The 54,141-nt window shown below is 68.5% G+C and carries 61 protein-coding genes and 1 pseudogene (2 of these 62 cut by a window edge); 26 read left to right on the forward strand and 36 right to left on the reverse strand.

Annotated elements, in window-relative coordinates:
- Together DWG18_RS06960 and DWG18_RS06965 are read right to left on the reverse strand one after the other, a co-directional pair.
- On the reverse strand, positions 1 to 437 hold the 5' portion of the coding sequence (locus DWG18_RS06960) for a rhomboid family intramembrane serine protease (protein ID WP_115646531.1). 160 nt of this gene lie to the left of the window's left edge; only the first 437 of its 597 coding nucleotides appear in the window; its start codon is at positions 435 to 437; its stop codon lies off the left edge, out of view.
- Positions 438 to 456: 19 nt separating this feature from the next.
- On the reverse strand, positions 457 to 1,089 hold the full coding sequence (locus tag DWG18_RS06965) for a glutathione S-transferase family protein (protein WP_115646532.1): 633 nt from the start codon (positions 1,087 to 1,089) through the stop codon (positions 457 to 459).
- A gap of 83 nt (positions 1,090 to 1,172) precedes the next feature.
- Here DWG18_RS06965 and DWG18_RS06970 point away from each other — a divergent pair, with 83 nt between their 5' ends.
- Complete coding sequence (locus tag DWG18_RS06970) at positions 1,173 to 2,936, forward strand: M14 family metallopeptidase (protein WP_115646533.1); 1,764 nt, start codon at positions 1,173 to 1,175, stop codon at positions 2,934 to 2,936.
- Between the two features lie 47 nt (positions 2,937 to 2,983).
- Positions 2,984 to 4,015 (forward strand): MliC family protein, encoded by a 1,032-nt coding sequence (locus DWG18_RS06975; protein ID WP_115646534.1) that lies wholly within the window; start codon positions 2,984 to 2,986, stop codon positions 4,013 to 4,015.
- On the opposite strand, the gene DWG18_RS06980 is transcribed toward DWG18_RS06975, so the two are convergent.
- The 10 genes from DWG18_RS06980 to rsmD all read right to left on the reverse strand — a co-directional run bounded on the left by DWG18_RS06980 (position 4,016) and on the right by rsmD (position 10,951).
- Positions 4,016 to 4,765: a DUF72 domain-containing protein gene (locus tag DWG18_RS06980; protein WP_115648081.1), complete on the reverse strand. Its 750-nt coding sequence runs from the start codon at positions 4,763 to 4,765 to the stop codon at positions 4,016 to 4,018. It abuts the gene before it with no gap.
- A 40-nt stretch (positions 4,766 to 4,805) separates the two neighbouring features.
- A complete protein-coding gene (gene thpR, locus DWG18_RS06985) occupies positions 4,806 to 5,360 on the reverse strand; it encodes an RNA 2',3'-cyclic phosphodiesterase (RefSeq protein WP_115646535.1) in 555 nt (184 codons plus the stop codon).
- A 125-nt stretch (positions 5,361 to 5,485) separates the two neighbouring features.
- The gene (locus DWG18_RS06990) at positions 5,486 to 6,115 is read right to left on the reverse strand and encodes an alpha-ketoglutarate-dependent dioxygenase AlkB (protein ID WP_115646536.1); all 630 of its coding nucleotides are present in this window, start codon (positions 6,113 to 6,115) and stop codon (positions 5,486 to 5,488) included.
- A 41-nt stretch (positions 6,116 to 6,156) separates the two neighbouring features.
- The gene (locus tag DWG18_RS06995; RefSeq protein WP_115646537.1) at positions 6,157 to 6,543 is read right to left on the reverse strand and encodes a YbjQ family protein; all 387 of its coding nucleotides are present in this window, start codon (positions 6,541 to 6,543) and stop codon (positions 6,157 to 6,159) included.
- Positions 6,544 to 6,621: 78 nt separating this feature from the next.
- Positions 6,622 to 7,110: a DUF1579 domain-containing protein gene (locus DWG18_RS07000; protein ID WP_115646538.1), complete on the reverse strand. Its 489-nt coding sequence runs from the start codon at positions 7,108 to 7,110 to the stop codon at positions 6,622 to 6,624.
- A 23-nt stretch (positions 7,111 to 7,133) separates the two neighbouring features.
- Positions 7,134 to 8,882 carry a gamma-glutamyltransferase gene (ggt, locus tag DWG18_RS07005; protein ID WP_115646539.1) on the reverse strand — a complete coding sequence of 583 codons (1,749 nt, stop codon included), beginning with the start codon at positions 8,880 to 8,882 and terminating at the stop codon, positions 7,134 to 7,136.
- Complete coding sequence (locus DWG18_RS07010; RefSeq protein WP_115646540.1) at positions 8,879 to 9,142, reverse strand: YfhL family 4Fe-4S dicluster ferredoxin; 264 nt, start codon at positions 9,140 to 9,142, stop codon at positions 8,879 to 8,881. The genes ggt and DWG18_RS07010 overlap by 4 nt, the downstream gene beginning before the upstream one ends.
- 167 nt (positions 9,143 to 9,309) lie before the next feature.
- Positions 9,310 to 9,807, reverse strand: a complete 498-nt coding sequence (locus DWG18_RS07015) for a hypothetical protein (protein ID WP_115646541.1) — start codon at positions 9,805 to 9,807, stop codon at positions 9,310 to 9,312.
- A 20-nt stretch (positions 9,808 to 9,827) separates the two neighbouring features.
- Positions 9,828 to 10,325, reverse strand: coding sequence for a pantetheine-phosphate adenylyltransferase (gene coaD, locus DWG18_RS07020; protein ID WP_115646542.1), 498 nt, complete (start codon positions 10,323 to 10,325; stop codon positions 9,828 to 9,830).
- Positions 10,322 to 10,951 (reverse strand): 16S rRNA (guanine(966)-N(2))-methyltransferase RsmD, encoded by a 630-nt coding sequence (rsmD, locus tag DWG18_RS07025; protein WP_115646543.1) that lies wholly within the window; start codon positions 10,949 to 10,951, stop codon positions 10,322 to 10,324. Before rsmD ends, coaD begins: the two co-directional genes overlap by 4 nt.
- 65 nt (positions 10,952 to 11,016) lie before the next feature.
- On the opposite strand from rsmD, the gene ftsY reads away from it, so the two are divergent.
- The 4 genes from ftsY to DWG18_RS07045 are packed head-to-tail and all read left to right on the forward strand — an operon-like array spanning position 11,017 to position 14,818.
- Positions 11,017 to 12,228, forward strand: coding sequence for a signal recognition particle-docking protein FtsY (ftsY, locus tag DWG18_RS07030; RefSeq protein WP_115646544.1), 1,212 nt, complete (start codon positions 11,017 to 11,019; stop codon positions 12,226 to 12,228).
- Positions 12,225 to 13,496 carry a hypothetical protein gene (locus DWG18_RS07035; protein ID WP_115646545.1) on the forward strand — a complete coding sequence of 424 codons (1,272 nt, stop codon included), beginning with the start codon at positions 12,225 to 12,227 and terminating at the stop codon, positions 13,494 to 13,496. The genes ftsY and DWG18_RS07035 overlap by 4 nt, the downstream gene beginning before the upstream one ends.
- Positions 13,486 to 14,547, forward strand: a complete 1,062-nt coding sequence (gene mutY / locus DWG18_RS07040; RefSeq protein WP_115646546.1) for an A/G-specific adenine glycosylase — start codon at positions 13,486 to 13,488, stop codon at positions 14,545 to 14,547. The genes DWG18_RS07035 and mutY overlap by 11 nt, the downstream gene beginning before the upstream one ends.
- A gap of 1 nt (position 14,548) precedes the next feature.
- Positions 14,549 to 14,818 (forward strand): oxidative damage protection protein, encoded by a 270-nt coding sequence (locus tag DWG18_RS07045; protein ID WP_115646547.1) that lies wholly within the window; start codon positions 14,549 to 14,551, stop codon positions 14,816 to 14,818.
- On the opposite strand, the gene DWG18_RS07050 is transcribed toward DWG18_RS07045, so the two are convergent.
- From DWG18_RS07050 to DWG18_RS07060, 3 genes are read right to left on the reverse strand one after another with little or no spacing between them, the layout of a single operon-like run.
- Positions 14,819 to 15,331, reverse strand: coding sequence for a hypothetical protein (locus DWG18_RS07050; protein ID WP_115646548.1), 513 nt, complete (start codon positions 15,329 to 15,331; stop codon positions 14,819 to 14,821).
- An 8-nt stretch (positions 15,332 to 15,339) separates the two neighbouring features.
- Positions 15,340 to 17,205 (reverse strand): ATP-binding cassette domain-containing protein, encoded by a 1,866-nt coding sequence (locus DWG18_RS07055; RefSeq protein ID WP_115646549.1) that lies wholly within the window; start codon positions 17,203 to 17,205, stop codon positions 15,340 to 15,342.
- 35 nt (positions 17,206 to 17,240) lie between these two features.
- The gene (locus DWG18_RS07060; RefSeq protein ID WP_115648082.1) at positions 17,241 to 18,797 is read right to left on the reverse strand and encodes a YdiU family protein; all 1,557 of its coding nucleotides are present in this window, start codon (positions 18,795 to 18,797) and stop codon (positions 17,241 to 17,243) included.
- A 202-nt stretch (positions 18,798 to 18,999) separates the two neighbouring features.
- Here DWG18_RS07060 and DWG18_RS07065 point away from each other — a divergent pair, with 202 nt between their 5' ends.
- A complete protein-coding gene (locus tag DWG18_RS07065; protein WP_115646550.1) occupies positions 19,000 to 21,177 on the forward strand; it encodes a DEAD/DEAH box helicase in 2,178 nt (725 codons plus the stop codon).
- A 149-nt stretch (positions 21,178 to 21,326) separates the two neighbouring features.
- Here the strand turns inward: DWG18_RS07065 and DWG18_RS07070 are convergent, their stop codons facing one another.
- The 5 genes from DWG18_RS07070 to DWG18_RS07085 form a co-directional block, all read right to left on the reverse strand.
- Entirely contained in the window at positions 21,327 to 21,851 is a 525-nt protein-coding gene (locus DWG18_RS07070) for a pyridoxamine 5'-phosphate oxidase family protein (protein WP_115646551.1), read from the reverse strand.
- Positions 21,852 to 21,938: 87 nt separating this feature from the next.
- The gene (locus DWG18_RS07075; protein ID WP_115646552.1) at positions 21,939 to 22,679 is read right to left on the reverse strand and encodes a sulfurtransferase; all 741 of its coding nucleotides are present in this window, start codon (positions 22,677 to 22,679) and stop codon (positions 21,939 to 21,941) included.
- Positions 22,680 to 22,718: 39 nt separating this feature from the next.
- Complete coding sequence (locus DWG18_RS07080; RefSeq protein ID WP_115646553.1) at positions 22,719 to 23,066, reverse strand: hypothetical protein; 348 nt, start codon at positions 23,064 to 23,066, stop codon at positions 22,719 to 22,721.
- 28 nt (positions 23,067 to 23,094) lie between these two features.
- Positions 23,095 to 23,247 (reverse strand): hypothetical protein, encoded by a 153-nt coding sequence (locus DWG18_RS15260; protein WP_162823743.1) that lies wholly within the window; start codon positions 23,245 to 23,247, stop codon positions 23,095 to 23,097.
- Between the two features lie 48 nt (positions 23,248 to 23,295).
- Positions 23,296 to 24,918: a serine hydrolase gene (locus DWG18_RS07085; RefSeq protein ID WP_115646554.1), complete on the reverse strand. Its 1,623-nt coding sequence runs from the start codon at positions 24,916 to 24,918 to the stop codon at positions 23,296 to 23,298.
- 89 nt (positions 24,919 to 25,007) lie between these two features.
- On the opposite strand from DWG18_RS07085, the gene DWG18_RS07090 reads away from it, so the two are divergent.
- The 4 genes from DWG18_RS07090 (at position 25,008) to DWG18_RS07105 (ending at position 27,948) form a co-directional block, all read left to right on the forward strand.
- A complete protein-coding gene (locus DWG18_RS07090; RefSeq protein WP_115646555.1) occupies positions 25,008 to 26,249 on the forward strand; it encodes a TIGR03862 family flavoprotein in 1,242 nt (413 codons plus the stop codon).
- Positions 26,250 to 26,350: 101 nt separating this feature from the next.
- Positions 26,351 to 26,731 (forward strand): response regulator, encoded by a 381-nt coding sequence (locus DWG18_RS07095; protein ID WP_115646556.1) that lies wholly within the window; start codon positions 26,351 to 26,353, stop codon positions 26,729 to 26,731.
- Positions 26,732 to 26,741: 10 nt separating this feature from the next.
- The gene (locus tag DWG18_RS07100; protein ID WP_115646557.1) at positions 26,742 to 27,584 is read left to right on the forward strand and encodes a chemotaxis protein CheX; all 843 of its coding nucleotides are present in this window, start codon (positions 26,742 to 26,744) and stop codon (positions 27,582 to 27,584) included.
- 145 nt (positions 27,585 to 27,729) lie between these two features.
- Positions 27,730 to 27,948, forward strand: coding sequence for a hypothetical protein (locus DWG18_RS07105; RefSeq protein ID WP_115646558.1), 219 nt, complete (start codon positions 27,730 to 27,732; stop codon positions 27,946 to 27,948).
- A gap of 35 nt (positions 27,949 to 27,983) precedes the next feature.
- Here DWG18_RS07105 and DWG18_RS07110 read toward each other — a convergent pair whose 3' ends face one another.
- Entirely contained in the window at positions 27,984 to 28,631 is a 648-nt protein-coding gene (locus DWG18_RS07110) for a hypothetical protein (protein ID WP_115646559.1), read from the reverse strand.
- 93 nt (positions 28,632 to 28,724) lie between these two features.
- Complete coding sequence (locus DWG18_RS07115; protein ID WP_162823744.1) at positions 28,725 to 29,834, reverse strand: sensor domain-containing diguanylate cyclase; 1,110 nt, start codon at positions 29,832 to 29,834, stop codon at positions 28,725 to 28,727.
- Between the two features lie 177 nt (positions 29,835 to 30,011).
- On the opposite strand from DWG18_RS07115, the gene DWG18_RS07120 reads away from it, so the two are divergent.
- Together DWG18_RS07120 and DWG18_RS07125 are read left to right on the forward strand one after the other, a co-directional pair.
- Positions 30,012 to 30,782, forward strand: a complete 771-nt coding sequence (locus DWG18_RS07120; protein ID WP_115646561.1) for an alpha/beta hydrolase — start codon at positions 30,012 to 30,014, stop codon at positions 30,780 to 30,782.
- A gap of 58 nt (positions 30,783 to 30,840) precedes the next feature.
- Positions 30,841 to 31,149 (forward strand): HPF/RaiA family ribosome-associated protein, encoded by a 309-nt coding sequence (locus DWG18_RS07125; protein WP_115648083.1) that lies wholly within the window; start codon positions 30,841 to 30,843, stop codon positions 31,147 to 31,149.
- 40 nt (positions 31,150 to 31,189) lie between these two features.
- On the opposite strand, the gene DWG18_RS07130 is transcribed toward DWG18_RS07125, so the two are convergent.
- Positions 31,190 to 31,384 carry a hypothetical protein gene (locus tag DWG18_RS07130; RefSeq protein ID WP_115646562.1) on the reverse strand — a complete coding sequence of 65 codons (195 nt, stop codon included), beginning with the start codon at positions 31,382 to 31,384 and terminating at the stop codon, positions 31,190 to 31,192.
- Positions 31,385 to 31,425: 41 nt separating this feature from the next.
- Between DWG18_RS07130 and DWG18_RS07135 the strand changes: the two genes are divergently transcribed.
- The 6 genes from DWG18_RS07135 to DWG18_RS07160 all read left to right on the forward strand — a co-directional run bounded on the left by DWG18_RS07135 (position 31,426) and on the right by DWG18_RS07160 (position 35,618).
- Complete coding sequence (locus DWG18_RS07135) at positions 31,426 to 32,265, forward strand: NAD-dependent protein deacetylase (protein ID WP_115646563.1); 840 nt, start codon at positions 31,426 to 31,428, stop codon at positions 32,263 to 32,265.
- 70 nt (positions 32,266 to 32,335) lie between these two features.
- Positions 32,336 to 33,301: an MBL fold metallo-hydrolase gene (locus tag DWG18_RS07140; protein WP_115646564.1), complete on the forward strand. Its 966-nt coding sequence runs from the start codon at positions 32,336 to 32,338 to the stop codon at positions 33,299 to 33,301.
- A gap of 66 nt (positions 33,302 to 33,367) precedes the next feature.
- Complete coding sequence (locus tag DWG18_RS07145) at positions 33,368 to 34,264, forward strand: SDR family NAD(P)-dependent oxidoreductase (protein WP_115646565.1); 897 nt, start codon at positions 33,368 to 33,370, stop codon at positions 34,262 to 34,264.
- Between the two features lie 60 nt (positions 34,265 to 34,324).
- On the forward strand, positions 34,325 to 34,618 hold the full coding sequence (locus DWG18_RS07150) for a hypothetical protein (protein ID WP_115646566.1): 294 nt from the start codon (positions 34,325 to 34,327) through the stop codon (positions 34,616 to 34,618).
- Between the two features lie 75 nt (positions 34,619 to 34,693).
- A complete protein-coding gene (locus DWG18_RS07155) occupies positions 34,694 to 35,086 on the forward strand; it encodes a hypothetical protein (RefSeq protein WP_162823745.1) in 393 nt (130 codons plus the stop codon).
- 61 nt (positions 35,087 to 35,147) lie between these two features.
- Entirely contained in the window at positions 35,148 to 35,618 is a 471-nt protein-coding gene (locus DWG18_RS07160; protein ID WP_115646568.1) for an NUDIX domain-containing protein, read from the forward strand.
- Here the strand turns inward: DWG18_RS07160 and DWG18_RS07165 are convergent, their stop codons facing one another.
- Entirely contained in the window at positions 35,619 to 35,885 is a 267-nt protein-coding gene (locus DWG18_RS07165; protein WP_115646569.1) for a DksA/TraR family C4-type zinc finger protein, read from the reverse strand.
- A 139-nt stretch (positions 35,886 to 36,024) separates the two neighbouring features.
- On the opposite strand from DWG18_RS07165, the gene DWG18_RS07170 reads away from it, so the two are divergent.
- Positions 36,025 to 37,035 carry a sensor domain-containing diguanylate cyclase gene (locus DWG18_RS07170; protein WP_115646570.1) on the forward strand — a complete coding sequence of 337 codons (1,011 nt, stop codon included), beginning with the start codon at positions 36,025 to 36,027 and terminating at the stop codon, positions 37,033 to 37,035.
- Here DWG18_RS07170 and DWG18_RS07175 read toward each other — a convergent pair.
- Positions 37,032 to 37,505 carry a DUF1203 domain-containing protein gene (locus DWG18_RS07175; protein ID WP_115646571.1) on the reverse strand — a complete coding sequence of 158 codons (474 nt, stop codon included), beginning with the start codon at positions 37,503 to 37,505 and terminating at the stop codon, positions 37,032 to 37,034. The two genes, DWG18_RS07170 and DWG18_RS07175, sit on opposite strands and share 4 nt — an antisense overlap.
- 198 nt (positions 37,506 to 37,703) lie before the next feature.
- On the opposite strand from DWG18_RS07175, the gene DWG18_RS07180 reads away from it, so the two are divergent.
- On the forward strand, positions 37,704 to 38,777 hold the full coding sequence (locus tag DWG18_RS07180; protein WP_343195085.1) for a DUF1615 domain-containing protein: 1,074 nt from the start codon (positions 37,704 to 37,706) through the stop codon (positions 38,775 to 38,777).
- Between the two features lie 9 nt (positions 38,778 to 38,786).
- Here the strand turns inward: DWG18_RS07180 and DWG18_RS07185 are convergent, their stop codons facing one another.
- On the reverse strand, positions 38,787 to 39,782 hold the full coding sequence (locus DWG18_RS07185) for an SDR family oxidoreductase (RefSeq protein ID WP_115646572.1): 996 nt from the start codon (positions 39,780 to 39,782) through the stop codon (positions 38,787 to 38,789).
- Between the two features lie 97 nt (positions 39,783 to 39,879).
- Entirely contained in the window at positions 39,880 to 40,398 is a 519-nt protein-coding gene (locus tag DWG18_RS07190) for a DUF1993 domain-containing protein (protein WP_115646573.1), read from the reverse strand.
- A 181-nt stretch (positions 40,399 to 40,579) separates the two neighbouring features.
- Here DWG18_RS07190 and DWG18_RS07195 point away from each other — a divergent pair, with 181 nt between their 5' ends.
- The 4 genes from DWG18_RS07195 (at position 40,580) to DWG18_RS07210 (ending at position 43,898) form a co-directional block, all read left to right on the forward strand.
- Positions 40,580 to 40,879 (forward strand): hypothetical protein, encoded by a 300-nt coding sequence (locus DWG18_RS07195; RefSeq protein WP_205289413.1) that lies wholly within the window; start codon positions 40,580 to 40,582, stop codon positions 40,877 to 40,879.
- A 73-nt stretch (positions 40,880 to 40,952) separates the two neighbouring features.
- Complete coding sequence (locus tag DWG18_RS07200) at positions 40,953 to 41,255, forward strand: DUF2388 domain-containing protein (RefSeq protein WP_205289433.1); 303 nt, start codon at positions 40,953 to 40,955, stop codon at positions 41,253 to 41,255.
- Between the two features lie 17 nt (positions 41,256 to 41,272).
- Complete coding sequence (locus DWG18_RS07205) at positions 41,273 to 43,054, forward strand: DUF4105 domain-containing protein (RefSeq protein WP_115646574.1); 1,782 nt, start codon at positions 41,273 to 41,275, stop codon at positions 43,052 to 43,054.
- Between the two features lie 97 nt (positions 43,055 to 43,151).
- The gene (locus DWG18_RS07210; RefSeq protein ID WP_115646575.1) at positions 43,152 to 43,898 is read left to right on the forward strand and encodes a transporter; all 747 of its coding nucleotides are present in this window, start codon (positions 43,152 to 43,154) and stop codon (positions 43,896 to 43,898) included.
- A gap of 39 nt (positions 43,899 to 43,937) precedes the next feature.
- Here DWG18_RS07210 and DWG18_RS07215 read toward each other — a convergent pair whose 3' ends face one another.
- Together DWG18_RS07215 and DWG18_RS07220 are read right to left on the reverse strand one after the other, a co-directional pair.
- Positions 43,938 to 44,381: a cupin domain-containing protein gene (locus tag DWG18_RS07215; RefSeq protein WP_115648087.1), complete on the reverse strand. Its 444-nt coding sequence runs from the start codon at positions 44,379 to 44,381 to the stop codon at positions 43,938 to 43,940.
- Between the two features lie 83 nt (positions 44,382 to 44,464).
- The gene (locus DWG18_RS07220) at positions 44,465 to 45,184 is read right to left on the reverse strand and encodes an SOS response-associated peptidase (RefSeq protein ID WP_162823746.1); all 720 of its coding nucleotides are present in this window, start codon (positions 45,182 to 45,184) and stop codon (positions 44,465 to 44,467) included.
- Between the two features lie 148 nt (positions 45,185 to 45,332).
- On the opposite strand from DWG18_RS07220, the gene DWG18_RS07225 reads away from it, so the two are divergent.
- Positions 45,333 to 47,162, forward strand: a complete 1,830-nt coding sequence (locus tag DWG18_RS07225) for a diguanylate cyclase (RefSeq protein ID WP_162823747.1) — start codon at positions 45,333 to 45,335, stop codon at positions 47,160 to 47,162.
- A 3-nt stretch (positions 47,163 to 47,165) separates the two neighbouring features.
- On the opposite strand, the gene DWG18_RS07230 is transcribed toward DWG18_RS07225, so the two are convergent.
- The 7 genes and pseudogenes from DWG18_RS07230 to upp all read right to left on the reverse strand — a co-directional run.
- Positions 47,166 to 48,668 (reverse strand): M20/M25/M40 family metallo-hydrolase, encoded by a 1,503-nt coding sequence (locus DWG18_RS07230; RefSeq protein ID WP_115646578.1) that lies wholly within the window; start codon positions 48,666 to 48,668, stop codon positions 47,166 to 47,168.
- 200 nt (positions 48,669 to 48,868) lie between these two features.
- Positions 48,869 to 49,135 (reverse strand): hypothetical protein, encoded by a 267-nt coding sequence (locus DWG18_RS07235; RefSeq protein ID WP_115646579.1) that lies wholly within the window; start codon positions 49,133 to 49,135, stop codon positions 48,869 to 48,871.
- A 4-nt stretch (positions 49,136 to 49,139) separates the two neighbouring features.
- On the reverse strand, positions 49,140 to 49,562 hold the full coding sequence (locus DWG18_RS15480) for a response regulator (protein WP_255417420.1): 423 nt from the start codon (positions 49,560 to 49,562) through the stop codon (positions 49,140 to 49,142).
- Positions 49,563 to 50,699 (reverse strand): annotated as a pseudogene (locus DWG18_RS07240) (PAS domain S-box protein); the annotation flags it as partial.
- A 172-nt stretch (positions 50,700 to 50,871) separates the two neighbouring features.
- A complete protein-coding gene (locus DWG18_RS07245; RefSeq protein ID WP_162823748.1) occupies positions 50,872 to 51,243 on the reverse strand; it encodes a response regulator in 372 nt (123 codons plus the stop codon).
- Between the two features lie 172 nt (positions 51,244 to 51,415).
- On the reverse strand, positions 51,416 to 53,542 hold the full coding sequence (locus tag DWG18_RS07250) for a M13-type metalloendopeptidase (RefSeq protein WP_240318616.1): 2,127 nt from the start codon (positions 53,540 to 53,542) through the stop codon (positions 51,416 to 51,418).
- 134 nt (positions 53,543 to 53,676) lie between these two features.
- A protein-coding gene (upp, locus tag DWG18_RS07255) for a uracil phosphoribosyltransferase (protein ID WP_115646583.1) crosses the window boundary here: on the reverse strand, positions 53,677 to 54,141 show its 3' portion. Its footprint extends 168 nt past the window's final position; only the last 465 of its 633 coding nucleotides appear in the window; its start codon lies off the right edge, out of view; it ends in the stop codon at positions 53,677 to 53,679.

The following is a 54,141-nucleotide window of genomic DNA, read 5'->3' on the forward strand; positions in this document are numbered from 1 at the left end:
CCGATGCCGTAGAGGACGCCGGGCACGGGGATCGGGATGAAGATCATCATCCACGGATCGATCAGGATCGCGGCGAACAACATGGCAGCGACCGCGCCGGACGCACCGAGGCTGCGATAACGGCTGTCGTCGCGATGACGCAGGTAGCTCGGCAGGATCGCGACGACCACCGCGGACACGTAGAAGAAGACGAACACGACCGGGCCGGCGAGGCTTTCGATGACCTGCTCGGTCAGGCGACCGAAGAAGAACAGTGTCAGCATGTTGAAGAACAGGTGCGACAGGTCCGCATGGATGAAGCCATGCGTGAGCAGCCGATCGACCTGTCCCCGTTTCACCGCGGGCGGCCACAAAATCAGGCGTTCGGCGAGCCGGCCGTTCTGGAACGCGAGCCATGAAACGATCGCGGTCACGGCAATGATGAGAAGAGTCAGCATGCAGTCGGGCGTCCGGCCGTCAGGCCCAGTCGGTGAGGCCTTCGCGCTCGTAGAGCGTGGCGAACGAGGGTCGCGCCTTCATCTTGGCAGCGAGCGCGCCCAGATGCGGAAAGCGGTCCGCGGGCTTGGGCATGTTGCGCGACCAGCGCATCAGCATCGTCAGGTAGAAGTCGGCGATGCTCGGCTGTCCACCCAGCAGGTAGGGCCCGTTCTTGGCGAGGTGGTCGTCGAGACGCTGCCATGCCGCTTCGATGCGCGGGATCACCTGCTGGCGCACCAGCTCCGCATTGGCCTCGCCTGCCGGCTCGTGCGGATACCACCAGATGCGAAACAACGGTTGCACCGCATTCGCGAGGTGGAACATCCACTGGTTATAGGTCGCGCGCTCTGGTGCGTCGAACATCGGCGCAAGGCGGCCGGACGCGTAGCGGTCACCCAGCGTCATGATGATGGCCGCGGCTTCGAACATCGGTCGGCCTTCATCGACGAACGTGGGCACGACGCCGTTCGGATTGAGCGCGAGGTATTCGGGGCTCTTCTGTTCGCCGGCCGCTGTGTCGACCTTGCGAAGCTCGGCGTCGAGGCCCAGCTCGATCAGCAGCCAGTGCACGACGAAGCTCGCCGCGCCGGGGGCGTAGTACAGGGTGCGCATCGGAACACTCTGGACGGGACGGACGGCGATGATCGCACGGCCAGCCGGCTACCATCCCGGCTCCCTTGCCGATCCCGCCGCCGATGAACCGCACGCCGCTGCTCGTTGCCCTGCTCGCCGTCGCCCTCCCCGTCTTCGCGCAGGACGCGCTCACCACCGTCGCCGAGCGCAGCGGATTCGTGCGTACGGGGCGTTACGACGAGGTCATCGCCCTTTGCGACGCCTTCGCCGCCAAGTACCCGAACGCGGTGCGCTGCGAGACCTTCGGCACCACGCCGGAAGGCCGGCCGATGAAGGCGCTGATCGCCTCGACCTCCGGCGCTCTGACGCCCGAAGCCGCGCGTGCGAAGAACCTGCCGGTGACGCTGATGCAGGGCGGCATCCACGCCGGCGAGATCGACGGCAAGGACGCCGGCTTCCTCGCACTGCGGGAAATGCTCGACGGCAAGCTCGCGAAGGGTGTGCTCGACCGTCAGGTCTTCGTGTTCGTGCCGGTGTTCAACATCGATGGCCACGAACGCTTCAAGGCCTGGAACCGCCCGAACCAGCGCGGGCCCGAGGAAATGGGCTGGCGCGCCACCGCGCAGAACCTCAACCTCAATCGCGACTACATGAAGGCCGACGCGCCGGAGATGCGCGCGATGCTCGCGCTGATCGAGCGCTGGGATCCGGTCGCGTACGTCGACCTGCACGTCACCGACGGCGCGAAGTTCCAGCACGATGTCGCGGTGCAGGTCGAACCGGTGAACTCGGGCGACGAGAAGCTGCGGGTCGCCGGTCGCGCGCTGCGCCATGGCACGATCGATCGACTCACCAGACAGGGCGCGCTGCCGCTGCCCTTCTATCCGTCGTTCGTGAAGGGCGACGACCCGTCGTCCGGCTTCGAGGACGGCGTGTCGACGCCGCGTTTCTCGCTGGGCTACATGCAGCTGCGCAACCGCATGGCGATGCTGGTCGAAACGCATTCGTGGCGGCCGTACGCCTACCGCGTCAACACGACGCACAACGCGATCATCGCGGTGCTCGAGCAGGTGGCCGCGAACGGCGTTGCCTGGCAGCGTCTTGAGCGTGAGGCCGACGATCGCGCGACCAAGCTGGCCGGAACGTCGGTGCCACTCGACTACAAGGCCACCGAGGCCGCACGTACGATCGACTTCAAGGGCTACGCCTACACGCGCACGCCGTCGACGGTCTCCGGCGCGTTGATGACGCGCTATGACGAGAGCAAGCCGCAGATCTGGCGCATCCCTCTGCACGACGTCGTCGTTCCGCGCATCAGTGCCAATGCACCGCGCGCCGGCTACGTCGTGCCTGCCGCGTGGATCGACATGGTCAAGCCGACGCTCGACGCACACCGCATCCGGTACACGCGCCTGGACGCGCCGCTCGACAACATCGCCGCACAGAGCTGGCGTGCGAGCACGATCAAGTTCTCGTCGGATTCGTTCGAGGGCCACCAGCGCCTGGACGCGCAGGGCACGTGGACGCCCGAAACGCGTTCGCTCGTCGCCGGCGCGCTGTTCGTACCGATCGCGCAGCCGAAGGCGCGACTGGTGATGGGCCTGCTCGAACCCACCGCACCCGACGCGATCGCCGCGTGGGGCCGCACGAACACGGCGTTCGAGCGCAAGGAATACATGGAGGATTACGTCGCCGAGGAAGAAGCGGAAAAGATGCTCGCCGCCGATCCCGCGCTGCGGGCCGAATTCGACAAGCGCCTGAAGGATGATCCGGATTTCGCGAAGAGTCCCGAGCAGCGGCTCGAGTTCTTCTACCGCCGCCACAGCGCGTGGGACGAGCGCTACGGCCTGTATCCGGTGCTGCGCGTGGACACGGCACCGCGCTGACGCGGGATGAACGCGACCGGCGGCATCGTGCGTGCAGAGGTGACGTCATGACCACACGATCCGTTCTGTTCTTCCTTGCCTGCACCGCGTTGTTCGCGGGCTGCAACGCGCGCTCGCCCGATTCGCCGTCCGGCGCCGCACCCGCAGCGTCGGGCGACGCGCCACCTCCGCCGCCGCGTGCGACCGCATCAATCGCACCCATCCACGGCATCGCGACGTACGTGGAACGCATCAAGATGCCGCCGGGTGCGTCGCTCATGGTGGAGCTGCTCGACGCGGCGTCGGGGTCGGTCGCCACCAGCAAGACACTGGGCGACGTCGCCGGTCCGCCCTACCCGTTCGAACTCCCCGTTCCGTCGACACCGCATCCCGCCGGTTATGCCGTGCGCGCGACGCTGATCGGTCCGGACGGCCAGCGCTGGTTCGAAACGCCTGCGCCGGTCGGCGCCATGCCCGGCGGGGACGTCGTCGAAGTGCGCATGCGTCGCGCGACGGCCGGCGATGCGGCGCCCGTCGAGCCCAGTGGACCGATCGCGCACTGGGAATGCGGCGACCTCGGCGTGATGTCGCGCTTCGACGACACGCCCAAGCAGGTTCGACTCGCGTACAACGGCGCGTCGCTCACGCTGCCGATCGCGATGTCGGCGTCCGGTGCGCGCTACGCCGATGCCCACGGCAACGAGTTCTGGACCAAGGGCGCGACGGGCACCCTCACGTTGACGGGTGAAGCCGCACGCGATTGCGTGCAGGCGAGGCAGGCTTCGCCATGGAACCAGGCGGTGCTGACCGGCGCGACCTTCCGCGCGGCCGGTAGCGAGCCGGGCTGGATGGCCCTGATCGCCGGCACGCCACCGAAGCTCGACGCGCTGCTCGACTACGGGCAGGACCACGTCACTGCGACCCTCACGGCAACGGCGAACGGCTATAAAGGCGTGGACGTCTCGGGTCGCGCCGTGCGCCTCGAGATCCGCAAGGAGCGTTGTCGCGACGGCATGAGCGGCCAGGCCTTCGAGGCGACGGTCACGCTCAGCGTCGGCGACGGCGTTTACCGCGGCTGCGGTGCGAACCTGCAGGACTGATCACGCCGGCTTGCGTGCGCGGGTGAGCATCGCCTGCAGTCGCAGCGCGTCGGGAATCGCGTGGCTGTGCGCGGTGTTGTCGAACACGACCCAGCAGTCGTGACCCTTGCGGCGCGCGGCGCGGATGTCGCGCGCCCAGGGCTGCAGTCCTTCTTCGCCGTACGCGTCGTAGTAGATGCGCGGCGAGCCGTGCAGGCGCCAGTAGCGCACGCGGCCGGCGCCGCCCGGCTTTGCCGCCTCCGCGTCGCGCACGGGGTCGGCAGCGACGCGGGACACCTCGAAGCGCGACCAGAACGCGTCCGTCTTCTTCTCGAACCACGATGCGTGGCGAGGCTCGCAGACGATGGCGCCGTCGAAACGAGCGCGCAGTGCACGGAAGAACGCGTTCGCGGTGCGGGCCTCGAACTGCAGGCTAGGCGGCAATTGCACGAGGATCGGCCCGAGGCGATCACCGAGCCCGCTTACCTGCGAGAGGAACGTGTCGATCACCGGAACGCAGCCGCGTAGCCGCGCATCGTGCGTCGCCGCGCGCGGGAACTTAACTGCGAACCGGAAGCCCGACGGGACGCTCGCCGCCCACTTCCCGTACGTGGACGCCTGATGCGGCCGATAGAACGAGGAATTGATCTCGGCCATGTTGAAACGCCGCGCATAGCGTTCGAGATGGGTGCCGTCGCCGGGAAAGAACGGTGCGCTCGCCCGCGACAGACTCCACCCTGCGCTGCCGATGTGCAGTTGTTTGCTTGCCATGCCGAAAGGCTGCATGCGCAATGCGTGCGCGCCGTGAACGCTAGGGCTGAAGCGGCCAGCGATCGACGATGTCGTAGCAACCGTCGTGGCTGTGCACGAGCACGAAATCGTGGACGGACCACGGAACGGGATCGATCGCGACCTCCGCCAATCGTCCCCGCACGTTGCGTAGAACCGTCACATGCGGGGTAAAGCGTTCGTGCGAGCGATAGCGGATGCCTGCGTCGTCCAGCGCCCGTCCGAGCGAAGCCCACAGCGCCTCCAGCCCGGCATTGGCCGAAGGCGCAAGCCAACCCACGCGTGCCGCTGCAAAACCGCCCGCATGATCGATGACAAGACGGAGCGCGTCGGCGCGCACCGTTGCCGCCGCATCACATGCCTGTTCAATCACGTCGTCCGGTGGGGCGGGCCAGCCGCCGAGAAAATGCAGCGTCAGGTGATGCTTTTCGCTCGCGGTGCGTCGACCCGCCCCGACGAACATCTCCACGCCGTGCGTGGCCCGACCGAGCGCGACGCGCACGTCATCCGTCGGCCACAGCGCGAAGAACAGCCGATGGCCGCCGCCGGTGGTCGCAGGATTCGGGTTCGCTGTCACATCGCGAGTCTAGGCGTTCATGGCACGTGCGACCGGTGATCTCCGCAGCTGTTCCGCCGGCAATGTGCCGTGGCCCGCCCGCATGTTTTCCGTAAGCCATGCACGGCCGCTTCACGGCCGCCCGATCAGCCGGCAGGCCGATAGCCTCGCAGCAGGTCACCGCCCGGCTGGCGCACGCGAAACGCGAGGCTGATGCGCGGGCCAACGGCCTCGCGCGTCTTCGGGATGCCGTGGTCGTGCGTCGACTGCGAGGCATGGCTCATCAGCAGCAGGCTGCCCGGTTCGAGCGGCAGGCGGATGCGTCGTCCGCGAATGCCGGGCTTGGGCGTGATCACCATGTCGCGCACATCGCCGAGCGAAACCAGTGCGATCGGCTGCCGCGGCATCAGCGCGTGCAGCGTGTCGCTGTGCGGGGCGACGCTGTCGCCGCCGTCGCGATAGAGGTTGATGCCGACCGAGTCGAACGGCGCATCGACCACCTGTTGCACGACCTGGAGTATTTCGCCGACTGCCGACGGCAATGCAGGCGCATCGAGTGGGTACGACGCGATGAGGCGCGGCACATCGACCGTGCGCTCGTACATCTCCCGCTGCAGCGCGCGCCATTCGACGTTCTGCAGCAACGCGTGGAACAAGCGCGACGCCGTGTCGACATCGATCAGGCCGGGGCGATAGCGGATGCCGCCCTCGGCGTCGTCGAACAGGGCGACGTCGCCGGTGGCGAAAAGCGAGGGCTGGCCGGTGGACGAAGGCATGGCGACAGGGTCGCCCGCCCGCGTCTCACAGGCGGTGAATGTCAGCGTTCGGGCTCGACGACGACGGCCGTGCCGTAGCACAGGACTTCGGTGAGTCCCGCCATAAGCTCCGTCGCGTCATAGCGCACCGCGATGACGGCATTCGCGCCCAGCTGGCGCGCGTGCAGCATCATGTCGCGGTAGGTCTCCATGCGCGCCTGCTCGCAGAGCTGCGTGTAGATGGTGATGTTGCCGCCGAACAGCGTCTGGATGCCGCCGAGGAAATTGCCGACCACCGAGCGCGATCGCACGGTGATGCCACGCACGAGTCCCAGGTTGCGCACCACGCGCATGCCGGGGAGTTCCAGCGCGGTGGTGACCATCGTGTCATTGAGCGACAGCGCACCGTTGGCGTGCGAGGGCGCGGCAGTGTTGTTGTACGGGTCCATGTCGACTCCTCGCAAAGCGCCATCATTCCACGGCCGCTTCGAGGCTAACGCCCGCCCGTCGATTTTCCGCGCGACCGCTTAGGCGCGGCGGCGGAAATCCATCGTCCAGTTGGTTTCCCAGCTCGCGCCACCGTCGGCCGAGAACGCCTGTTCCCAGCGCAGGTGGTCGGCATTGGTCTTCGACCAGATGAAGCGGATGACGATCGGCATGTCGCCGAACATGTCATTCGCGAAGAAGGTGCCGACGCCGTTTTCGAAGCGCCCCACCACCGGCACGTCGACGCGATCCGGAAAGCGGCCGTCCAGCCACCAGATCGACCACGTGCCCTTCGAGGCGTCGTACGAGCGCAGCGCGACCGCGCGGAATTCGCCTTCCGGAAACTTGAGCAGGTTGTCTTCGATGTTGCCGAAGCCGCCGAGCACGGCGCGCGTCGACATCTCCCCGTCGAACTCCACCCATTCCGTGCAGTTCGCGAGGCGTTCCTTGAGGCGACGGTGCGTGACGTGCCAGTCGCCGATCACGAAGTCGAAATCCGTGGGCGCGTTGGTCAGTGATTGAAGTGCCATGACTCTCGTCCCTGAAAGAAGGATCAGCGCTCGGCGCCGCTGGGCCGCAGGTCGGTGGCCGCCTTGCCGCTCGGATTGCGCGGATCGGTGCCGCCCTCCAGCGTGTTCGCCCGCTTGTCCCAGGCAACCGTCTGAAGGTTGCCCCAGCTCGCCTCGGCGGCGTTGACCTTGTGGCCCATCGCTTCGAGTGCGGTCACCGTTTGCGGATCGAGTGCACCAGCTTCGGCGGAGATCACATCCGGCAGCCATTGATGGTGGATGCGCGGCAGCGCAGCGACCTGCTGCGCGGAAAGCCCCGCGTCGTAACCGAGCATGCCGAGCAGGACCTCGGTGATGATGCGGCTGCCGCCGGGCGCGCCGATCACGACGAGCTTGTCTTTCGACTCCATGAAGCTCGGCGACATCGAACTCAGCATGCGCTTGCCGGCCTTGGGCGCATTCGCCTCGAAGCCCATGACGCCGAACGCGTTCGCGGTGCCCGGCTTGAGCGCGAAGTCGTCCATCTCGTTGTTGAGCAGCACGCCCGTTCCCGGCGCGACCATGCCGGAGCCGTAGGTCAGGTTGACCGTCTGCGTCGTCGACACCAGGTTGCCCTGCGCGTCCATGATCGAGAAGTGGGTGGTCTCGTCGTCTTCCAAGGGCGCGGGCTGACCCGGCAGCAGGTCACTCGGCGTCGCCTTGTCGGGGTGGATGGTGGCGCGCAGGCCGGCCGCGTAATCCGGCGACATCAGGCGCGACAGCGGCATCTTCACGAAGTCCGGGTCGCCGAGGTAGATCGTGCGGTCGCGGAATGCGCGGCGCATGGCCTCGGTGAGGATGTGCGTGCGATGCGCTGCGTCGAGCTTCTGCAGGTCCCAGCCCGATACCGTCTGCAGGATTTCAGCGAGCGCGACGCCACCGGACGACGGCGGCGGCGCGGTCGTGATCTTCCAGCCGCGGTAATCGAACTTGAGCGGCGTGCGCTCGCGCACGCGGTAGTTCTGCAGCTCGGCTGCGGTCCAGTGCCCGCCCTCCTCCGTCACCGCCGCGAGCAGCCTGGTCGCGGTTTCGCCGCGGTAGAAGCCGTCGAAACCCCTGGTCGCGATCAGCTCCAGCGTGTGCGCGAGTTCCGGTTGCTCGAACGTTTCGCCGACCTTCGGCGGATCACCGTCAGCGAGGAACACCGCGCGCGTGCCGCGATAGCGCTCCATCACCGTGCGCCGACTCGCATAGCCCTTCTCGAGGCGCGGATAGACGGGAAAGCCTTCGCGCGCGATGCGGATCGCCGGCGCCAGTGTCGTCGTCAGCGGCAGCTTTCCGTACTTCTGCGCGATGTGCACCAGCGCGGCGGGTAGACCGGGAATGCCGGCCGACCACGGGCCGTTCTGCGCGCGGTCGCGATCGAGATCGCCCTTGGCATCGAGGAACGCCGCGGGCGTGGCCGATTCCGGCGCGGTTTCGCGCGCGTCGACGAAGACGTCGCGACCGGTGTTCGCGTCATGCAGGAGGAAGAACCCGCCGCCACCAATGCCCGAACTCACCGGCTCGACCACCGACAGCACGCCCGACACTGCGACCGCCGCGTCGAACGCATTGCCGCCCTTGCGGAGCATCTCCATGCCGGCATCGGTGGCGAGCGCGTGCGCGCTGGCGATCGCTACGCCGGGCGGGTGCGCGCCGCGCGTCGTCGTCGCGGCCGTTTTCGCCGGCACCGGGCCTTTCGCGGCCGCAGGCAGCGCGACGACCAGCGAGAAAACGGCGATGGCGAGCACGTGCAGCACAGGACGCTTCATGGAGTCTCCAGCGAGCCACCGGCGAGCGCGATCGCTTTCGCCAGCAGCTCGTCGCGGGTTTCGGGATGGGTGGGATCCGGGTCGATGCATTCGACGGGACAGACGACGACGCACTGCGGCTCGTCGAAGTGACCGACGCATTCCGTGCAGCGCGCCGGATCGATCACGTAAATGGTCTCGCCCTGCGCGATCGCCTGGTTGGGACAGGCCGGCTCGCACACGTCGCAGTTCACGCAGAGGTCGTTGATGCGGAGGGACATGCCGCGCCGGATCGGGATCGGAGGGGGATTGTCGCACCCGCCGCCGCCGCGGTCGCCGACACGCGCTGCACGCCGGGTTGTCGCCCGCGAAACGCTGGGGGGACGCCGGAAACGACGACGGCCGGCGCTGAGGCCGGCCGTCGCAGACGGGCGAAGGTCGCTGCGAATTACTTCGCCTCGGCGAACTCGAACTTGGCGCCCGATGGCTTGACCGCGGCTTCAGCGCGATCCTTGTCGGCCGCGTCGCCGATGAACAGCACGCGCACGCCCTTCATGGTGTCGACGCCGGCGCCGTTGAACGCGGCGACGATCATGTCGGCGGTCTTGGCCGAATCGGCCGAACCGAACGCCATCAGCGTGCCCTCGACGCCGCCACGCGACACGTCTTCCTTGGCCTTGTCGACCGCGCGCTGGAAGGAGTCGTCGTAGCCCTCGGAACCCGGCGCCGGCAGCGTGTACGCGAAGGTGCTGGTCGCGCCTTCGAGGTGGCGGGTGACCTGGTCGGTGATGTAGGCGTTCCAGGCGTTCTCGTCAGTCGGAGAAGCCGGCTTGGCGACGGCAGGCTTCGACGTCTGGGCGGTCTGCGTGCCTTCATCCTTCTTGCACGCCGCCAGGACCGGCAGGGCGAGCACGGCGAGCAGCAACAGGCGGGTCGTGGTCTTCATGTATTTCCTCGGGGTTGACATCAAATGCGCCGCCAATGGGCCTGCAGCGCGGAGGCCACCGCCGGGGGTACGAAACCCGAGACGTCCCCGCCGAGGCGGGCGATCTCGCGAACCAGCGATGAAGAAATGAAGCCGTACTGTTCGGCCGGAGTCAGGAACAGCGTCTCGACCTCCGGAATCAGATGGCGGTTCATGCTCGCCATCTGGAACTCGTATTCGAAGTCCGACACCGCACGCAGGCCGCGCAGCAGCACGCCGGCCCCGACGTCGCGGACGAAATGCGCGAGCAGCGAGTTGAAACCGCGCACTTCGACGTTGGGATGGTGGGCGACCGCTTCGCGCACGAGGCCGACGCGGACCTCCAAGGGCATGGACGGCCCCTTAGACGGGCTTTCCGCAATGCCGATGACCAGGCGGTCGAACAACGGCGCGGCCCGGTCGACGAGGTCGATGTGACCATTCGTGACCGGATCGAACGTGCCGGGATAGACAGCGATGCGGTGGTGGGCCGCGCTCATGGCGTCTCGTGCGGGTTCGACGGCTCCCCGGCCGTCGGTTCAGGATCGAGTGTAGCAGTGGCCGCGACGTGTGAAGGCACGCGGTAGAGGGCGTAACGGACGTCCCGCGTCCGCCCTTCGCGATGCAGTTCCCAGTTCGAAGGGACGGCGGGGTCGAGGTCGGACGGGCTTTCGACGTGCACCAGCGCATCGGGCGCGAGCCGCGGCGCCAGCGCGGGCCAGACCCGCGGCCACAGCCCGCCTGCGAACGGCGGGTCGACGAAGGCGATGTCGAATGTGGCGGTCGACGTCGCCAGCCAGCCCAGCGCATCGCCCTGCACCACCTGCCCGCGCTCGCCGCCTTCGAGACGGCGCAGCGTATTGCGAAGTGCGGTGGCGAGGCCCGCATCGCGTTCGATCATCACGGCCGCGTCGGCGCCGCGCGAGAGCGCCTCGAGCCCGAGAGCGCCGGTGCCCGCGAAGACATCGACCACGCGCGCGCCGGGCAGCCATGGCATCAGCCAATTGAACAGGGTCTCGCGCACGCGGTCGGACGAAGGCCGCAGCCCCGCCACGTTCGGCACCTCCAGGCGCGTTCCGCGCCATCGCCCGCCGATGAGACGGACCTTCCCTGCGGGCGTGTTCATCGGAGCGTCGTGGGGGCCGGTGCTAGCATGTCGCGCCCATTTTCCCCTAATTCCGACGCCTGCCGATGCTGAGTTTTCTGCGCCGCAAGAAGCCGACCGACCCCGAGCGGCGCATGTCCGCCGAGGAGTTGGCCGCGGCGTTTCCGGGCGGCGACGCTACCCCCGCGGCCGAGGCCGCGGTGGAATCGCTCGACGCCAGCGTCAACGATCCCGCATCGGTCGATGCCGCCGGCGAATGGCTGGGCAGCGCGCTGCCCTCGCCCGCCGAACCGGTGATCGACGAGGAGCCGCCCGTTGCCGATCGCGCATCGGATGAGCTGCTCGGCGTCGCGACCAACGCCGTGGCGGCACCCGCCGGCAAGCGCGGCTGGCTCGAGCGCCTGCGCGGCAACGCGATCGCGCGTTCGCTCGGCGGCCTGTTCTCGCGCAATCCCAAGCTCGACGACGATCTGCTCGACGAGATCGAGACGGCGCTGATCACCGCGGACGTCGGCGTGACCGCGACCACCGAGATCGTCGGCGACCTGCGCAAGCGCATGAAGGCGCGCGAGTTCGCCGACGCGAACGCGCTGCTCGCCGCACTGCGGGCCGACCTCCTGGCGATACTCGAGCCGGTGGCGAAGCCGCTGGTCATCGATCGCGACGCCAAGCCCTTCGTCCTGCTCACGATCGGCGTCAACGGCGTCGGCAAGACCACGACGATCGGCAAGCTCGCGCGCCGGTTCCGCGACGAGAACCGCACGCTGATGCTCGCCGCGGGCGACACCTTCCGCGCCGCAGCGGTCGCGCAGCTGCAGGCCTGGGGCGAGCGCAACGGCGTGCAGGTGGTGGCCCAGGGACAGAACGCCGACGCCGCGTCGGTCGCGTTCGACGCGCTGCAGGCGGCGAAGGCGCGCGGCACCGAAATCCTCATCGCCGACACCGCGGGCCGCCTGCACACGCAGCAGGGCCTGATGGCGGAACTGGGCAAGATCAAGCGCGTGCTGCAGAAGCTCGACGCGAATGCGCCGCACGAAGTGCTGCTGGTCATCGATGGCACCACGGGCCAGAACGCGCTCTCGCAGCTGCGCCAGTTCCACGCGGCGATCGGCGTCACCGGCCTCGTCGTGACCAAGCTCGACGGTACCGCCAAGGGGGGCGTGGTGTTCGCGCTGGCGCGCGAGTTCGGCATCCCGATCCGCTTCGCTGGCATCGGCGAGCGCCCCGAAGATCTGCGCGTGTTCGACGCCGCCGCCTTCGTCGACGCGCTGCTTCCGGAGTCGCTGGGCGCCGGATGACGGACGGCGCGCCGGCCCCGCCGACGCCGCTCGCCGCGCCCGCGCGGTCGCGGCGTCGCGTCTGGTGGATCGCACTGCTCATCGCGATCGTGCTGGTCGCCGGCCTATCGCGTTGGGCCACGCGACCTCGGCAGGTCGCGTCGCTGGTGATGTCCCAGGCGGGTCGCGTGCTCGGCCTGCGCATCACCGCGAAGGGCGTCAGCGAATACACGCTCGGCAACACACCGCGACTCGTGTTGCGTGAGGTGACCGCACAGCGCGACGGTGACGCCACGCCGCTGCTGAAAGCCGATCGCATCGCGATGTCGGTACCGCTGTCGACGATCAGGTCGCGCGGCGCGAAGGTCACCGTGCATCGCATCGAAATCGATCATCCTCAGCTCGACATCGGCGCACTGCAGCGCTGGCTCGCGACGCGTCCGCCGACGCCGACGCGCCCGACACCCACACTGACCGATGGCTTCGTCGCGCGCGATGGCGTCGTCACCGGCGACGGCTGGATCATCGACGGCCTTGCAGTGGACGTGCCGCGCCTCGCGCCTCGCCGCATCGTGCGCGGCACGTTGCGTGGTCGCATGGTTGCGGGCGAAACCCGCGTTCCGTTCGAAGTCGCCGCGACGCTCGCACGTCCGGAGATGCCTGCGGGCCTTGGCGTCGCCGGTCGCGTGACGGTGCAACGGCCTGACTGGTCGCTGCCCATGGACCTCGTACTGCGTGGCGTGCCCGACCTCACCCACGACATCGCGTTGAACGCCATTTCGCTCAGCGCACGCGCGCGCTACGTCTCGCCGTCGACCACGCTTCCGTTCGCACTCGGCATCGGCGGTCGCGCCACCTATGCGCAGGGCCTGCATCTGGCACCGTTCGGACTCGCGTTCCGAAAGGGCGACAGCATTCCGGACCTCACTGCGTCCGGCCGACTCGACTGGACGTCCGCGCTGTCGCTGCAGCTCGATGGCGCGATCGCGCGCTGGCCGCAGAGCTGGCCGGAGCTGCCCGCCCCGTTGCACAGCCCGCGCGGCCCGCTGCCGATGCAGCTCGCGTACACCGGGCCAGTCGATTTCTCCGGTGATGCCTCGCTTCATCTCGAATCCGGCGCGACGCGTTTCGACGGGCGCTTCCGCCTGCCACGCGTTCTCGCCTGGCTGGATGCATCGTCGAAAGGCACGCCGCTGCCGCCACTCGACGGCCGTGTATCGACGCCGCGCCTAGAGTTTCCGGCCGTGAAGATGGACGGCGTCGAGGTCGAGTTCTCCGATGGCGAATGAGGGCTTCGCCGCGCGGCTGCTCGCGTGGTTCGACGTCAACGGCCGCCACGACCTGCCCTGGCAACACCCGCGCACGCCGTACCGCGTCTGGCTGTCGGAAGTGATGCTGCAGCAGACGCAGGTCGCGACCGTCATTCCGTATTTCCATCGCTTCGTCGACGCGCTGCCCGTGCTGCGCGATCTCGCCGACGCACCGCTCGATCAGGTACTCGCGCTGTGGTCGGGGCTCGGCTACTACACGCGCGCCCGCAACCTGCACGCCGCCGCGAAGTTGTGCATGGAGCACCATGGTGGCGAACTACCGCGCGATGTCGACGCGCTCGCTGGACTTCCGGGTATCGGTCGCAGTACAGCCGCGGCGATCGCCGCGCAGTCGTGGAACGATCGACACGCGATCCTTGATGGCAACGTCAAACGCGTGCTCGCGCGATATCACGGCGTCGAAGGCTGGCCCGGTACGTCGAAGGTCGAACGCGTGCTGTGGGCGTTCGCAAATGCGCATGTCGCGGAGCGTGATCTGCCCGACGACCGTCTCGCCGACTACACGCAGGCGCAGATGGATTTCGGCGCGACGCTGTGCACCCCGCGACGCCCGCCCTGCGTGATCTGCCCGATCCAGAGCGACTGCGTCGCGCGCATCGAAGGCCGGCAGGACGAACTGCCGACGCCACGTCCCGCGAAAACATTGCCGCGACGGCAGGCGGTCGCGCTGGTCCTACGCGACGCCGACGACCGCGTGCTGTTGCGTCGCCGCGAACCGACCGGCATCTGGGCGGCGCTGTGGTCGCTGCCGCAGTTCGACGACGAGGCCGCGGCGGATGCGTGGCTCAGCGGCCGTGGCGTTCACGGCGATGCGGTGATGTGGCTCGACGATGTCGCACACACCTTCTCGCACTACCATCTCACCCTGCGGCCGCGGCTGCATCGCGTCGACGCGAGCACGCGCGTCGCGGATGACGACGCGGCGACGTGGGTGACCCGCGACGATCTCGCATCGCTCGGCATTCCCGCGCCCGTGCGCAGCCTGCTCAACCGCCTGTTAGAGACCTGATATGCCCCGTACCGTCGACTGCGTCTGGCTCAAGCGCGAGGACGAAGGCCTCGATTTCGTGCCGTGGCCGGGCGAGCTGGGGCGTCGCGTCTATGCGCACGTGGGCAAGCAGGCCTGGGCCGCATGGTTGGCGCACCAGACCATGCTGATCAACGAGAACCGCCTTTCGCCCATGAACCCCAAGCACCGCGCGTATCTGGCGGAGCAGATGGAAAAGTTCCTGTTCGAAGGCGGCGCGGACGCCGCGACGGGCTATACGCCGGAAGGCTGATCAGGGGGTTTCGGGGCGCTGCCAGCAATGGCCGGCCAGGTGTCCCGCCTTCTCCAGCAATACCTCGCGCGCGGGGGACGCCCACAACACGCAGACCACGTCGCGCTCTTGCTCGAAGCGCTTGAGTTGCGCGGCAGCGACGTCGGTGTCGAGGCCCGGAAGCAGCGGCGGCAGTTGTTGCACTACGCGCCAGGCGTCGATGCCGTAGTACGGCAGGCTGACAAGGCCACGTGGCGTCTCCAGAGTCATCAGCGACAGACCGGTTTCACCCGGCTGCGAATGCAGCATCAGCATTTCCAGCTGCGTCAGGTCGACGCGCTGCATGTGGCCGTCATCGCCGCGTGCGGTGAACAGGCGCTGCTGCGTATCGATGTCGACGCGCGTCGTGTGCCCCTGGGCGCGCTGGGCGGCAACGTAGGCGTCATGGTCGTGGCGGACCTTCCACTGCCAGCCGTACCAACCGGCGGCGAGCAGTGCCAGCGCTACCACGATCGTCGTCCATCGATTACGCATCACAGCTCCTAGCCGTCGAGTTCCGCCCAGCGCGCATATGCCGCGTCGAGCTCCGCCTGTGCGCGGGCGATGTCCGCGTTGTGCGCCGTGATCGCGGCCGCATCGCGGGCGTAGAACGAAGGATCGGACAGCGCGTCCGTAAGCCGCGCGACGTCACCTTCCAGTGTTTCGATGCGGGCCGGCAACGCCTCCAGCTCGCGGGATTCCTTGTAGCTGAGCTTGCGCTTGGGCGGCGTCACGGCGGCGACGGGCGCGGACTTTGGCGGCTCGGCACGCGTCGACTTCGCTCCGAAGACCGGACGCTGGCGCAGCCAGTCGGTGTAGCCGCCGACGTAGTCGCCGACGCGTCCATCGCCCTCCATCACGAGGGTCGACGTGACCACGTTGTCGAGGAAGTCGCGGTCGTGACTGACCAGCAGCAACGTCCCCGCGTAGTCGCCCAGCAGTTCCTCGAGCAGCTCCAACGTTTCGACGTCGAGATCGTTGGTCGGTTCGTCCATCACCAGAAGATTGGACGGCTGCGCGAACAGGCGTGCGAGCAGAAGGCGGTTCCGCTCACCGCCCGACAGTCGCGTGATGGGCGCACGGGCGCGTTCCGGAGTGAACAGGAAGTCCTGCAGGTAGCCGATGATGTGCTTGCGCTTGCCGTTGAACTCGACGAACTCGCGGCCTTCCGCCACGTTCTCGATCGCGTTCCAGTCATCGCGAAGCGTCGCGCGGTACTGGTCGAAGTAGGCGATCTGCAGGCCGGTACCGGGACGCACCTCGCCCGAATCAGGCACGAGATCGCCGAGCAGCGTGCGCAGCAGCGTGGTCTTCCCGCTGCCGTTCGGTCCGATCAGGCCGATGCGGTCGCCGCGGAAGATCGTGGTCGAGAAGTCGCGGATGATCGTGCGGCCACCGAGCGCGACGCTGACGTCCTTGGCCTCGATCACCTTGCGGCCCGAAGCATCGGCCTGCGCAGCCTCCATTCGCACCTTGCCGGTGAGGTCGCGACGCTGCGCACGTTCGTCGCGCATCGCCTTCAGTCGGCGTACCCGGCCTTCATCGCGAGTGCGGCGCGCCTTAATGCCCTGGCGGATCCACACCTCTTCCTGCGCGAGCAACTTGTCGAAGCGCGCGTTCTCCTGCGCTTCGGCATGCAGGCGTTCCTCGCGTCGGCGCAGGTAGTTGTCCCAGTCGCCCGGCCAGCTCGTTAGCGAGCCGCGGTCGATCTCGACGATGCGCGTCGCCAGCGAACGCATGAAACGGCGATCGTGGGTGATGAAGATCAGTGTGCCGCGCCACGACTTCAGGAAGCCTTCCAGCCAGTCGATCGATTCGATGTCGAGGTGGTTGGTCGGTTCGTCGAGCAGGAGCACGTCGGGCGCCGAGACCAGAGCACGCGCGAGCATGACGCGACGTCGCATACCACCGGAAAGCCCGGCGAACGCGAGATCCCCGTCCAGTGAGAGACGCGTCAGCGTTTCGGTGACACGCTGATCCAGTGACCACGCACCCAGCGCCTCGATGCGCGATTGGACCTCGGCCAGCGCCACGGCATCGACTTCGGCCGCATGACTCAGATGATGGAAACGCGCGAGCAACGCCCCCTGCTCGCCGAGGCCACCGGCGACGACGTCGAACACATCGCCCGCGGTATCCACCGGCACTTCCTGTTCGAGACGGGCCACGCGCACGCCATCTTCGTAGCGAACTTCGCCATCGTCCGCGCGCAGGTCGCCGGAAATGAGCTTGAGCAGCGTGGACTTGCCGGCGCCGTTGCGACCGATGACGGCGATGCGCTCGCCGGCATCGATCGAGAGATCGACGTGGTCGAGCAGCAGCGGGCCGCCGACGCTGAAGTCGACGGACTGGAGGGTGATCAGGGGCATGACGCCATTCTACGCGCCGCGGTGCCGGCGCCTTCTCACGAGCTGCACGAGAGCATCGAACAGCCGGCCTTGTGGCGCGCCCAGTCGGGCCGCCGCTGCGCGAATGTCTCGCGGCCGGGCTGATCGTCGTAAGGCCGACGCATGACGTCGAGCAGTTCGTCGATGTCGGAGGGATCGCCGGCCGTCGCGCGATCGATGACCTGCTGCGCGAGGTAGTTGCGCAGTACGTAGCGCGGGTTGGCGCAACGCATCTGCTCGCGGCGTGCGTCGGCCGATGGACCCTCCGCGAGCCGCGCGGCGTAGCGCGCGAGCCAGTCGCGCAGCGCGGGCTGGCCGGCGTCGCGCTTGGCGTCGTCGTAGTACGCGGCCTCGAGGGATGACAGATCGGGCGACGCGGGATCGACGTCGATCAGGCCGCGGAAGAACAGCGTCATGTCGACCTCGGTATCGCGCATCCATTGCTGCAGCGATTCCACCAGCTCGAGGTCGCCCTCGCGGAATTCGCCGAGCCCCAGCTTGGCGACCGCGTTGTCGCGCTCGGTGCGTTCATACGTCGCGACGTAACGCGCGAGCCCATCCTGCAGCGGCGTGACGTCGGGATCGAGCGCGGCGACCGCCGATGCAAGTCGACCGAGGTTCCAGTACGCCACCGCGGCCTGCTGACCGAACCGGTAGCGACGGCGCTGCGCGTCGGTGGTGTTCGGTGTCCAGTCGGGGTCGTAGTCGTCGATCCATCCGTAGGGGCCGTAGTCGATGGTAAGCCCGAGGATCGACAGGTTGTCAGTGTTCATCACGCCGTGCACGAAGCCCACGCGCATCCAGTGGCCGACCATCACCGCAGTGCGCTCGCAGATCTCGCCGAACCACTTCGAGACGACGTCGGGCGCATCCGGATCCAGATGCGGAAAGTCCCGTCGAATACAGAATTCGACCAACCGCCGCAGCAAGCCGATATCCCCGCGCGACGCCGGCAACTCGAAGTGGCCGAAGCGGATGAACGACGGCGCGACGCGGCAGACGACGGCACCAGGCTCGGGCGCGGCATGACCGTCGTAGAACATGTCGCGCAGGACGTCCTCACCGGTTGCAACCAGGCTCAACGCACGCGTCGTCGGCACGCCGAGGTGATGCATGGCTTCGCTGCACAGGAACTCGCGGATCGACGAACGCAGCACCGCGCGGCCGTCGGCGGTGCGCGAATACGGCGTGCGACCGGCGCCCTTCAGCTGCAGCTCCCAGCGCTCGCCGGCCGCGTTGACGGTTTCGCCCAGCGTGATCGCGCGGCCGTCGCCCAGCTGCCCGGCCCAGTGGCCGAACTGGTGGCCCCCGTAGTTGGAGGCATACGGCTGCATGCCGGCCAGCAGCGCATTGCCGCCGAACACCTGCGCGAATTCGGGCGATTCCGCATCGCGCGCGTCGAGCCCCAGCGTCGACAGCATTTCGCGCGACACCGCGAGCACGCGGGGTGCAGCGACGGGATCGGGGTCGACGGGCGACCACAGCGCGCCGTGCACCTGCCGCACCGCCTTCCCGCGCGCCGGATCGCCCGGTAGCTCGTGCACGAAGCGGTTGTCGAAGTGGAGGTCGGACAGGCTCATCAGGGGCCCTGAAAGCGGACGCTGCACGCGCATCGGGTGCGCATCGTAGCCGGCGCGGCGTCATCGCCCACGCGACGGCGGCCGTCGTTTTCCCCGGAAAACACCGTGAAAACGTCGCCATCGACGGCCCGGTCGCGCGCGGGCCTGTAGACTGCCGCCCCCCGACCGGCGCGACCGGCGCCCACGTCCTGCCGCCATGAGCGCCGAAACCGACCCGTCCTCCGTCACCTTCACCGACCTTGCCCTCGGCGCGCCGCTGCTGCGCGCGCTGGCCGACGTCGGCTACGAAACCCCCTCGCCGATCCAGGCCGCCACCATCCCGCCGCTGCTCGCCGGCCGCGACGTCATCGGCCAGGCGCAGACCGGTACCGGCAAGACCGCCGCGTTCGCATTGCCGGTGCTGGCCCGCATCGATCCCGCCAAGACCAAGCCGCAGGCCCTGGTGCTGGCACCGACCCGCGAACTCGCCATCCAGGTGGCCGAGGCGTTCCAGAAGTACGCGACCTACCTGCCCAACTTCCACGTGCTGCCGATCTACGGTGGGCAGGGTTACGGGCCGCAGCTGGCGGCGCTGCGCCGTGGCGTGCACGTCATCGTCGGTACGCCCGGCCGCGTGATCGACCACATGAAGCGCGGCACGCTCGATCTGTCCGCGCTGTCGATGGTCGTGCTCGACGAGGCCGACGAGATGCTGCGCATGGGCTTCATCGACGACGTCGAAGCAGTGATGAAGGCGACGCCGGAGACGCGTCAGGTCGCACTGTTCTCGGCCACCATGCCGGCGCCGATCCGCCGCATCGCGCAGACCTACCTGAAGGATCCGACCGAAATCGCCATCAAGGCGACGACGACGACCGCGGCGAACATCCGCCAGCGCTACGTCGCCGTCAGCCAGCACCACAAGATCGACGCGATCACGCGTGTGCTCGAAGCCGAGACGTTCGACGCGATGATCGTGTTCGCGCGCACCAAGATCGCGACGGAGGAGCTCGCCGGAAAGCTCGCCGCGCGCGGCATCGCGGCGGCGGCTTTGAATGGCGATGTCCAGCAGGCGCAGCGCGAGAAGATCGTGCAGCAGCTCAAGGACGGCCGCATCGACGTGCTGGTCGCCACCGACGTGGCGGCTCGCGGTCTGGACGTCGACCGCATCACGCACGTCCTCAATTACGACATCCCGTACGACACCGAGAGCTACGTGCACCGCATCGGCCGTACCGGCCGCGCGGGCCGCACCGGTGAAGCGATCCTGTTCGTGACGCCGCGCGAGCGCGGCATGCTGCGCGCGATCGAACGTGCCACGCGCCAGCCGATCGAGCAGATGGAGCCGCCGAGCATCGAGTCGGTGAATGCGCGTCGCGTCGACAAGTTCATGGAGCGCATTTCCGATGCGCTGGAATCCGCCGAGCTGCCGACCTACCGCGATCTCATCGAGCGCTTCGAGAACGAGCGCAACGTGCCGGCGGTGGAAATCGCCGCCGCCCTCGCGCACCTGCTGCAGGGCGAGTCGCCGCTGCTGATGGCGACCGGCCACGATCCGCTGCTCGACGCCCAGCGTCGCGACCGCATGGATCGCGAGCGCCATCAGGATCGCGATCGCGGTCCGCGTCCGGATCGTCCGGGCCGTTTCGAACGCGACAGCCGCGGCGAGCGCCCGGCACGTTTCGACCGCGACGATCGCGCGCCGCGCCCGGACCGCGACGGCAAGCCGTATCCGGATCGCAGCGAACGCCCTGCCCGCTTCGAGCGCGATGATCGTCCGCGCCCCGAACAGGGCGGTGATCGTGCCTACGGTCGCGCGCCGCGCCCCGAACGCGACGACCAGGCGCCGCGCATCGAACGCGGTCCGATGGGCGACGAGCGCCCGCAACGCTTCGAGCGCGAGGACAGTCGTCCGCGTCCCGAGCAGGTGGAGCGTCCCGCACGCAGCGGGAGCGATTTCGAGTCGCGTGGACCGCGCTTCGAGCATGATTCGCGTCCGCGCAACGATGCGGAGCGCGCGTTCGACGATGCACCACGTCGCGAGCGTCCGCAGCGTGGCCCCGAGGCGGGCATGGAAACGTTCCGCGTCGAAGTCGGGCACGTGCACGGCGTGAAGCCGGGCAATCTCGTCGGCGCGATCGCGAACGAAGCGGATCTCGAAAGCCGCTTTATCGGCCGCATCGACATCCGCGACCACTTCACGCTCATCGACCTGCCGGAAGGCATGCCGCGCGAAACAATGGAACACCTCAAGCGCGTGCGCGTCGCCGGGCAGCAACTCAAGCTGCGTCGCGACGATGGCGCGCCACCGCGCGAGGGCGATCGGGGCGACCGCGGGGACCGGGGTGGGCGGGGCGATCGCGGCGGCTTCCGCGGCCCGCGTCGCGATCGCTGATCGGACCGCAGCCCAGAGAAAAAGCCCGCGAGCGATCGCGGGCTTTTTCGTATTACGGACGTGCGACGCGATCAATCAAAAGACCGCACGTCGTTCGGCCATGCGACTTCCAGTCATCGCGATGACTTCCGTGCGGTGTATCGACCCGACTACTGCAGATTGATCCGCTGGTTGTCGGACAGCACGCCCGGATCATGCGTCACCGCCGTCAGCAGGAACTGCAGCGCCTTGCCGGCGACCGTGCCCGGCGTGTCCCAGTATTCCGCGCTCTCGGCCTCCACGCGGATCAGGCACAGGTTCGGGTCGTCCTTGCCGCCTTCGAAATACGGCGCCATGTACGGCTTCCAGTGACGCTCGATGTCCCCACGATCACGCGTCGCGATGGCACGACCCGAGATCGAGATGTAGGTGCCGTTATCGTCCGACGCGAACGCGACGTTGACCTGCGGAGTCGCCTCGATCTCGCGCACCTTCTCACTGTCGGCGCCGGTCGCGAACCAGAGATCCCCGTCGAATTCCACTTCGGCGACGCCCAGCGGGCGGCTGAACAGGCGACCGTTTTCACCCTGCGTCGTCAGCATCGCGACGTGCAATCCCTTCGCGAGATCCCGCAGCTTTTCGATGTTCTCGTCGCGGTCGGGCGCGGCGGTTCGGGCGTTGTCGCGCAGTTCCATGTCGTCTCCTCGTCGATGCGGCGCTAGCGCCATTGGAGGCAGGAGACCGCACCCGCCGACGAGGCCGGGTGAAACGCCGGTGACGCGTCAGGCCGCGGCGTCGACCACCGGTTTCAGCTGCGGATCGAGCGCGACGCGGCCGTCGAATACGAAACAGTGCCCGTCGTAGCCGAAACCGCCGACCTGTTCGAAGTAGCCGAGGATGCCGCCGTCGAGCTGCAGGACGTTTTGCATGCCGTCGTCGTGCAGCCAAAGTGCCGCCTTCTCGCAGCGGATGCCGCCCGTGCAGAAGCTGACGACGGTGGCATCGGCGAGCTCGTCGCGATGCGGCGCCAGCGCCGCGGGCAGATCGGTGAAGTTGTCGATGGGCAGCGTCATCGCGCCACCGAAGGTGCCGTAGTCGAACTCTTCGCGATTGCGCGTATCGAGCAGAACGAGGCGCCGACCGTCGTCATCGGTGCCCTGCGCGATCCAGCGTGCGAGCGTCGGCGGATCGACCGCAGGCGCGCGGCGATCGAATGGCGTGGTGCCATCGCGACGAAACGTGATGATCTCGGGCTTGCGCTTGACCTTGAGGCGCCCGAATGGCTGCGCGCAGCTCCAGCTGCGTTTCACATCCAGACCGGCGAAGCGGGCATCGTCGTGCAGCACGGCGAGCACCGCATCGATCGCAGTTTCATCGCCCGCGAGGAACAGGTTCACGCCTTCGGGCGCGACGAGAATCGTGCCGCGAACGTCACCGGCTTCCGCCGCCGTGCGCAGCGTCGCGGCGAGCGCATCGGCGTCGTCGAGGGGAGTGAAGTGGTAGGCGGCGACATTGAGCAGCATGCCGCCATTGTACGAAGCGGCCCGGGCCGCAGACCCTGTTCAGCGGCCCGCGAGTGCTTCCAGGTGCGGCAGCGGCTGTGGGCTGGCGATGAACGTCGCGCCGTTGTGGTCCTGCTTGAACACGAAGCCATGCGCCATCTGCAGGTCGTCAGGAACCCAGAACACCCGCGGTTCGAGGCGGAAGCCGCCCTCCCAGCCGGCCGCGAGCGCGGCTTCCTTGGCCGACTCCCAGCTCTTCAGGAACGCGAGGCTGGCCGAGGTATCGAGGCCTTCGCGCGGGTCGCTGCCCTCGCAGGGCACGGCCGCGACCTCCAGCGTTTCGCGCACGCTGCGCAGCTGGTGCCAGCCGTAATCGATCGGTCCGATGGAATAGACGTGCCAGTTCATGTGCGGTCCCCCTCCGCGATGTTCGCTGTCAGCCCGGCATCGGCAGGCCGAGATGCGGCGCGATGAGCCAGTACACAGCGCCGAGGATCACGGCCCAGATCAGCAGGCGCACGACCAGCCCGACCGCCTTGAAGGCGAGCCAGATGCCGAGGATGACGATGACGATCGCGACGATGCTCATGGGCGGTCCAGGTCGAGTCCGGCCAGCATAGACCGGAACCCGTGCACGTTACGGCGTCGCCACCGGCGCCAGGCGCAGGTCCTGGAAGTCGAAGCTGAAATCCGTGAGCGGCGACACGGGCTGCATGCGCACGCCCTGGATCACGCCATCGTGGTCGAGGTCGAAATCCACGAACGCGTCCGCGTTGAGCCAACGCTGGTCCCAGCGGACGATGAAGCTGTCGTGCTGCCAATGTTCGAGGCGGCCGACGAGTTCGGGCGTCCTGGTGAAGCGCAGGCGCAGGCCCTTCGCATCGCGTTCGACAACGACATCGCCGTACCACGGGTCGCGGTACGTACCAGCGTACTTCGCGAGCGGCAGCGACGGCTTCGATGCGGCCTCCCGCTGCGCCAGATGCTTCTTCCAGCCTTCGTCCGCATCACCGCGCGACTTGTCGAGCGCGGCGCCGTAGGCCGCAACCCAGTCCGTCTTCGACGCGCCGGTGTAGGCGTCGAGTACGCGATAAGTGATGGAGTTGAACGCGCCACCCATCTCGGCGTTTGTGAGCACGACCACGCCGACGCCGAGGTCGGGAATCATCGTCACCTTCGACACCATGCCGGGCCAGCCGCCCGTGTGCCAGACGAGCTTGTGGCCGCGGTAGTCGGACAGGAACCAGCCCTCGCCATATCCCGCGAAGTTGGGCTTGAGCGGTTCGAGCTGCGGCACCGACGGCTTCGACACAGGAATCGGCGTCACCACCTGCCACTGCGCGTCGTGCCGCTTATCGCTGACGAGTCGTTTCGCGTCGTCACCGCTGCCGCTGATGATGCCGCCGGCGAGCTGCACGTCCATCCAGCGCGCCATGTCGTGCACGCTGGAATAGATGCCGCCGGCACCGGCGACGTTCGACCACGTCATCGGCGCGGCGAGCGGCCGGACGTCCTTGAAATCGAGCGCGGCGTGACCGGTGGCGAACTCGTCGCCCGGCTTGAGGAAGTCGCTGTTGTAGCGCGTCTCCTTCATGCCGAGCGGGCCGAGGATGCGCGTGTCGAGGAAGCTCTGGAAGCTCTGTCCGCTCGCCTGCTCGACCACCAGCTGCGCGACGCCGAACAGGATGTTGTCGTAGGCGTACTGCCCGCGGAAGCTGCCATTGATGGGCACGTTCTTGAGGCGTTCCGCGACTTCGCGACCGGTGTAGGTCGTGCCGGGCCAGTAGAGAAGATCGCCCGCACCGAGGCTCAGACCCGAGCGGTGCGCGAGCAGGTCGCGGACGCGCATCTCGTGCGTGATGTACGGATCCGACATGCGGAACCACGGCAGGTGGTCGATGACGCGATCGTCGAGCGAGAGCTTGCCGTCGTCGGCGAGCATCGAGATCGCCATCGACGTGAACGCCTTGGTGTTCGATGCGATCGCGAACTGCGTATGCGCGGTGACCGGCTCATTCGTGCCCATCTTGCGCACGCCCCAGCCTTTTTCGAGCACGACGTGCCCGTCCTTCACGATCGCGACGGCGATGCCCGGCACGTCGAATCGCTTGCGTGCGGATTCGACGTAGGCGTCGAAGTCGGCGAGTTGCGCGGGGAGCGCGGTCGCGGCGGTGGGAGCGGAAGCGGTTTCCTGTGCGCTGACGGGCGCGACGAGCAGGAGCGGAAGCACGAGCAGGCAGGCGGACAGGCGCGGCGTCATCGGGTCGGATCGGAGGGACGAGCGCGCGACGATACCGCGTCGACCGTCGCAGCAGGCATGCTGTGCGCCCCGCATCGCATACGCACCGCATGGCCTCCGCACGACTCGAGCTTCCCGGCATCGCCATCGTCGGCGGCGGCCCCGCTGGCCTGATGGCTGCGGAAGTCGCGCGCGCGGCGGGCGCCGAGGTCGACCTGTTCGATGCGAAGGGTTCGGTCGGCCGCAAGTTCCTGATCGCCGGCAAGGGCGGGCTGAATCTCACGCATTCGGAGCCACGACCCGCGTTCGACGCGCGCTATCGCGAGCGTGCGGCGCAGGTCGGCCAGTGGCTCGACGATTTCGACGCCGATGCTCTGCGCGAGTGGGCGCGCGGGTTCGGCATCGACACATTCGTCGGCACGTCGGGCCGGGTGTTTCCGACCGACATGAAAGCCGCGCCGCTGCTGCGCGGCTGGGTGCGGCGCCTGCGCGAATCCGGCGTTCGCTTCCATGTGCAGCATCGATGGACGGGATGGAGCGAGGACGGTGCGCTGCGCTTGGAGACGCCCGATGGGGTCGTCGAAGCGAGCGCGCGGGCAACGGTGTTCGCGCTGGGCGGCGGCAGCTGGCCGGAGCTGGGCTCGGATGGTGCGTGGATGGCCCCGTTCCGCGATGCGGGCGTCGACGTCGCGCCGCTCGTGCCGTCCAACTGTGGGTTCGATGTCGCGTGGACGCCGCACTTCGTCGAGCGATTCGCTGGCGAGCCGTTGAAGCCCGTCGTCGCGCAGTGGACGGACATCGCAGGTGCGCGTCGCTCGCTGCAGGGCGAATGCGTGGTCAGCGCCGCGGGCATCGAAGGCAGCCTGATCTATGCGCTGTCCGCCGACCTGCGCGACGCGATCGCGCGCGATGGATCGGCCGTCCTCGAACTCGACCTCGTGCCCGGCCGCGACGCGCCCACGCTGCGCGACGCCCTCGCCCGCCCGCGCAAGGGCCGCAGCCAGAGCGACCACCTGCGCCGGCAGGTGGGCGTGCACGGGGTGCGCGCCGGCCTGCTGCACGAGGTGCTGCGCCATCCGCTCCCCGACGATCCCGCCCGCCTGGCCGCCACGCTCAAACGTCTGCCGCTTCGGCTGCTGTCGCCGCGACCGATTGCCGAAGCCATCAGCTCCGCCGGCGGCGTGCGTCTCGAAGCGCTGGACGATGATCTGCAGTTGCGCGACCGCCACGGCGTCTTCGTTGCCGGCGAGATGCTCGACTGGGAGGCGCCCACGGGCGGCTATCTGCTGACCGCCTGCTTCGCCAGCGGGCTCCGGGCGGGCCGCTCGGCCGCCCGTCACGTGACGCGCTGATCGCCCTCAAGCTTCCTCCATACGCGCCGTTACGGTGTTCCGAGGGACGACGCCGATCGCCCCACGGAACGCGCGCGCCGGATGCGTGCCAGGACACCACGATGACCGACCGCCCGAAGGTTCTGCTCTGCGACGACTCCCGCGCGCTGCGCATGCTGACCGCCCAGCAGATCGACGCCTGCGGCTACCAGCTGGCGGGTGAAGCCGACAACGGCGTCAAGGCGGTCGAGCAGTACCTCGCGCTCAAGCCGGATGTCGTGCTGCTCGACCTCGTCATGCCGAAGGTCGATGGCAAGGCGGCGCTCAAGCGCATCCTCGAACTCGATCCGGCGGCGAAGGTCGTCGTGCTCAGCTCGCTCGGCGCGCAGAACGACATCGAGCAGTGCCTGAAGATGGGCGCGAAGAGCTACCTGCAGAAGCCGATCGACCGCGACACGCTCGCGCGCGTGCTGGCAGAAGTCACCGCCGCCACGACCGCCTGAGGACCTGACCATGGCAGCCAAGTTCTTCGGCCAGTTCCTGCTGGAAAAGGGTGTGATCGACGCACAGCAGCTTCTGCGTGCGCTCGAGATCCAGCGCGTCTCCAATCCCGCGCTGGGCGAGCTCGCCTGCGAGCGCGGCATGCTCACCGCCGACCAGGCGATGGCGATCAACGAACGCCAGCGTCGCGAGGACAAGCGTTTCGGCGACCTCGCGCAGGCGATGGGTCTGCTGACCGGCGACGAAGTGAACATCCTGCTCGACGAGCAGAAGTCCCGTCGCAAGCTGTTCGGCGAAATCCTCGTCGAGGAAGGCTTCCTGACACGCGACCAGCTCGACGCGGAGCTGCGCTCGCATGCGGGCGAGCGCGACGATGCGATGCGTTCGCTCGACACGATGGTCGCGTCGCACAAGATCGGTCGCCGCGTCGGCAATTCGATCGCGACCTGCAACAAGCTCTTCCCGCGACTGCTGCGCACGCAGTGCCAGTTTTCCGCCGTCGTCGACCCGAAGAATCCGCCCCACACCGATGCAATGGCGCTGGTGCGCGTCGCCGCCGAGCGTCCGCTGGCGATCGGCGTCGCGTGCGACAAGGCCACGATGCACAGGATCGCCGAGGCGTTCCTGTCGATCCCGCCGGAAGCCTGCGACGAGGAACTCGCGCTGGATGCGCTGGGCGAACTCGTCAACGTGCTGATGGGCTACGTCGTCAAGGACAGCCTGCCGGAGGACGCGACCTATCGCGCCTCGCCGCCGGACTTCGAAACGCCGGTGTCGGCGCTCAACGACGGCATGCACGTGCTGGTCTCGATGACCTCGCAGCTCGGCCCCTTCCTGCTGGTGCTGGGCGACTGAGTCCGCGCTACAGCCGGTTCGACGCCGCCTGCGCCCCGGCGTCGACCGCCCAGCTGAAGGCGTCAGCGAGCGGCCGCAGGCTTCACGTGGCCTTGAACTTGGCGCCCCGCAGACTGGCTCCCGTACCACCTGGGGAGCCCGCGCCATGAATATCCAACCGCACACGACGATCATCAGTTCGCGCGAGCTGGCCGCACTGCGTCTGCTGGCCGTCGATGGCCGCGCCAAGATCGACAAGCAGCTGGAGGACGACCTCTACGCCAAGGGCCTGCTGCAGATCTCGTGGGACCGCTGTCTGTCGCCGGCGGGACGGGATGCGATCGATCCCAGCCCCGCGCTCACACTGCGTCGCGCGCACGCCTGAAAAAAGCGATCGGCCACGCCGGTCGCTTCACGCCATCAACCGTTCTTCGAACCGCCCGCCGCTGTCGCACTGGCGGGCGTGGTCGCGCCTGACGTCGCTGCCGCGCTGGGCTTCGCAACGTGCCAGCTGCCGAACTTGTCCTTCACGCCATCTCCGTTGGCCTGGCTGACACCCGTGTCCGCCGCGTACCGATACAGTGGATGACCATCGAACGTGACCTGGCGCATGCCGTCCGCGCGCGAGATGGTGGAGATCGATGCACCCTGCAGGCCCGGCGCGCCGGCCGGCTGCTGCGCGTCGGCCGTCACGGGCGGCCACGCCTGCGTGCATTCGGCCTTGCACTTGCTGCCGTCGGTGTCGCCTTCCACCCAGTAGACCGCGTTACCGGCGCCGTTGGTGACGTACGCGCCATGCGGCCCATTCGCCGTGAGCATCAGCGTAGGCGACGCTGCGGCGCCCGTGGTGGGCGTCGTCGCCTGCGATGCGTCGTTGCCAGCCGCGGGGCTCGCGGAGTCAACCGGCGGCGCACCCGGGCCGGCGGACGTTGCGCCCGTCGCCGCGGAACTCGAATCGGTCGCGCCATCGGCGAGCGTGTCGTTGCCGCCCTGCCCCTTGCACGCGACGAGCGCGAGAGCGGCAGCAACGGCCAGGCCCAACAGATGGGCGGAAGAATGACGGGACATCGGAAGCCTCCGGTCGATGCGCGGCTGCGGCGCCGCCTCGTCCCGATGAATAACTTTCGCAGCGTGATCGCCGGGTAGTACGGCGACGCGATGTCAGCGCTGCCGGCGCGCGCGCTTCTGCTCGTACATGCGTTCGTCCGCCGTATGCAGCACCTGCGACGCATGTGATTCGCCGTCATGGATCACCCAGCCGACGCTGCACTTGATGCGCAGGCGCACGCCGTTCACCACACGCGGCCGCGCGAGTTCATCCTCCACGGCCGCGGCGACCGAGCGCACGTCGCGGTCGGCATCGCGCAGCGACGACAGCAGCACGACGAATTCGTCGCCACCCAGGCGCGCGACCACGTCGGTATCGCGCAGCGTGTCGCGCAGGACGCCGGCGGTGGTGCGCAGCACCGCATCGCCCGTCGCGTGTCCGTAGCTGTCGTTGATGTCCTTGAAGTCATCGAGGTCGATGAACAGCACACCGAAGCGGTGGGGCTGACCGTCGTGCGCGGCGCATACGGCCTCGAGCTGCGCTTCGAACGTCGCGCGGTTGGGCAGACTGGTCAACGCATCCAGCGACGCCGCGTCCTGATACATCTGCGCAGTGGCCTGCGTGTCGAGCAGCGCATCGTGCAGCCGACGCAGAAGGCGCGCGTTCTCCTCCAGTGCGAGCTGGCGGCCCAGCGCGCCGCCCATCGCGTTGCCGATCAGCGCGATCGCCTGCGCATCGATGTCGTCGAACGCGTGCGTCACGGAGGAACAGATCTCGAGTACGCCCTGCGCGGTGTCGCCGTAGCGCAACGGGGCCGCGATGAGTGCGTGCAGGTGGTGGCGACGGCGCGCGTCGCCGCGGATGCGCTCGTCGCCCGCCGTCGCGTCGCTGCGGAGCGACGTACCCTCTTCGAGACAGGCGCGCGCCAGCGTCTGCCCGCCGTTGAATGCATCGACGTCCAGCCGTGTCATCTGCCCTCGCGCGGACGCGACCGTCAGGCCGGCGTCGCCGTTGTCGAGCAGCACCACGCCACCGGTAGCGCGGGTGATCTCCACGACTTTGTCGAGTGCGTATTCGACGAACGACTGCGCGCCGCCCGGGTGCTCGGCCACGGACGCGAGTGTGGCGACGAGCCCACGCAGGCGCAGGATTTCGCTGTCCTTCGACGAGGACGCGATCCAGGGCAGGCCCCGTTCACCGCGGGGTCGACCGGGAGTCAGCACGTTCGCAGCAATCCAATCCGGCAGAGCGACGCATCGTCGTCGAGCGTCCATAAAGTGCGCGTGAGCCGGGAAAGTGCGCGCGTCACGGTCGAGGCGGAACGTCGTTCACATAGCGGCCTCGACCGTGGCGTAACGCGCGTCTGCGACACTGCGCTGGCTGAACGAGAGGGGTTTTGCATGCGCCTGCTGCGGTGGTCGTTCTACCTTCTCGCGGCGAGCGCGTTGCTCGCCTGCGTCCCGACCCGCGCCGATTCATCGAGACCGATCGCGACGGCGCTCCTGCCATCGAAAGCGGGCTCGCACCGGCTCGTCGTCGTGCTGCCGGGGCGGCGCGATCGTCTGGAATCGCTACGACGCAGCGGCGTGGGCGAAGCCATCCAGCGCGCGTGGCCGGACGCCGACGTGCTGTTCGCCGAACTCTCGATGCCCTACTACGTCGATCGCACCGCGCCGCAGCGGCTCCACGACGAGGTTCTGATGCCGGCACGACGCCGCGCCTACACCGAGATCTGGCTGGTCGGCGCGTCGCTGGGCGGCATGGGCAGCATTCTTTATGACGGCATGTACCCCGAGCAGGTCGACGGCATCGTCCTGCTCGCGCCCTACACGGGCGAACGTGAGATCCACGACGAGATCCGCGCCGCGGGCGGTCTCGGGACGTGGCGTCCGGAAACATCGGCGATCGACCCCAAGTCGTTCTGGCAACGCGACCTGTGGGCACAGATGAAGACCTGGCGTGAAGAACCCGAGCGCGTGCGCAATGTCTGGCTGGCCTATGGCGACAACGATTACCTGCGGGAGGGCATGCCGCTCGTGGCCGATGCATTGCCGAGGGACCACGTGCTCGTGCAGCCGGGCAAGCATGCATGGAGCACGTGGACGCCGATGACCGAGAGCGTCTTCCGGGCGATCGACGCCGAACGTTCACGCACCGCGCGAACGCGCTGAACCTTTTGTCCACACCCGGGCGTCTACGGTAGACGTCGGCCCACTACGGATGTCGCCCATGCGCATCGAGATCAACCACGACAAGAACATCCAGTTCGACGAATCGGTCGAACGTCACGTCCGCCAGACGCTCGACAACACGCTCGCGCGCTTCGCCGACCAGGTCACCCGGGTGGAAGTGCACCTGCACGACAAGAACGCCGAGCGCCGCGGCGCGAACGATCGTCAATGTCTGCTGGAGGCGAAGGTCGAAGGGCGTCCGCCGCTGGCCGTGTCGGACGATGCGGATTCGATCGGCGCTGCGATCACGGGTGCGGCGAAGAAGTTGCAGCGCCGCCTCGATACCGACCTGGGTCGCCTGCACTGAGGCGACGTCATGCCCCGCGCCCAAGTCGCGCGGGGCGTGCTTACGATGTCGGCGTGCGGTCGTCGTCTTTCGGCTGCCGCATCGCCCACATGTTGTCGACGAGGTTCGGATAGCGCCGCCCGGCCGCCTCGGCGCGCTCCTTCGCCGCCGCCTTCTGTGCCGGCGTGAGATGGCCGCCCGGACCCGCGCGTTTCGGCGACGGTTTGTTCCACGGTGGACGGCGATCGGTCGGCATCACGTCATCTCCCCTGCGGCCTCGCCCGCTAGGATGCACGCATGCACGTGATCGCCGACGTCGAGATCCCCACGAACGCCGCGCTCCTGCGCGACTGGCTCGCACCGCGACGGCGCGTGTTCGTGCTCACGGGTGCCGGGTGCAGCACCGCATCGGGCATCCCCGACTATCGCGACGAGGCCGGCGGCTGGAAGCGCAAGCCGCCGGTGACTTTCCAGGCTTTCACACAGGACGACACCACGCGGCGTCGCTACTGGGCGCGGTCGTTCGCCGGCTGGCCGGTGTTCTCGCAGGCGGCGCCGAATGCCGCGCATCGCGCAATGGCGGCATGGGAGGCGACGGGCCGCATGTCGATGCTGCTCACGCAGAACGTCGACGGCCTGCACCATCGCGCGGGGAATGCGCATGTCGTCGACCTGCACGGTCGCCTCGACACCGTGCGCTGCCTCGCCTGCGGTGACCTGACGCCGCGCGACACCATGCAGCATCGCCTCGCCGACGCGAATCCCGGTTGGATCGACACCATCACCGCGTTCGCGCCCGACGGCGATGCGGACCTCGAACGCGTCGACTTCAGCGATTTCGACATCCCGTCGTGCACGCGCTGCGGCGGCATGCTCAAGCCGGACGTGGTGTTCTTCGGCGAAAACGTGCCGCGCGCCCGCTTCGAAATCGCGCGTGATGCCCTCGCCGCCAGCGACGCACTGCTCGTCGTCGGGTCGTCGCTGATGGTGTATTCGGGCTTCCGCTTCGCACGCATGGCGCACGAGGCCGGGCTGCCGATCGCGCTGCTCACGCGCGGTGCCACCCGCGCCGACGAACTCGCCACGCTCGCAGTGCGCGCCGATTGCACCAAGGTGCTGCCCGAAGCACTGGTCTGAACAGGCCGCTGTCACGGTGCGCCGACCCCGGCCTTGCGAGCCTCGCCGCGTTCACCGGGCGTGCGCGGCCATGAAGATCCATCACCTCAACTGCATCTCGACCTGCCCGCTCGGCGGGCGGCTGACGGATGGCAGCACCCGGTCACTCGTCGCGCGAGGGCATCTCACCTCGCACTGTCTGCTGCTCGAAGCCGACGATCGCCTCGTCCTCGTCGACACCGGCCTCGGCCTGCGCGACGTGCACGCACCACGCAGTCGACTGTCCGCCTTCTACCTCGCCATGCTCGCGCCCGACCTGCGCGAGGACATGACGGCGATCCGCCAGATCGAGCGCATGGGCTTCGACCCGCGCGACGTCCGCGACATCGTGCTGACCCATCTCGACTGCGACCACGCCGGCGGTCTCGACGACTTTCCGCATGCGCGCGTCCACCTGATGACGCGCGAACGCGAATGCGCGGAACAGCAGCGGACGTGGCTGGATCGACAGCGCTACCGCCCCAGCCAGTGGTCGACGCGCGGCCAGTGGCACACCTATGCCGGCTCCTCCGGCGACAAGTGGCTGGGTTTCGACTGCGTGCGCGATCTCGAAGGCCTGCCGGCCGACGTGCTGCTCGTTCCGCTGCATGGCCACACCCACGGCCACGTCGGCATTGCGGTGCGCAGCTCGCAGGGATGGATGCTGAATGCCGGCGACGCCTACATGCATCACGCGCAGATGGATCCCGTGCGTCAGCACTGCCCGATGGGCCTGCGCCTGATGCAGCGCGTGCTGGAGAAGGACCGCCGCGCGCGCCTCGCCAACCAGGCGCGCCTGCGCGACCTGCGTCGCGACCACGTTGCCGACGTGCAGATGTTCTGCGCGCACGACGTCGTCGAATTCGAGCGTCTGGCCAATCGCTCCGCACGCATTCCGGCCGACCGCCTGCAGGCCGACATGCCGCAGCGCGGTGCGCAGGCGGCCGACCCGCACTGGGCGTTCGACGACCGCCTGCATCGCCCGGGCTTCGACGGCATCGGCCATCGTCCGCACTGAGCGGCGCACACCTGGCCACCACGGCCGGTCACGCAGGCTGTCGACCTCCCCGAACAGGAATCGACCATGCCGGCTCGTACCGTCGTCATCACCGGCGCCTCCAGCGGTTTCGGCCGCGGCGTCGCGCTTCGCCTTGCCGGGCAGGGCTGCAACCTCGTCCTCGCCGCCCGCCGCGGCCATCTGCTGGATCAGCTGGCGAAGGAATGCGGCAACGCGATCGCCGTGACGTGCGACGTGGGTGATCCGAACGCGGTCGAGAAACTCGCCGCCGCGGCCATCGCGAAGTTCAACCGCTTCGACGTATGGATCAACAACGCCGGTGTCGCCGCCCTCGGCGCGTTCGAACGCATCCCGCTCGAGGACCACATGCGGGTGATGAAGACGAACCTCGGCGGCGCGATGGCCGGAAGCTACGTCGCGCTGCGCCACTTCCGCCAGGCGGGCGGCGGCGTGCTGATCAACGTCGCATCGATGCTCGGCCGTACGCCTGCGCCGTACTACGCGAGCTACTGCGCGACGAAGTACGGCATCGTCGGCCTGTGCGATGCACTGCGACAGGAAGTCGCGGCCGCGAATGCAAAGGACATCCGCATCTGCGCCGTGCTGCCGATGGCGGCGGACACGCCGTTCTTCGACCACGCCGCCAACTACACCGGTCACACGCTGCACCCGTTCCCGATCACCGACGCGGACGAGATCGTCGAGGCCATCGTCGGCGTGGTGAACGCACCGCAGGACGAAGTGACGGTCGGGCTTTCGGCGACGGCGGCGACCATCGCCGAACGGCTGTCGCAGACCATCACGCACGGCATGACCGGCGCGGTGCAGCAGCTGCTCCAGGACGAAGCCCCGGAAGCACCGCAAGAGGCCGGCAACCTGCATCGCCCGATCGCGATCGGAACGGGCGTTCACGGCAGCATCCTGCAGCGGCTCGAAGTCGAGCGCGCGCGGCCCCGTCACTGACCACGTGCGGGTCACGTCGTGCCGGCGGTGCTGGCGCCCTCGCATTCATGGAGCACGACGATGACCCGCGGCGATCGCACCCACGAAGATGGCGGCTACGGCAACAGCAATCTCGTCGGCGACAGCCCCACCGGCGTGCTTTCGGCGTTCGAGAGTCGCGAGGCCGTCGAGAACGCGCGGCGCGATGACGGCGCGCATCGCGATACAAGCCGGCGCGACGCCGACCTCGGCCGTCCTGCCGAGCGTGACGCGACCGGCCCACGCGCGGAAGGCCCGGATTCCAGCGCCGGTACGACGCTCGACGACGACACGTCGTCCGCCGGCCGCGGCGGCCGCAACGGCCTCGAAAACTGACGCTTCCCCGCCGTCGACCCTCGCGCCCCGCGACGCGACGGTGCAGACTGCGCGCCCTCGCACCTGATCCCGCCCATGCCCGTTTCCTCGCGCCCCCGCCACCCCCGACGCCGCGCCGGCACCGACGGCGGCGGCAATATGCCGGCGGTGGCGCATCTGCTGGCGGACGATGAGCGCATCGTCGGCGGTGTGGCACAACGCGACGACGACTACGCACTCGTGCTCGGCGGTCGCGTGGTCGCATCGACGGACAGCGCCGGCATGGCGATCGCGATGCTGCGCCATGCGCGCGTCACGCTGTCGACGGACGACACGCCGCTGACCGTCCGCATCGCACCGGCACTGGAAAACCCGGCGACGCGCGAAGCCGAAACCGCCGGGCTCACGCTCGAGGCCTACCTCACCGCGCTCGAAGCCGAACGCGTCGAACGCGCCGACGATCGCCTCGCCGCATCGCGACTTCAGTAACGTTCACGCGATCACGCCGATCGCATCGCAAGACTCGCGTCGTTTCGCACGGACCACGCCCATGCCCCAGGAAAGCGCCGGCATCCTGCTCTATCGCAAGAGCGGCGGCCTGCATGTATTGCTCGCGCATCCGGGCGGCCCGTTCTGGCAGTCGCGCGACGACGGCGCGTGGAGCATCCCGAAAGGCGGCCCGATGCCGGGCGAAACGCCGGAGCAGACGGCGCGTCGCGAATTCGAGGAAGAACTCGGCGCCCCCGCGACCGGCACGCTCGAACCGCTGGGCCGGCTGCGCCAGAAGGGCGGCAAATGGGTGGAGGCATTCGCGATGGAGGGCGACTTCGATCCCGATCGCCTCACTAGCATCATGTTCCGCATGGAATGGCCGCCGCGAAGCGGGCGCTTCAGCGAATTTCCGGAAGTGGACCGCGCGCAGTGGTTCGCGATCGAACGGGCGCGCGAGAAGATGCTGGAAAGCCAACGACCGCTGCTCGATCGCCTCGACGCGCTGGTCAACGGTGCGCCACACGCCTGATCAACGCAGCTGGCTGTCCTTGCTGCCACGGCGGTTGTAGCCACTGACCGCGTGCTCCTCGGCGTCATGTGCTTCCTGGCAGGCCACGCACAGGCGCACGCCCGGCAACGCATTGCGCCGCGCTTCGGGAATCGGCGCCTCGCACTCCTCGCAATGGCTGCGGCCTGGACCCTGCGGCAGACGGCTTCGCGCACGGCGGATGGCGTCGCCCACCGTGGCGTCGATCTGATCCTGCACCGCTCCATCGCCCGCCCAGCCCGTCGCCATCGCCCTGCCCTCGTGAGGACGCTCAGGATAGGCCTGGCGCCGTGAACAGGCGACTAAAGCTCGGACTGGATCACACGTTAACGATTCAGACCGACGTGCGTCGTGCAGAATCGGTTCACCAGACGGGAGACCGCGCCGGATGGATCGGCTGCTCGCTCAGCTTTCGCAATCACTCGACCGGGCCCGCACGCTCGATGAACTCGCGCGTCCGCTGCTCGAGATGCTGCAGACGGTCACCGGCCTGGAATCGACTTACCTCACCGAGGTCGATGAAGCCGCCGGCGAGCAGCACATCCTGTTCTCGCGGAACACCGGCACGATCGAACTGCCCGAAGGGCTGACCGTGCCGTGGGCCGACACCCTCTGCCGCCGCGCGCTGGAGGAAGGCCGGACGCAGTGCGACGACGTGCCCGCGCGCTGGGGCGATTCCGACGCCGCGGCCCAGCTCGGCCTGCAGACCTACGTGAGCGTGCCGGTGCGCATGGGCGACGGCGCGCTGTTCGGCACGCTGTGCGCCGCCAGCGCCGAACGCCACGTGCTGGATACCGACGCCGAGAATGTATTGCGCCTGTTCGCGCACCTGATCGGCTACCACATCGAACGCGAGCGCATGATCGACCAGCTGCGCCGCGCGAATGCCGAGCTCGCCACTTCTGCGCTGTCCGACGCGCTGACCGGGCTGCCGAACCGGCGGTCGCTCGAACAGGAGCTCGCGAGAATGCTGGCGCGTGCACAGCGCGATGATCGAGCGCTGGTCGTCGCCTTCATCGACCTCGACGGCTTCAAGACGATCAATGATCAGCACGGCCACGACGCCGGCGACCGTTTCCTGATCGCGATGGCACGCGCGCTCGAAAGCGTGCTGCGCGGCGGCGACCTGGTCGCGCGCATCGGCGGCGACGAGTTCGTGGTCGCCGGCATCGTGCCGCGCGAGAATCCGGAAGCGGCGGCCAAGGTGCTGTGCGACCGCCTCGCCGATGCGACCGTCGGCCAGTTCGACCTCGGCGACGGCCGTCGCGTCGACTACGCCGGCGCGAGCGTCGGCGTGGTGCTGGCGCGCACCGGTGAAATCGACGCCGGCGCCATCATCGACCGCGCCGATCGCGCCATGTACCAGACCAAGCGCGAGCGCCGCGGCCTGCGTTCCTAAGCCGCGAGGCGTTCCACGCGCGCGGCGAAACAGCCGGGGCGCGCGTAGTGCACGTGGACGTAGGCAACGTCGGGCTTGGCGAACATCGCGCGCAGGCGTGCGTCGGCCTCCGTGCCCTCGAGTACGTCCGCTTCGATCAGCAGGTGTTCAGCGTCGAACGCACGCAGGGCCAGCAGGCGACGCCGCATGACGTCCGGCACCTCGTTGTCCATGTTCCGCGGCGTCGTCGACCCTTCGCGTACGTAGACCGCATACCGCGCGTGGTACGGCGTGTGCTCGGGCTGGTGCACATGGTTGACCAGCAGCGCGACCTCGCCTTCACGGAGATCGCGCAGTTCGACGCGATCGGGCACGCCGCCCTCGGGCCCGACGCGCACCCGGCGCGCGCCACGCGCGACGAGCTCCTCATCGGAAAGGCCATACAGCGGCGTGAACGGCGCCGGGTCGAGACCGAAAATGCGATAGGACATGACGCTGCTCCAGCGGACGATGCATGGAGCATCGGCGCAAGCGAATTCCTTCGCTATCCGCATCGTGCGCTGCGACGCAGCCGCCGCTCGGCTACCCTGCCGCATCGTCCTCCACCGCTTTCCAACGTGCCCCCATACGCTGCCTCGAAGTCGACGTCCGTACGTCCTGGAATCGCGCCGCGCCTGCTGCGCTCGGCATTGGGCGCGACCGCGCTGCTGGCGCTGCTCGTCGGCTGCCGCCAGGAGCCGAAGCCGCGACCGAAGACTCCTGCCGAGGTCCGCGCCGAACTCGCGCGGCTGATGCCGCGCGGCGTGCGCGACCGCAGCGGTTGGGCGGCGGATATCCAGTCGGCGTTCGCCGCGCTGAAGATCGAGCCGAAGACCGCCAACCTCTGCGCGGTAGTCGCGGTGACGGAACAGGAGTCGACGTTCAACGCCGATCCCTCCGTGCCCGGGCTGGGCCGCATCGCGCTGGAGGAAATCGACCGCCGCATGACCGCGCATCACATTCCGCCCCTGGTCGCGCGCGCGGCGTTGCAGATCGAATCGCCGGACGGACGCACATGGGAAAAGCGCATCGAGGCGGCGACCACCGAGCGGGATCTCAGCGACATCTACGAAGCGATGATCGCGCGCGTGCCGATGGGGAGCCGCCTGCTCGCGAGCTCGAATCCCGTCCATACCGGCGGGCCGATGCAGGTCAGCATCGCGTTCGCGGAAGAACTCGCGCGCGACAAGACCTATCCGTATCCCGCGCAGGGCTCGATCAGGCACGAAGTCTTTACGCGGCGCGGCGGCGTGTACTTCGGCACCGCGCACCTGCTCGGTTATCGCGCCTCCTACAAGCAGCCGATCTTCCGCTTCGCCGACTACAACGCCGGCTGGTACGCGAGCCGGAATGCCGCGTTCCAGAACATGGTCTCGGTGGCGACCGGTGTGCCTCTCGACCTCGACGGCGACCTCGTCAGCTATGACGGCGACACCAGCAAGACCGAACTCGCGATCGGCACGCTGTCGCAGGAGCTCGGCATGGACGCGTCGCAGATCCACCGCGCATTGCTCAAGTCGCGCAGCCTCGACTTCGAGACGACCGCCCTCTATGTCGAGATCGGCAAGATCGCCGACCGCGCAGCCGGACACGTGCTGCCGCGCGCACGCCTGCCGGAGATCCGCCTGCAGAGTCCGAAAATCACGCGGCGGCTGACCACCGCGTGGTTCGCCAAGCGCGTCGACCAGCGCTACCGCGCCTGCATGGCCCGCGCGAAGGGCTGATCGCTGCGATCAGCCGCGCGGGCCGCCCATCACCGGCAGGATCGCCCCGTTGACGTAGGAACCGGTCACCGGCGATGCGAGGAAGACGTAGGCCGGCGACAGCTCCTCCGGCTGCGCCGGTCGCTTCATGTCGCTCTTCGCGCCGAATTTCGACACCGATTCCGCGTCGCGATCGGCGGGATTCAGCGGCGTCCATACCGGGCCCGGCGCCACCGCGTTCACGCGGATGCCGCGTTCGAGCAGGTTGCTCGCCAGCGACATCGTGAACGCGTTGATCGCGCCCTTGGTCGCGGAATAGTCGAGCAGTTCCTTGCTGCCGAAGATCGCGGTTTCCGACGTCGTGTTGATGATGCAGGCGCCTTCCTGCATGTGCGGCAGGGCCGCGCGCGCCATGTGGAAGTAGCCGCCGACGTTGGTTTCCAGCGTCATCATCAATTGATCGTCGGTGATGTCCTCCAGCGTCTTCGCGTGCTGCTGGAAGGCGGCATTGTTGACCAGGATGTCGAGCTTGCCGAATTCATCGACCGCCTGTTGCACCGCCCGCTCGCAGAAGCCGGCGTCACGCACGTCACCGGCGATCGTGATGCAACGGCGACCTTCGGCTTCGACGCACTCCTTCGTGGTCTTCGCGTCCTCGTGCTCGTCGAGATACAGCACCGCGACGTCCGCACCTTCGCGCGCGAACAGCACCGCCACGGCGCGCCCGATGCCGGAATCCGCGCCGGTGACGATCGCGACCATGTCTTCGAGCTTGCCGCTGCCGAGATAACCGGGCGCAAGAAAGCGCGGCTCCAGCTCGAGATCGTGCTCGTTGCCCGGCTTCTTCAGATGCTGCCTCGGCAGCGGGTTCTCGGGCTTGCGATCGAGGCCGGCCTGCACGGCCTTCTTGCTCGTGTCCGACGACGTGCCGCCGTCGGACACTTCCTTGCGATCGATGCGCGACTGGATGCGTCGCTGGGCGTCCGCGGTGCGCGCACCGTCGCCCTTCGGATGCTGGCTCGCCATGGTCTCGTCCTGTGCAGGGAAAGCTCCACCCTGCCCGGCGCTCCGCAAAGCGCCGGTGAGCAACGACTGACGAAACCGTGAGCGCGACCCCGTGTATTCAGGCCGGCGCGTCGGGACCCGCGATGAAGTCCATCTTGCCGAGCGGCGCGCCTTCGCGACGCAGCAACGCGTAGGTCGTAGTGACGTGGAAGTACAGGTTCGGCAGCACGAACTTCAGCAGGTAGTCCTGGCCGTTGAAGCGCATTTCACCCGACCGCATCTTGAGCACGATCTCGCGGCCTTCGCTGCCGTCGACCTTGCCCGCCTCCACCGCCTCGACCAGCTCGATGGTGCGCGCGATGCGCGCGTAGAGCTGATCGAGCGTGGCCTCCTCGTCGGCCAGCGGCATGGGCTCCTGGCCGGCAAGGCGCGCCGCACCGTTCTTGGCCATGTCACAGGCGATCTGCACCTGGCGCGACAGCGGCAGCATGTCGTCGATCAGCCGCAGCTGCAGCAGCGAATCAGGATCGACGCCGCGCTGGCGCGCATGCGCCGCGCCCTTTTCGAGGATGTGCCGCAGATTGTGCAGCGCACGAACGAATACCGGAACCGACGCCTGGTAGAGGGAGATCGCCATGACCGTCTCGCAAGAGGGGAAGCGGCAAGCTTAATACGCCGCCACAGTCCGTCATCCGCCCGGCGGCGGCCGCGCGACGGCGGCCGCGCGACGGGGCCGCACGCTGCGTTCACCGCCGGAAAACGGCGGGGCCCGGCATGATCGCGATGCGGCCGTAGGCCGAATCGTCGAGGTGCAGACCATGCAGGAGCGGATCGAGGTCGGGCAGATGGTGTTCGTGAAGGACGGCGGCGTCGGGATCGGCGCCGTGCGCGAAACGCGACGCACCGAATTCGTCGTCAACATCCAGAACGCGGGTGACTTCGTCCTGCCGAACAATGCAGTGCGCGACGTGCACTCGGGCAAGGTTCTGCTGGCGGTCGACCGGCTCGCCCCGGAGGTCGTGGAGGCGCTGCGCCACGTGCACGATTCCGAATCGCCGGAATTCGCCGTGGTCGACCCGCGCGATGGCACGCCCGACGCCGGCGCGCGTCCGCACTGACTGCCGGTTCAGCCGCGGCGGCCTGCACCGCACTATCCTCGGCATCCCGTTACCGGATGCCGATCGCATGACCCTGACCCGCACGCTGCTCGCGACCGCGATTGCCCTCGCTCTCCCGCTGTCCGCCTCGGCCAGCAGCTTCGCCGGCTCGTCCGCGGGCTCGTCGGCCGGCGCGTCGTCCAATTCGAGCGGCAGCTCGTCGGGCAACGACAAGGTGGTGATGCAGGCACGCGACGATGCTGCAGTGTTCGTCGCCACCGACGGCCGCGTACGCGGCGCGCAGCTCGAAGCCGCACTTCGCGTCATGCGCGAACACCGCGCCGATGCGCGTACGGCCAGTGACCTGCAACTCGCGATGGCGATCCTCGCCCGCTGATTTCGCGTTGCGCCGCAATGTCGATCGCGCGCCTGCTCGCGTTCATTGCCGCGTTCGCGCTGACGTCGCCCACGGGCGCCGTTACCGTGTCGACGGACACCGCCGGCCTCAGCGACACGCAACGCGCGATCAGTGACGCCGCGCTCGCACGCGCCGCGTCGATGCTTCCTACCGCATGGTCCGATGCACTGCGCGCACCACTGCGCGTGCGGTGGCGCGACGATCTGCCACCCGACGTCGAGGGACGCTACGTCCCCGGCACGCTGACGCTGCGACGCGGCCTGCTCGACACCTCGACGCCTCTTGCGCCATCGCGCGAACTGCTCGCCGCGACGCTGCACGAACTCGCGCACGCCTGGGACCGGTCGCCGCAGGGCGGGCTATCGCGGGATCCACGCCTGCTCGATCTCGCTGGCTGGTCGGTCGCACCGCTGGGCGGTCGCGTCGCGCGGAACGACTTCCGCGATCGTTCGCCGGATGCGTACGAACGCACGGATCCGCGCGAGTTCGTCGCGGTGAATCTCGAACATTTCCTGCTGGACGCGGACTACGCCTGTCGCCGGCCGGAGCTGGCGCAGTGGTTCGCGACACGCGCGGGCCGCGACCAACCCGCGCGTGAGTGCGGCGCGCCCGTATTCGCCCAGCCGCGCCCGGTGGGCGCCGCGGACGAATCCCCTCTGCTCGCGCTCGACCCTGCACGGGTTTACGCCGTCGACTACCTGCTTGCAGGGCCCGATACGCAGCCGATGAGCCGCTGGGGCCATTCGATGCTGCGTCTGGTCATCTGCGCGCCCGGTCATGCGTCTGGCCCCGAGTGCCGGCTCGACATCGCATGGCACGTCGTGCTGTCGTTCCGCGCCTTCGTCGACGACGTGCAACTCTCGAGCTGGCGCGGGCTGACCGGCGACTATCCATCACGCCTGTTCTTGCTGCCGATGCCGCAGGTGATCGATGAGTACACGAAAGTCGAACTGCGCGATCTGACGTCGCTCCCACTGAAGCTCTCGCGCGGAGAGATCGCATCGCTGGTCGAACGCGCCGCACAGGTGCACTGGAGCTATGACGGGCGCTATCGCTTCGTCAGTCGCAACTGCGCGGTGGATACGTGGACGCTGCTGCATGACGGCGTGCCGCGCCTGGCGTCCATCGACCTGCGCAGCTTCACGCCGACGGGCCTGCAGTCGAAACTGGTTCACGCGGGCATCGCCGACGCGCACGTGCTGGACGATGCCGACACCGCGCGCCGCGTCGGGTACCGCTTCGATTCGCAGGCGCAGCATTACGCGCAGCTGTTCGACGTCGCGAAGTCTTCGCTGCCACTCCCCGCTCGTGACTTCGCGGCTTGGCTCGATCTGCCCGCGTCGCAACGTACCTCGTGGATCGAACGCGGCGATCTCAAAGCCACCGCCGCCCTACTCGTCCTCGAAACGGCCGCGCTGCGTCGCGCCGAGTTGCGTGCGGCCGACGAGGTGAAGCATCGCCTGCTGCATGATCGCGATGCAGCCATCGACGGCCTACGCGCCGGCACGAACGCAGCGATCGCGACCGCGGCCCGTCTCGCGCGTCCCGCCGCATTCGCGCCCGACGGCTACGGTCTGCCGACGATGGACGAACGCGCCGGGATCACGGCGCGCCTCGCGGCTGAGGCGAGTCTCGCCAATCGTCAGGAAGATGCGCTGCGCGCCGCGGCCGACGCGCTGCTCGCGCCGCCGCAGCGCGACGATCTGCACGACGCCCGCGATAACGTCGAGCGGCTCGGCAAGCGACTGCGGATGCTCTCGACGGCCGCTGCGATCTGAGCGCGAAACGTTCCGCGCGACGCCGCCTATCGGCGTCGCGCCGCTAAAGCCGCGTCGCGCGCGGTCGTTGACGTGAGGGACATCACAGGACCCGCCCATGACCCGCTCGACCGCACGTCGCCTCCTGCTCGTCGCCGGCCTCGCCGCCGCGCTGCCCGCTTTCGCCGGGGATCCGATCTCGACGGATCGCCCGGACTTCGTCGAATCGAGCGCGACGGTCGGCCGTCATGTGCAGCTGGAGACCAGCGTGGCCGCGAGCGCCGACGAGGGCGCGCCGCTGGAGCGTTCGACGCCGACGCTGCTGCGCGTGGGACTGGGCGATGCCTGGGAGCTGCGGTTCGAGACCGAAGGCCGCATCAACGCGGCGGGTGAATCCGACTGGGCCGACATCGGCGTCGGCGTGAAGCATCACCTGCAGGATCGCGAGGGCATGCCGTCGATGGCGTGGATCGCGGGCGCGGAACTGCCGACGGGGGTCGGTGCGGACAGACGTGGCGTGCGGCCGTCGCTGGAGTTCGTCGCCGAGTGGGAACTCGCGCACGACATCGGCATCGGCGTGATGCCCGGCCTGTCCTATGAACGCGGCGATGGCGACAACGGCCTTGCCGGGTTGTTGGCGGTGGTGGTCGGCAAATCGTTCGCGGACGGCCGCGCGCGCGTGTTCGGCGAAGTCGCGGCGCAGCGCATCCCGATCCACGGCGACGATGGCCCGGAAACCACGTTCGATACCGGCGCGAGCTGGCGCTTCGGCGACAACACGCAGGTCGACATGGCGTACAGCTACGGCCTGAGCGACGCCGCCGCCGATCGCGCATGGACGGTCGGCATCTCGCAGCGCTGGTGACGGTGTAGCGCGCGACGCAGGCGATGCGTCGCGTCGACCTCAGTACGGCGTGCCGTCGCGGTGGATGTAGCGCTCGCCGGTCCAACGCATGTCGATGTCGGAGTAGTGGCAGAGCTTCGTCGTCGCTTGGCCAATGGCGACGAACACGCAGTCCGCATGGCTGTCGTTGCGGAGGCAGTGACCGTTGCCGTCGCCCTTCGGAAATGCGGCGACGTCACCCGCACGCAGCACCGTTTCCCCGTGGTCGTCGACGAGCACGGCCTCGCCCGAAATCATCACGACGAGTTCGTCCTCGTCCTCATGCCAATGGCGCTGCGACGACCACGCGCCTGGCTTCAGCGTGACGTGGCTGGCGCCGAAATCCTTCAGGCCCGTGGCGGGCGCAAGGCGGCGATACCAGCGGCCGGCGACGTCGCGGGCGAAGGGCTCGGGATAGCCCGTGGCATTGGTGGCGGGAAGACGGTCCAGGTCGATGCGCGGCACGGCGGGCTCCTTGGTTCGCGTCACTGCATTGAAGCCGGTCGCGGTGCGCGCGGCGCGCCCGCTGTCGGAACCCGGCGTTCCGCTCAATCGATGTCTTCGTCGTCGAGCCACGACTCGTCATCGGGCAGCGGCGTCCCGTCGTCCGTCGCCGCGGCCGGCTCGAGCAGCGTGTAGTCGTCGACCTCGCGATCCCGGATCGCGCGCGACACGGCGTAGGCTTCGAGCGCCGGCTGGCGCATGCCGGACAGGAAGCGCTGTGCGAACCACGGGCCGGCGATCCAGTCGTCGACCTTGCCCGCGGGCAGGAACACCGGCCCGTCGGGCACCAGCGGCGGCGGGATCGCCGAATTGGGCATGGTCAGCACCGTGAACGTAAGCATTTCCGGCGCATCGGCAGGCCACCGGTCCCACAGGCCGGCGGCGAACAGCACCTCGCCCGCGCGCGACTGGATGAAGTACGGGCGCGCCGGCTTCACCGTGCGGTCCCACTTGTAATAGCCGGTCATCGGGATGACGCAGCGTCGCTTTTCCCACGCGCTGCGGTAGATGCGGCTGGACGACGCGCGATCCAGGCGCGCGGTCACCGTCGTGTACTTGGTGTCCGGCGTCTTCGACCAGCTCGGCACCAGGCCCCACAGCGCATCGCCGACATCGGTCCCGGAACCGACGTCGAGGATGATCGCCGCCGGCTTGCGCACGGCGATGTTGTAGCGCTCGGGCGACGCGGCGAGCGCAGCGGCGACGCCGCCCGGCAGGCCCGCGGGCAGCGCCTCGGGCAGGAAGGCCTGGGCGAATCGACGCATGGACGTCCATTGGGGGCGACGCCCTGCTGATGCCATGCAGCGCGTCGACACCACGTGCGCAGCCCACGCTTCACGACCCTTCAGTTCTTCACGCAGCGGCCGATAGCGGTGTCGACCCGGAATGGCCGCCGGGAAGGGATCCGCCTGCGTGACCTCGACACGACGCTCCGTCTTCGCGCTGCTGCTCGCCCTGCTCCCGCTGCTGGCCATGGGCGCGCCGCATGCGCCGCGCCCGCGCATCGTCGACATCGACCCGAACACGCTCACGCTGGAGCCGATCTCGAGCGTCGTGGTGGACGTCGACAACGACACCGTGCCCGACCGCAAGGGCGAGCGCGTGCGTGTGCGTGGCACCGTGCTCATCGCCACCGGCGTGCTGCGCCAGCGCGGCCTGCAGGTGTACGTGCAGGACGACACCGGCGGCCTTGGCCTGTTCAACTCGCGCGACTTCAACGTGACGCTTGCGCCGGGCGACGTCGTCGAAGCCTGGGGCGAGGTCAACCAGTTCAAGGGCGCGATGCAGCTGCAGGACGCGCAGGTGCGCCGGATCGGTCACGCCGCGCTGCCGAAGCCGCTCGCGCTGACGGTCGAGGAAGCGGATGGCTGGGCGCACGTCGGCCGTCGCGTCCGCATCGAAGGCTTCGCGGGCGCGGTGTCGCTGGACAAGTACGCGATGCTGCGCATCAGCGACGAGGACGGCGTGCCGATGCAGCTGTATATCCCGGCGCCGGTCGTCGATCGTTTCGACTGGAAGCGGTACCCGCGCGGCACGCGCATCACCGCGACCGGCGTGCTGTCGATCTACAAAGCCACCTGGCCGTTCGATGGCGGCTTCCAGGTCGTGGTCGCCGATCCCGACGACATCGCGATCCTCGAACCGCCGCCGCCGGAATGGCATCGCTGGCTGGGCTGGGCGCTGGCCGGTGCGCTGGGCGTGGTCGCGCTCGCCGGTCTGATGCTCCACGTGATGCATCGCCGCCAGCGTGCGCGTGATCGCGAACTCTCGACACTGTCCGCGCTGTCCGCAGCACTGGCCGACACCGACGTCGGCGAAGCGCAGCTCGCGCGCAATGCGTGCGAGATCCTCACCGCGTATGACATCGTCGACGGCGCCAGCGTGCACGTGTTCGACGACGCGCAACGCCTGCACCGCATCGCCGACGCCGCGGCCGACGCCCGCCTGCGTGAGGTCGCCCCCGATCACGACGCCTCCGATGAAGGCGCGGACGGCCTGCGTTCGCGACTGGCCGCGCGCGGCGTGCACGTGCTTGCGCTGTCGCCGCTGCCCGGTGCGAACGCGCCGCTGGGCATGCTCGCCGCGCTGTCCCCCCGCGCGCGCAAGCCGTCGCAGCGCCAGGAACGCACGCTGCTGTCGGCCGCGAAATTGCTGGCGATGGCGGTCGAGAACCATCGCATCCGCGAACGCGCCAAGGAAGAAGCTCGCGAGCTGCAGAAGCTCGTCATCACCGACGAACTCACGCGCCTCTACAACCGCCGCTTCCTCGATGAGTACCTGCGCGTGCAGATGCCGCTGGCCGAGCGTCGCGGCGGTGGCCTCGCGTTCGTCGCGCTCGACATCGACCACTTCAAGCGCGTCAACGACACCTACGGCCACGAGGCGGGCGACAAGGTGCTCGCGGGCATCGCGGGCCAGCTGCGTCAGGCCAGCCGCAGTTCGGACCTTCCCGTGCGCCTGGGCGGCGAAGAGTTCCTGGTCGTCATCGCCGAACACGACATCGACGGCGCGATGGTGTTCGCCGAACGCCTGCGCGCAGCGATCGCGGAGCAGGCGTTCGACGGCATCGTCGCCGGTGAATCGCTGCGCGTGACGGTGTCGATCGGCGTCGCCGTCTACGGCCTGCACGGCTGCGATGCCGCCACGCTGATGCGCGCGAGCGACGAAGCGATGTACGCCTCGAAGCGTGCGGGGCGCGACCGCGTCAGCCTGTCGACCGCACTGGCCGCGATCGCGCCCTGATCGTCACTTGCCGAGTTCGTACAGGTAGTCGACGAACGACATCACCGCGCCGTCGTAGCCCTGCACCTTCGGGTTACTCGACTCGATCACGTAGAACTCGTCCGGCGCGTGCGCGCCACCGCCGGTGCCGAGGCCGAAGTGGCCGGAGGCGAGGCTCAGCGGCGGGTCGGTGAACACGAAGCCCGGGTACGAGCCCGCACCGCGCGGCCACAGCAGCGGCTCGATGCCGAGCGAACGCAGCGTCGCCACCTGTGCGCGGATCAGCGGCGAATTCGGATCGGTGCTGGTCGGGTTGTAGCCGCCACTGACGTTGACCTCGATGTCGCCGAAGCCGTGCTTCGCGAGGTGCGACTTCAGCGCCGCGACCGCCGCGTCCTTCGTCATGCCAGGCACGAGCCGCATGTCGATCTTCGCCACCGCCCGATGCGGCAGCACCGTCTTGCCGCCCTGCCCCGTGTAACCGCCGACCAGCCCTTCGATGTTGATCGTCGGTTGCGAGATCAGGCGTTCCTGCGCGGCCTGCCACGGCAAGTCACCGATCCAGTGCTGCACGCCGAGCTGCTTCTTCGCCAGCGCTTCGCCATCCGGCGACGCCTTCACTGCCGCGTCGATCATGGCGCGGTGTTCGGGGCTGATCGGCGGCGCCTTCGGATAGCCGTCGACCGTGATCGTATTGCCGTCGTCGGACACGAGCGTGTCGAGCGCCTTGATCAGGTGCCACGACGGGCTGTCGACCATCGCCTTCAGCGACGAATGCACGTCCTTCGACGGCCCACGCCCCCACTTCTCGCCGCTGCTCACCAGTTCGAGTTCGACCACGCCCTTCGCGCCGAGCGTGACGGTGACGGTGCCGTCGGCTTCCTGCTCGGCGGACGGCATGAACACACCCATCGTGTTCTTCATGGCCGCCGCGATGTCCGGACGACGCACGATCTGCGCGATGTGCGGCGAGCCGATTTCCTCCTCGCCTTCCGCGACCAGCACGAGGTTCACCGGCATCTTCTTGTTCGCGCCGCGGATCGCGTGCAGGGCGGCGAGGAACGCGGACTCCGGACCCTTCTGGTTCACCGCGCCGCGGCCGACGATCGCCTTGCCGTAGTCGGGCTTGTCGACGATGCGACCTTCCAGCGGCGGCGACGACCATTCCGCCGGGTCGAACTGCTTCACGTCGTACATGAAGTACAGGCCGACGGTCTTTTTCGCACCGGCATCGAGCGTGGCGAAGACGCCGGGCTTGCCGTCGGTCTTCACGATCTCGACCTTCTGGAAGCCCGCGTCGCGCGCGAGCTTCGCCATGTACTCCGCGCCTTCCTCGGAGTTGCGGTTCTCCGCCGCGATCGACGGCAGCGCGATCCAGTCCTGCAGGCGCTTCACCGCTTCGTCGTGGCGGCGCGTGATTTCGCTGCGGATGTCGCCGCGGTCATCCGCCGCGGCGGTGCCGGCGAGCGCGCCAAGCGCGAGGCCAAGTGCAAGTACGAGGGCACGGGGGACACGACGGTGATGCATGGGCAGCTCCGGATCGAGGGATGTGCCGATCCTAGAGGTCCGCGTCGCGCTGCCCGAGATCGGTCCGACGTGCGGGCGAAATCCCGTCGTCAGCTCAAAGCACGAACGGTGCAACGCGCCCGGTCGTGTCGCACTGCGTCATCGCTGTGCGCGCAATGGCGCCGATGCGGCAATCGACGGGTGCCGATGTCCGGCGCAGGTCAAGCCGCGGCAGTGACCGCACGTGGCGCGGCGGCGGCGGCATCGCGCGCAACGTCGCCCGCCGTCCACTTGGTCTTCTCCATGACGCCCCACATCAGCAGAGCGAACAGCACGAGGCCGCCGACCGCGACCGCCCACCAGATCCACGTACCGGGCCCGCGTCGCGTCTCGTATCGGCGACGTTGACGATCGCGCTCGCGCGACGCGTCGCTGCGCATCGCCTCGCCGTAGCGTGCGGCGGGATCGGTGTCGTGCGGCTGCGTCACGCGATCAGGAAGCGGTGGCCGCCTGCGAACGCCCGAGCAGCGTGGCGATGCGCTTGCCGAGATCCTCGACGCGATACGGCTTGGGGATGAAATCGCATCCCTCGGGCAGCTCCGGCAATTGCCCACGCGCGTAACCCGAGGCGAGCAGCACGCGCAGCTCGGGACGGATGCGGCGCGCTTCGCGGAACAGGTCGACGCCGCTCATGCCCTTGGGCATCACCACGTCGGTAAACAGCACTTCGATTTCCGGGTCGCGGGTGAGGATTTCCAGCGCCGCGGAGCCCTCGTCCGCAGTGAGCACCGAGTAGCCGAGAAAGCGCAGCGACTCGATCGCCATGGCCTGCACGTCGGGATCGTCCTCCACGAGCAGCACCTTCGTCGGCGCACCGCTGTCGCCGTCACCCAGGCGCGTGTCGCCGTCGCGCACCGGCAGGTAGAAGCTGATGGTCGTGCCCTTGCCGACCTCGCTCTCGATCGCGACGTCACCGCCCGACTGCACCGCGAAGCCGTAGACCTGGCTCAGGCCGAGGCCGCTGCCCTTGCCCACTTCCTTGGTGGTGAAGAACGGTTCCATCGCGTGTTCGATGACGTCCGGGGTCATCCCGGTGCCCGTGTCCTCGACCGTCACCACGACGTAGCGCCCGTGACGACGCCGGCCTTCGCGCTCCGCCTGCATGTGCTCGCGCGTGCGGATGGTGATGCGACCGCCATCGCGCATGGCATCGCGGGCATTGACGACCAGGTTGAGCAGCGCGGCCTCGAACTCCGGCGCGTCGATGCTGACGTCACTGAGCCCGCGGCCCAGCGAGAACTCCATCTCCACGGATTCGCCCGCGCCGCGACGCAGTACGGCTTCCGCGGCATAGATCAACGCGTTCAGATCGTGCGTTTCCGGGCGCAGCGTCTGCCGGCGCGAGTACGCGAGCAGCTGCCGCGTGAGCAGCGAGCCGCGCTCGGCGGCGCGTTGCGCGCCCGCGAGCAGTCGGCGCACCCGCTGCGGATCGCTGCTGTCGACCGCGATGAGGTCGAGGCTGTTGGTGATGACCGTGAGCAGGTTGTTGAAGTCGTGCGCGACGCCGTAGGTCAGCTGACCGATCGCTTCCATGCGGTGCGCCTGCAGCATCGCCTGCTGCGCGACTTCGAGCGCGCGCTGCTGCTCGCGGCGCTCGGTGATATCGCGGGTGATCTTGGCGAAACCGATGTGGTGGCCGTCGTCGTCGTAGACCGGGTCGATGATGACGTTCGCCCAGAAGCGCGTTCCGTCCTTGCGCAGACGCCAGCCTTCCTTCTCGTAACGCCCCTGCGTGCGCGCGGTTTCGAGCGCGCGCGCCGGCTCGCCGGTGCCACGGTCTTCATCGGTATAGAAGCGCGAGAAGTGCTCGCCGATGATCTCGTCGGCGCTGTAGCCCTTGATGCGTTGCCCACCAGCGTTCCAGCTTGCGATGCGCCCGTTCGTGTCGAGCATGTAGATCGCGTAGTCGGTGACGCCCTGCACGAGCAGGCGGAATTGCCGCTCGCTCTCGCCCAACCCGATCTGTTCGCGACGGGTCGGCAAGTGGTGCACGCTCGCATCGGCCGTGCTTTCGGACATCGGTTCGCCCCTGGGAACTTTGCTTCGATTGGCCCGCGGATTCTGGTGACGAATCCGTGAACGGGCCGCGACGGCGCGAGTATCGCCGATCCGGCGTGACCACCGACTCAGCGGCGACGCCGGCGATGGGGCGCCTAGGTGCGTGTCAGTGCGGACGCTCGATGTGCGCCCGTGCCGCGCCGACCACCTCGCGAAGCTGCTCGGGCTTCTTGAGCACGGTGCATCCGTAGCGCTCGGTCAGGCGTTCGACCGAAGCCAGGTCACCGAGCGAGCTGAAGACGATCACGTCGGGACGCTCGGGCATCTGCTCGACCGCAGCCAGCACCTGCCAGCCATCGACGTCCGGCATCATCAGGTCACATACGATCAGGCGCGGCTGCAGGCCGCCCTGCAGCAGCTGCAGCGCCACCTGCCCGGTTTCGGCCTGGTAGACGACATGCCCCTCCAGTTCGAGCAGGTCGGCCAGCATTTCGCGCACGCGCGCGTTGTCGTCGACGACGAGGATCCGCGTTTCCATCGGGGTCCGGGGTGGAAGGAGACGCGCACTGTCTAACCGGCCGGACATTCAACCCGTGTGAGGCGCACCGCCGGAATGCGCGCGCCGCATCACGATTCCGCGCTTCACGCTCGCCCAAACGACGACCGGCGCCCAAGGGCGCCGGCCGAAGTGCAACCCCCGACGAGAAGGGTTACCAGATGCGCACGCGGTCTTCCGGGGCGATGTACAGCGCGTCGCCCTTCTTGATGCCGAAGGCGTCGTACCAGGCGTCGACGTTGCGCAGCGGCGCGAACGCGCGAATCTGGCCCGGCGAATGCGGGTCGCCCACGAGCTGCTGGCGCAGCGCGTCGTCGCGCATCAGCGTGCGCCAGACCTGGCCCCAGCCGAGGAAGACGCGCTGGTCACCGGTGAAGCCGTCGATCACCGGCGCCGGCTTGCCGCCCAGCGAACGGTGGTAGGCCTCGAGGCCCAGCGTGATACCGCCGAGGTCGCCGATGTTCTCGCCCATCGACGCCTTGCCGTTGATGTGCACGCCGGGCAGCGCGGCGAAGTCGTAGGACTCGTACTGCGCGCCGAGCTTGTCGGCCTGCGCCTCGAACTTGGTGGCGTCGTCCTTCGTCCACCAGTCGCGCAGCACGCCCTTGCCGTCGGACTTGCGGCCTTGGTCATCGAAGCCGTGGGTAATCTCGTGGCCGATCACGCCGCCGATCGCGCCGTAGTTCACCGCCGGATCGGCGTCCGGATCGAAGAACGGCGGCTGCAGGATCGCGGCCGGGAACACGATCTCGTTCTTCACCGACGAGTAGTAGGCGTTGACCGTCTGCGGGGTCATGCCCCACTCCAGCTTGTCGGTGACCTGGCCGAGGCGCGAGACGTCGTAGGCCCACTCGAACTGCGACGAACGCTCGGCGTTGCCGTACACGTCACCCGCGACGACCTTCAGCCCGCTGTAGTCGCGCCACTTTTCCGGGTAACCGATCTTCAGGCCGAAGCTGTTGAGCTTGGTGAGCGCTTCGGCACGCGTGGCATCGCTCATCCACATGAGCTGGCCGAGGCGCGCACGCATCGCTTCCTTGATGTTCGCGACCAGCGAATCCATTTTGGCCTTCGATTCGGCCGGGAAGTACTGCTGCACGTAGTCGCGACCGATCGCTTCGCCCATCGCGCCGTCGGCGAACGCCACCGCACGCTTCCAGCGCTCACGCTGCTGCGGCTGGCCGGACATGAACTTCGAACGGAACTCGAAGTTCGCGTCGGCGAAGTTCTTCGACAGCACCGGCGACGCCTGGTCGATCACCTGGAAGGCTTCCCACGCCTTCATGGTGTCGAGGTCGGCCTCGTTGAAGATCTGCGCGAGCTTGGGCAGCGCGGTGTCCTGGCGAACGACGGCGCGTGCCGCCTTGTCGACGCCCGCCGCCTTCAGGAACGGACCCCACGCGAAGCCCGGCGCCTTCGCATCGAGCTCGGCGACCTGCACCGGGTTGTAGGTCTTGTCGCGGTCGCGGCTCTGCGCGCGCGTCCAGTGGACGTTCGCGATCTTCGTTTCCAGCGCGACGATCGCCGCGGCATGCTCGGCCGGCTTGTCCCAACCGCCCAGCTGCAGCATCTGCTCGACGTACTTCTGGTAGCGCTCACGCTGCGGCGCGAACTTCGGGTCGAGATAGAGCTCGCGATCGCCGAGGCCGAGGCCCGACTGGCTCATGTACAGCGCGTAATGCTCCGGATCGCGCGCGTCGTCGCCGATCGACAGGCCGATGAAGCTGCGGCCGTAGCCGCCCATCGAGCGACCCATCACCTCGGCCATCTGCGTCTTGTTCTTGACCGCGCGGATCGCGTCCAGCGACGGCTTCAGCGGCTTGGCGCCAAGCTTCTCGATCGTCGCCTCGTCCATGAAACCGCGGTACAGCGCGCCGACCTTCGAGGCGTCGTCACCCTTGGACGGATCGGCCGGATAGCTTTCGACCAGCTTGTGCACGCGCGCTTCGGACAGATCGCGCAGCACCGCGAAACCGCCGTAGCTCGAGCGGTCGGCCGGAATCTGCGTGGTCTTGGCCCAGTTGCCGTTGACGTAGCCGAAGAAGTCGGCGCCCGGCTTGATCGAGCGGTCCATGCCGGCCGTGTCGATGCCCCAGGTGCCGAGCTTGGGCGCGACCGTCGCGTCGGCCGATGCGGATGCGGTGGCCGACATGTCGACGTTCTCCGGAAGCAGCGCCTGGAGGCTGCAGGCCGCGTCGAGGCAGTGCGCGTCCTGCGCGTTGAGCGTGGGGGCGATCGCGAGCGCGAGGGCCGCGGCGAGCGGGAGCAGCGTGGTCTTCAAGCGGAGTCTCCGGGGAGCACCGGGACGTCCGGTGCACTTCATCTCCCGAGCATACGGCGGCAATGCCCCGCGGCTTCTAGGCCGAAAGTCCCGGACGGCGGCGTAGGGTCGTGACCGGGCTCACGCGCGGCGCATCACGCTGGACGTGTTCCGAAAATGCGATCGCCGGCGTCGCCGAGGCCCGGGAGAATGTAGGCGTGCTCGTTGAGGCGCTCGTCGATCGCGGCCGTGTAGACCTCGATGTCCGGATGCTTGGCCTCGACCGCGCTCAGGCCTTCCGGCGCGGCGACCAGGCACAGCGCCTTGATGCGCGGTGCGCCAGCAGCCTTGAGCAGGTCGATCGTTGCGATCATCGAACCGCCGGTGGCGAGCATGGGGTCCAGAATGATCGCGGTGCGCTCGTCCAGGCCGTCGCACAGCTTCTCGTAGTAGCAGACCGGCGCGTGCGTCTCCTCGTCACGCTGCAGGCCCACGACGCTGACGGTCGCCGTCGGCACCAGTTCCAGCACGCCATCGAGCATGCCGAGCCCGGCACGGAGGATGGGCACCAGCGTGACGTTGCGACCCCTGATGCGCTGCACCTGCACGGGGCCGGCCCA

Origin of the sequence: Lysobacter sp. TY2-98 (assembly GCF_003367355.1) — a bacterium.
Classification (GTDB): Bacteria; Pseudomonadota; Gammaproteobacteria; order Xanthomonadales; family Xanthomonadaceae; genus Cognatilysobacter.

Excerpts from the sequence above, each read along its gene's own strand:
- DWG18_RS07175 (WP_115646571.1), bottom strand. The coding sequence starts at position 37,505 with ATGTCCTATCGCATTTTCGGTCTCGACCCGGCGCCGTTCACGCCGCTG.
- DWG18_RS07185 (WP_115646572.1), bottom strand. The coding sequence starts at position 39,782 with ATGGCGAGCCAGCATCCGAAGGGCGACGGTGCGCGCACCGCGGACGCC.
- DWG18_RS07010 (WP_115646540.1), bottom strand. The coding sequence starts at position 9,142 with ATGTCCCTCCGCATCAACGACCTCTGCGTGAACTGCGACGTGTGCGAG.
- DWG18_RS07245 (WP_162823748.1), bottom strand. The coding sequence starts at position 51,243 with ATGGAAACGCGGATCCTCGTCGTCGACGACAACGCGCGCGTGCGCGAA.
- DWG18_RS07195 (WP_205289413.1), top strand. The coding sequence starts at position 40,580 with ATGCAGGAGCGGATCGAGGTCGGGCAGATGGTGTTCGTGAAGGACGGC.
- DWG18_RS07130 (WP_115646562.1), bottom strand. The coding sequence starts at position 31,384 with ATGCCGACCGATCGCCGTCCACCGTGGAACAAACCGTCGCCGAAACGC.
- DWG18_RS07095 (WP_115646556.1), top strand. The coding sequence starts at position 26,351 with ATGACCGACCGCCCGAAGGTTCTGCTCTGCGACGACTCCCGCGCGCTG.
- DWG18_RS07140 (WP_115646564.1), top strand. The coding sequence starts at position 32,336 with ATGAAGATCCATCACCTCAACTGCATCTCGACCTGCCCGCTCGGCGGG.
- DWG18_RS07045 (WP_115646547.1), top strand. The coding sequence starts at position 14,549 with ATGCCCCGTACCGTCGACTGCGTCTGGCTCAAGCGCGAGGACGAAGGC.
- DWG18_RS07165 (WP_115646569.1), bottom strand. The coding sequence starts at position 35,885 with ATGGCGACGGGCTGGGCGGGCGATGGAGCGGTGCAGGATCAGATCGAC.
- DWG18_RS07035 (WP_115646545.1), top strand. The coding sequence starts at position 12,225 with ATGACGGACGGCGCGCCGGCCCCGCCGACGCCGCTCGCCGCGCCCGCG.
- coaD (WP_115646542.1), bottom strand. The coding sequence starts at position 10,325 with ATGAGCGCGGCCCACCACCGCATCGCTGTCTATCCCGGCACGTTCGAT.
- DWG18_RS07145 (WP_115646565.1), top strand. The coding sequence starts at position 33,368 with ATGCCGGCTCGTACCGTCGTCATCACCGGCGCCTCCAGCGGTTTCGGC.
- DWG18_RS07070 (WP_115646551.1), bottom strand. The coding sequence starts at position 21,851 with ATGGAACTGCGCGACAACGCCCGAACCGCCGCGCCCGACCGCGACGAG.
- rsmD (WP_115646543.1), bottom strand. The coding sequence starts at position 10,951 with ATGAACACGCCCGCAGGGAAGGTCCGTCTCATCGGCGGGCGATGGCGC.
- DWG18_RS07110 (WP_115646559.1), bottom strand. The coding sequence starts at position 28,631 with ATGTCCCGTCATTCTTCCGCCCATCTGTTGGGCCTGGCCGTTGCTGCC.
- DWG18_RS15260 (WP_162823743.1), bottom strand. The coding sequence starts at position 23,247 with ATGAGCATCGTCGCGATCGTCATCGTCATCCTCGGCATCTGGCTCGCC.
- DWG18_RS07230 (WP_115646578.1), bottom strand. The coding sequence starts at position 48,668 with ATGCATCACCGTCGTGTCCCCCGTGCCCTCGTACTTGCACTTGGCCTC.
- DWG18_RS07170 (WP_115646570.1), top strand. The coding sequence starts at position 36,025 with ATGGATCGGCTGCTCGCTCAGCTTTCGCAATCACTCGACCGGGCCCGC.
- DWG18_RS07015 (WP_115646541.1), bottom strand. The coding sequence starts at position 9,807 with ATGAAGACCACGACCCGCCTGTTGCTGCTCGCCGTGCTCGCCCTGCCG.
- DWG18_RS07125 (WP_115648083.1), top strand. The coding sequence starts at position 30,841 with ATGCGCATCGAGATCAACCACGACAAGAACATCCAGTTCGACGAATCG.
- DWG18_RS07120 (WP_115646561.1), top strand. The coding sequence starts at position 30,012 with ATGCGCCTGCTGCGGTGGTCGTTCTACCTTCTCGCGGCGAGCGCGTTG.
- DWG18_RS07080 (WP_115646553.1), bottom strand. The coding sequence starts at position 23,066 with ATGAACTGGCACGTCTATTCCATCGGACCGATCGATTACGGCTGGCAC.
- DWG18_RS07160 (WP_115646568.1), top strand. The coding sequence starts at position 35,148 with ATGCCCCAGGAAAGCGCCGGCATCCTGCTCTATCGCAAGAGCGGCGGC.
- DWG18_RS07085 (WP_115646554.1), bottom strand. The coding sequence starts at position 24,918 with ATGACGCCGCGCCTGTCCGCCTGCCTGCTCGTGCTTCCGCTCCTGCTC.
- DWG18_RS07205 (WP_115646574.1), top strand. The coding sequence starts at position 41,273 with ATGTCGATCGCGCGCCTGCTCGCGTTCATTGCCGCGTTCGCGCTGACG.
- DWG18_RS06995 (WP_115646537.1), bottom strand. The coding sequence starts at position 6,543 with ATGGACCCGTACAACAACACTGCCGCGCCCTCGCACGCCAACGGTGCG.
- DWG18_RS07155 (WP_162823745.1), top strand. The coding sequence starts at position 34,694 with ATGCCCGTTTCCTCGCGCCCCCGCCACCCCCGACGCCGCGCCGGCACC.
- DWG18_RS07090 (WP_115646555.1), top strand. The coding sequence starts at position 25,008 with ATGGCCTCCGCACGACTCGAGCTTCCCGGCATCGCCATCGTCGGCGGC.
- DWG18_RS06980 (WP_115648081.1), bottom strand. The coding sequence starts at position 4,765 with ATGGCAAGCAAACAACTGCACATCGGCAGCGCAGGGTGGAGTCTGTCG.
- ftsY (WP_115646544.1), top strand. The coding sequence starts at position 11,017 with ATGCTGAGTTTTCTGCGCCGCAAGAAGCCGACCGACCCCGAGCGGCGC.
- DWG18_RS07050 (WP_115646548.1), bottom strand. The coding sequence starts at position 15,331 with ATGCGTAATCGATGGACGACGATCGTGGTAGCGCTGGCACTGCTCGCC.
- DWG18_RS07075 (WP_115646552.1), bottom strand. The coding sequence starts at position 22,679 with ATGCTGCTCAATGTCGCCGCCTACCACTTCACTCCCCTCGACGACGCC.
- DWG18_RS07220 (WP_162823746.1), bottom strand. The coding sequence starts at position 45,184 with ATGCGTCGATTCGCCCAGGCCTTCCTGCCCGAGGCGCTGCCCGCGGGC.
- DWG18_RS07210 (WP_115646575.1), top strand. The coding sequence starts at position 43,152 with ATGACCCGCTCGACCGCACGTCGCCTCCTGCTCGTCGCCGGCCTCGCC.
- DWG18_RS07135 (WP_115646563.1), top strand. The coding sequence starts at position 31,426 with ATGCACGTGATCGCCGACGTCGAGATCCCCACGAACGCCGCGCTCCTG.
- DWG18_RS07190 (WP_115646573.1), bottom strand. The coding sequence starts at position 40,398 with ATGGCGATCTCCCTCTACCAGGCGTCGGTTCCGGTATTCGTTCGTGCG.
- ggt (WP_115646539.1), bottom strand. The coding sequence starts at position 8,882 with ATGAAGCGTCCTGTGCTGCACGTGCTCGCCATCGCCGTTTTCTCGCTG.
- DWG18_RS07055 (WP_115646549.1), bottom strand. The coding sequence starts at position 17,205 with ATGCCCCTGATCACCCTCCAGTCCGTCGACTTCAGCGTCGGCGGCCCG.
- mutY (WP_115646546.1), top strand. The coding sequence starts at position 13,486 with ATGGCGAATGAGGGCTTCGCCGCGCGGCTGCTCGCGTGGTTCGACGTC.
- DWG18_RS06990 (WP_115646536.1), bottom strand. The coding sequence starts at position 6,115 with ATGCCTTCGTCCACCGGCCAGCCCTCGCTTTTCGCCACCGGCGACGTC.
- DWG18_RS07150 (WP_115646566.1), top strand. The coding sequence starts at position 34,325 with ATGACCCGCGGCGATCGCACCCACGAAGATGGCGGCTACGGCAACAGC.
- DWG18_RS07105 (WP_115646558.1), top strand. The coding sequence starts at position 27,730 with ATGAATATCCAACCGCACACGACGATCATCAGTTCGCGCGAGCTGGCC.
- DWG18_RS06965 (WP_115646532.1), bottom strand. The coding sequence starts at position 1,089 with ATGCGCACCCTGTACTACGCCCCCGGCGCGGCGAGCTTCGTCGTGCAC.
- DWG18_RS06975 (WP_115646534.1), top strand. The coding sequence starts at position 2,984 with ATGACCACACGATCCGTTCTGTTCTTCCTTGCCTGCACCGCGTTGTTC.
- DWG18_RS07100 (WP_115646557.1), top strand. The coding sequence starts at position 26,742 with ATGGCAGCCAAGTTCTTCGGCCAGTTCCTGCTGGAAAAGGGTGTGATC.
- DWG18_RS06970 (WP_115646533.1), top strand. The coding sequence starts at position 1,173 with ATGAACCGCACGCCGCTGCTCGTTGCCCTGCTCGCCGTCGCCCTCCCC.
- DWG18_RS07000 (WP_115646538.1), bottom strand. The coding sequence starts at position 7,110 with ATGGCACTTCAATCACTGACCAACGCGCCCACGGATTTCGACTTCGTG.
- DWG18_RS07065 (WP_115646550.1), top strand. The coding sequence starts at position 19,000 with ATGAGCGCCGAAACCGACCCGTCCTCCGTCACCTTCACCGACCTTGCC.